The sequence below is a fragment of the Candidatus Arsenophonus triatominarum genome (assembly GCF_001640365.1).
In the GTDB taxonomy this organism is placed as follows: domain Bacteria; phylum Pseudomonadota; class Gammaproteobacteria; order Enterobacterales; family Enterobacteriaceae; genus Arsenophonus; species Arsenophonus triatominarum.
Genome location: NZ_LWMI01000006.1, coordinates 286,801 through 344,471, shown reverse-complemented (window position 1 = coordinate 344,471; position 57,671 = coordinate 286,801). Strand labels below are relative to the sequence as shown.

The window sequence follows — 57,671 nt, the reverse complement described above, 5'->3', positions numbered from 1 at the left end:
ATCAAGTCTATTTTATGTACAAGATATAAAAAATATCGCAATATTTAAGAAAAAAACTTGCATCGGATCTGATCCTGAGTATAGTGAGCCGCTATCGGACGCGGGATGGAGCAGCTTGGTAGCTCGTCGGGCTCATAACCCGAAGGTCGTCGGTTCAAATCCGGCTCCCGCAACCAATATTAAAAACCTTAATCATTTCAGACGCGGGGTGGAGCAGCTTGGTAGCTCGTCGGGCTCATAACCCGAAGGTCGTCGGTTCAAATCCGGCCCCCGCAACCACCTTTCATTCAATATCAAATTTGTTTCCCAACAAGATTATTATCTGTCTAATTAACTCGCTTAACGCAAAGCCAGTTTTCCGCCGTTGTCGAAATAAGTTTTAATACCCCGAAAAATAGATTCTGCCATCTGCTGTTGGAATTTTGCTGTCTTTAGTTTTCGTTCTTCTTCAATATTACTAATAAAAGCAGTTTCAACTAGAATGGACGGGATGTCTGGTGCCTTTAATACCGCAAAACCTGCTTGATCGACAATGTTCTTATGCAATTTGTTAACGTTACCCATCCGTTTAAGCACTTCTGTACCAAATTTCAAACTATCATTAATAGTCGCCGTCTGAACTAAATCAAACATGGTGTGATCAAGGTATTTATCACCACTTTTACTGACACCACCAATCAGATCTGCCTCATTCTGTGTTTGAGCTAAATAACGGGCGGTATTACTGGTTGCTCCTTTGGTCGATAATGCAAATACTGAGGAACCTCTCGCCTTACGATTAGTAAAGGCATCAGCGTGAATAGAAACAAATAAATCAGCTTGCATTTTCCGCGCTTTTGCAACTCGCACTTTTAAAGGAATAAAAACATCTTCATTACGAGTCATATAAACTTTCATCTTAGGTTCACGATTAATTAATATTTTTAATCTACGTGCAATTTGCAATACGATATCTTTTTCCCGCGTTTTATATTTTCCTATAGCACCAGGATCTTCTCCACCATGGCCAGGATCGATCATGATGATAATTGGCCTATCTCTCCCTGCTTTACCAGCTGGCTTTTTCGCTTTAACCGGCAACGTATTATCCAATTTACCTTTGTTATAATCTTCTAATAGCGCTAACAACGGATCATCATCAGTGTAAACACCTGAAGCAGGATAAAAATCAACCACTAAGCGATGTTTAAAACCAGCAACAGGCGCAATAGTAAACATTTGTGGATCAACATGAGTTTTTACTTCGAAAACTAAGCGAACCGTTTTTTGATCAAATTGGCCTACTCTGACTAATTTTAAATAAGGATCACGTGAACTGATTTGCTGGCTAATGCCCTGCAACACACTATTTAACTGCATATTTTCTAAATCGACAACAATACGATCAGGTCCAGATAAAGCAAATTGACGACATTTTAAAGCAATATTCGATTCTAACGTTACTCGGGTATAACTAGAGGCAGGCCAGATACGAATAGCAACTATACTTGAAGATGAAGCTAGCCCGAATGGACTAATACTTAACAGCATAGTAGCCACTGCACCTTGCAGAAGACGTCGTCTTGAAAAACCGTGATTTGAATGATCCATCGAAAAATCCACTTAAAGCATCAAATAATTATAAACCGCTCAATATTATCAACAACAAAAAAATAACTACACGAGTTTCGCACCAATAAAAAAACGCTCTATTTTTAAGTTTAATTCAGCATAATATATAAATAGACAAAATCTTATAAATTAAAAGCAACTTATTGTAATTTAAACAAATTTATGCGTTTTAGTAACTTGCAAATTAGCCATTGCTTTTAAGCCATTTCTGGAATTTTATATGCCTGTGCGAAACTTGTGAACTATAGAAAACTTTAACCAATCATTAATAAACTGTCATTAATAAATTGCTCTTTATAAATAATTAGCTACTAATATATTCTGAAGCAATAATAATGATTTTTCATGCATTTCTTCTTGCTATTTTGTGTCAAAAATCATAAAAATACTTTCATTAAGAACAGTCATTTATATGAGGAACATATGAAAGGACATCGTACTGATTTAGTTAATGGATTTCGCCACTCTGTTCCCTATATTAATATACATCGCGATAAAACCTTTGTTATTACATTAGACGGTAACTCTATCGCAGATAAAAATTTTGCTCATATAGCTAGGCGACTTAATTTTGATTACAGCATATGTATTAAAAACAGGTCATCGATAGTGCATCCTGTTTCCATCTTTCTACGTTTAGCTTGAGACCATTTATGTTCTATAGGATTTAAATCTGGTGAATACACAGGCAAATATTCTATCTGGTGTCCTGCGTTTATAATTGCCTGTTCAATATTCTTACCTTTGTGAAAGCTAGCGTTGTCCATAAAAATAACAGAATTTTCAGGAAGTTCTGGGAGCAATATTTTTGTGATCCAAACATAAAAAACATCACGGTTAATATTGCAATCAAATAATCCGATAGCAAAAAGGGTTGTTCCCAATAAAGCGCCAATAACATTTGTTCTTCCCTTAGCACCCCAGTTTTTCAGGCCAAAACAACGGTGACCTTTTGGGGAATAGCCGTGAGTTCGTGGAGTGTCATGTGAAAAACCACTTTCATCAATAAAAACAACAGATTTATCTTTTTTTTCATACTGTTGTCTTTTTTGCTGATGTGCCAGCCTGTCGCTTTCGTTGGTTTTTGGATGGAATAGAGTTTTTTTTATAGGTTAATCCCAGCTTTTTAAGGGATTGCCAAATAGTCTTTTTACAAACACCGAATCGCTCTGCCCGTTCCTTTTGGTAAGCATCTGGATACTGTTCCACATCTTTTGCTAAAGCATTTTTATCGAGCTTCCTCTTACGTGGCGTTGAATTTTTTGGCTCTGGTCGTTTAAGCCAACGTACTAAAGACGCTTTTCCAATACGGAATTGTTTCGCAGTTTCTCGAATTGTTAAACCTTCGGCTTTCCTTACAGATATTACTTTACGTCGAAAATCAATTGTATAACTCATAACACACCTTGTAATCAAAATTAAGTCGCCTAGCTATATTACACAGTCTGGGTATTCAACTAGTTATTGTTTATGGCATACGCCCACAGATAGATAAAAAACTCATAAACCATCAATATCCGGTAATCTACCATAAAAATATTCGCGTCACTGATGCAACCCTAGAGTTAGCTAAACAAATATCGGGGACATTACAATTGGATATTACTACTCTGTTATCAATGAGTCCCAACAATACCTCATTGCAAAGTGCCCATATAAATGTCGTCAGTGGTAATTTTAACCTGAGTTCGGGATAAGCATTATCAATATGCTTGAAGATATGTTCCTGCCACAGGTATCTTTGGTTTAGATGGAATTAAACAATATGCAACCAGCCCGGCTAATAAATTCAATACAAAGTTAGCAGGAGAGCGGTGCCGCGTATGCGCTATCTGACAAAGATTTTTTAACTCATCAAATACCGTTTCAATGACAGAACGATGACGCAAGATGGCTTTGTCGAAACAAGTCTGTTCAACAGGCTTCATTTTCTTCTTGACACGAGTTTCGCACAGGCATATAAAATTCCAGAAATGGCTTAAAAGCAATGGTTAATTTGCAAGTTACTAAAACGTATAAATTTGTTTAAATTACAATAAGTTGCTTTTAATTTATAAGATTTTGTCTATTTATATATTATGCTGAATTAAACTTAAAAATAGAGCGTTTTTTTATTGGTGCGAAACTCGTGCCTGAGATATAAACGGACATGATAGAGATAATATACCTTGAATTGTCTGAATCGGAGTTGATGAAACAAAACAACCAGTCTCATCATTTCAGCCAATGAAAGCTGAGTAGACCGTCGACGATGCTTACTACCGTTATTCAGCAAAATTTCATGCATTTTTGGCTCGAAGTCTTTACAAAAATCATCCATCAAGCAATAAAGTTTAGTAAGATTTTCCATAATTGTTTAACAATGCTCTACTCTTTAACCAGATTGTTGGAGTATTTTAACAAAATATGTGCATTCAACTATTTGAATAGCAAGACTTTCACTTTATTTCTTATCCCGAACTCAGGTTATCATAGAGCGAGAAAATATGATCATCGCTTGCGTAGCACTTTATGACTATTTAGCACGAGTTTCGCACCAATAAAAAAACGCTCTATTTTTAAGTTTAATTCAGCATAATATATAAATAGACAAAATCTTATAAATTAAAAGCAACTTATTGTAATTTAAACAAATTTATACGTTTTAGTAACTTGCAAATTAACCATTGCTTTTAAGCCATTTCTGGAATTTTATATGCCTGTGCGAAACTCGTGTTTAGAAGAAAAGTCTGGAGAAATGGCTTGCCTGGCTGTACATCCTGACTATCGTAATTTATCAAGAGGTGAAAAACTGCTTAAACACATTACTCTACAAGCCAAAAATTTAAATTTAGAAAAACTTTTTGTATTAACAACCCGAAGTACTTACTGGTTTCTAGAAAGAGGATTTTTCCCAGCAAAAGTTGATATGTTGCCAATAAAAAAACAAGCGCTTTATAATTATCAACGATGATCAAAATTTTTAATACTTAATATTAATTAAATACCATAAAATTAATTAAAAACTTAATTAATAAACCCAATTACAATAAAAAATGCACTATTTAAATGAATAACGTTTTCTATTGGTCTTAAGCAAAAAACAAAAAATATCGGCTCCTCTCTATTTAACAAAGAGAAGAGCTGAAAATAAAATAACGGTTAATTAATTATTTTTTATTGTTGCTGCAGGTGGTTCGACTACTTCACGAGTTTCGTACCAATAAAAAAACGCTCTATTTTTTAAGTTTAATTCAGCATAATATATAAATAAACGAAATCTTATAAATTAAAAGCAACTTATTGTAATTTAAACAAATTTATACGTTTTAGTAACTTGCAAATTAACCATTGCTTTTAAGTCATTTCTGGAATTTTATATGCCTGTGCGAAACTTGTGTACTTTTGAGATAAACCATCACGCACATTCCACATAGTTGAAAAATGCTTAACCATGTACTGTCGGCCGCTCCCCCCATTTTTAGCCACACTACCAATATTTAATGCCTGAGCATAGACGGTCGAGTCCAAAGGAGTACTAGGGGCAACTGATAGAAGACTCTTTACAAAACCTATCCCTCTATATTTATAGCTAGGCGACTTAATTTTGATCACAAGGTGTGTTATGAGTTATACAATTGATTTTCGACGTAAAGTAATATCTGTAAGGAAAGCCGAAGGTTTAACAATTCGAGAAACTGCGAAACAATTCCGTATTGGAAAAGCGTCTTTAGTACGTTGGCTTAAACGACCAGAGCCAAAAAATTCAACGCCACGTAAGAGGAAGCTCGATAAAAATGCTTTAGCAAAAGATGTGGAACAGTATCCAGATGCTTACCAAAAGGAACGGGCAGAGCGATTCGGTGTTTGTAAAAAGACTATTTGGCAATCCCTTAAAAAGCTGGGATTAACCTATAAAAAAAAACTCTATTCCATCCAAAAACCAACGAAAGCGACAGGCTGGCACATCAGCAAAAAAGACAACAGTATGAAAAAAAAGATAAATCTGTTGTTTTTATTGATGAAAGTGGTTTTTCACATGACACTCCACGAACTCACGGCTATTCCCCAAAAGGTCACCGTTGTTTTGGCCTGAAAAACTGGGGTGCTAAGGGAAGAACAAATGTTATTGGCGCTTTATTGGGAACAACCCTTTTTGCTATCGGATTATTTGATTGCAATATTAATCGTGATGTTTTTTATGTTTGGATCACAAAAATATTGCTCCCAGAACTTCCTGAAAATTCTGTTATTTTTATGGACAACGCTAGCTTTCACAAAGGTAAGAATATTGAACAGGCAATTATAAACGCAGGACACCAGATAGAATATTTGCCTGTGTATTCACCAGATTTAAATCCTATAGAACATAAATGGTCTCAAGCTAAACGTAAAAAGATGGAAACAGGATGCACTATCGATGACCTGTTTTAATACATATGCTGTAATCAAAATTAAGTCGCCTAGCTATAATTACGTCTTTTTGGTTATCACTTTGATTTTCTATAGGAAAAGCTCCGCAAATGCTATTAGTCTTAATTTTTGCGTGGTCTATTTGTACCACTTTATCAGTCGTTGAAAAATCATTAACAATCCCAACAGCTAATCCCGCTCGATAAAACCTGTCAGCTTGCTCAGTAGATTGAGATGTATTGGCAATAGTTAGAAGATATTGATTACTTTTAATTACCTCAAATAAATCATTTTCCTTTTCTTTTACCGCAAGTAGATCAATACTAGAATTTCCTACGGTTTTTAATTAAGAGCTAAGTTTATTCTCTGTATTCGTAGTCGTATCCATTAGCGCGGAAGCAACTGTTGATTAACCATTTGAGATGAATAATTCCCAATCTGAGATGCTGAATTTAACATTTTATTTGTATCCTCCCATCGAATAAGAATAAATCGCAAAGATATTTTGCAGCATCTCAAATATCAATCATTTATATTTCTAAAAAACAATCAATAGCAAAATTAAAATAATTGATATCAATAACTTACTAATTAATTAAAGCAAAAACTAAAGTTATATATCGCAATACTTCAATCCAGTTCGCTACAATTAAATATTTATTATTTTTTACTTTTATCGCTATTGATATTCACTATTAATAATATCAAACAAGATAACGAGTAAAATAGGCTCTACTTTCATTAAAGTAAGCGCTCAGTTAAACCACTGCGCCGTTCCGTTGAGGTCATTAACGCTTTAGCAAAAACATGACGTTCAGCATAAATCGTCAACTGAATTTTTGCTCTGGTAATTGCAGTATAAATAAGCTCTTTACTAATAATAGGGGTAAAAATCGGCGGTAAAACCAATGCGGCATGTTCAAATTCTGACCCTTGAGATTTATGTACTGTCATAACAAACGCAGTTTCATGCTGAGGCAAACGACTGGGTTGTATTCTTTTTATCACCCCATTAGGCAACTGAAAATAAGCTTTTAAATCTTGTTGACCATCCCGTAACATAACACCAATATCACCATTAAATAAGCCAAGAGGACGATCATTTTTGGTGATCATTATTGGGCGACCTTCATAGTTTTTATTCCAGCTATAGGCAGGCCGTCGAATACTTCCTTGACGATGTAAAAGCTGTTCTAATTTATCATTTAACCCTGTAACCCCGTATGGTCCTTCCCTCAAAGCAGCTAATAAACGATAACGATTAAAAGTAGTCAGGATTTCTTCGGGATCTCGACCCGTTTTTATCATATCCAGATAGCAACGGTAACATTCAGCAGCATCAAAAAGCAATTTGCCATATTTCTCAGACGAAGCAATTGAATGAAAAGCAATATCCGCATTTTGCTGCGCTGATAGTTGCTCAACCTGTCTAATATTACTTTGGTTAATTGCAATAGCAAGTCGCCCAATCCCTGATTGTGCATCAAAACGATAACTTTTTCGTAATAAACAAATCCTATCTTTAACCTCTGGCCCATCATTCGATATAAAATCAGATAAATTACAAGCTGTGATTTTAGTCAGTTGTGCCGCTCTTTCACGACTGTATCCCGATTCTGAAAAACGACAAAGATCGCCAAGGACAGCGCCCGCTTCAACAGAAGCTAATTGATCTTTATCACCTAGCAAAATGACACGGGCATGATCTGGTAGAGCTTCAATTAATCTAGCCATCATAGGCAGATCAACCATCGATGCTTCATCAATAATTAAAACGTCTAGCAAAAGTGGATTGTCTTTGTGATAACGTAATAATTGGCTATTGGGTTGAGCGCCTAATAATCGATGCACAGTCTGCGCTTGTTCTGGCATAACCGCATACTCATCAGCAGATAAATTCAGTTTTAATAATGCATTATTTAATGATTCAGTTAATCGAGCAGCCGCTTTTCCTGTCGGCGCGGCTAGCTGAATGATTAACTTTTCATCACTTAATTGGACTAAAGTAGCTAATAAACGTGCTACTGTCGTGGTTTTTCCTGTACCCGGCCCACCAGAAATAACTGCGATCCGACTGGTTACTGCAACAGCAACAGCTATTTTTTGCCAATCTTGCGTTTTCGAGGACGCAAAAAAACGAGTTAAAATAGTCGCTAATCGCTGTTCATCAACGGTTTCTAACAAATGGCGAGAAAAAAAATCAGCCACTAATCCTTCATCAGCCCACATCCGCTGAAAATAAAGTTTGTTATCTGATAATACTAATGGTTTTGCTGCTGATTGCGGTGCATCACAAATTGCATTACATTGTTTAAGCTCAGTATAAATCCTGCTACTATCAGGTGCTCCTGCCATTTCCCAGAGCATAAAAGCCATTTCCGCCTGTCTACCTTCAAATAAATAGGCGGGTTCGAGCTTATCAATAAATAAACAAACATGACCTGCTCGAGTTTCAGCACTTAATATTGCAAATATTAATAACAATAATGGGTTTTCATCATCAGCTAACCGAATAGCAAGTTGTATGTCTAAACAACTAAACAAATTAAGCTCAGCAGCTCGCTTTAGTAAAGTTATCATCATTGCTCACCTCAATTAGTTGCATTAAATAACTCATCCAGGCTATTAATAAGCGCATAAGTAGGAATAGTATGATAAATACCATAACCAGAGTTTTTATCATCAAATCCACGCAAAAAAAGGTAGATAACACCACCAAAATGTTTTTGATAATCATAATTAGGTAAACGATTCCGTAAATAACGATGCATAGCTAATGTATAAAGCTGATACTGTAAATCATATCTATGGTCAATCATAGCATTCTGTATGGCCTCCTGGCTATATGCCAGACCATTTTCCCCTAACCAATTTGATTTATAATCAAGCAGATAAAATTTGTCTTGCCAGCAAAAAACTAAATCAATATAACCTTTTAAAACGCCCGTTACTGGCTCAAAACTAAGCGGTGGGCAACGTTGAGATAAAACATCATATTGATGGGTTAGCCTATCTAATGCAGATGGCAATAACAATTTTTCTATCGGTAAATGAAATTGCATTTCATTTAATTGATTCTCAGGCGTGATCTTTGACAAGCTGAGGCTATCGCTAAGTAAAGGAGTGTCAAAAATATTTATTAGCCACATTTTAAGCACCGGTGCCCAATCAGCAGAAAAACCGGCTTGTTCTAATTTTTCAGTTAACCAAGACTCTTGTGGATGTTGATTAAATGGCGATAATTCCAACAGGGAATGCAAAAAAGTTCCTGCTGTGGCCCCCTTAGGAAAGGTATGAACACTCCACTCTGCTATTTCACCTTGAACCAATGAGCTGTCACCTTGCGCATCAACGTCCATTTTAGGTGCCAAATCTTGTATAGCAATCTCAATATTTATATCACTAGCAGTAAATTTATCAGAATACATATCATGATAGGTTAATCCTGAATAGCTCGTAACCCGCCAGGTATTTTGGATCTGTCCTGTAAAATTTCGAGCCAATAACTTCACGGGTGTATTTTCTTTCGGGTACCAAGGCGATAAGTTAATATCACTAACGGGTGTGATACTAATATTTTCACTCGCTAATGCACCTAGAGCATCACGCAATAAAGTCGCATTACCTGGTTGTCCATTTTGCAATAAGTAACCTAATGCGCTTTGATGCAAATCCGTATCACCATTTTCCCCACTAGGACGACCTTTTATTAAAGGTGCAATACCAACACTACAATGATATTTTGAGCGCGTTAGTGCAACATATAACAGCCGCAAATCTTCGGCTAAACGCTCTTCATTAGCCAGCCTGATGCTCTCTTTTTGTTGGGTCAGATCAAGGCAAGTTTGAAAATTATCACGATCATGGAACGTGGCCAATTTTTGCTGCGAGAATTGACAGGCAAAAGGTAACCAAACAATCGGGAATTCTAAACCTTTAGATTTATGGATCGTACTAATACTCACCAAGTGACTATCACTCTCTAGACGTATTTGCTGATTTTCTACTAACGGATCGGGGTGATCGATCTGCTGAGCTAACCAGCGAACTAAAGCATGCTCACTTTCAAGCTGTAATTCAGCTTCTTGCAACAATTCACTCAGATGCATCACATCCATCAAGCGCCTTTCGCCATCTATATTATCCATCAATAGATTTTCAGCAATTCGATGGTTAACCATAATAGCTCGTAATGCTGGCAAAATACCATATCGCTGCCAAATCGATAAATAATTGGCAAACTCTTCAACCCGTATCTCCCACTGATTTTCATCTTGATTTAATTGCTCAATATCTTGTGCACTTAGCCCGATTAAACGAGTAGCTAATGCACAACGCAGCGTACGCTCCTTTTCAGGTGAGAGCACGGCTTGTAATAACCATAATAGATCGCGCGCTTCATCAGTAGCAAAAACGCTTTCTTGATTAGAAAGAAAAACTGACGAAATATTAAATTTACTTAATGCTTCTCGTATCATTACTGCTTCGCGACGACTTCTGACTAACACCATAATATCCGCAGCTGTTACCGGCTGTTTTACATCATTTCGATACAGCCAGGTTGTTCCATTCTCGCCCCCTTTAAGCCAATCACAAATCTGACTAGCACATTGGTAGGCCATCGTTTGTTGATAGTCCAAGGTTGAAACCGTTTTTTTATCTAAATAACAAAAATTTAAAGCTGGTAATTTTGCTGTTTTATGAATAAATGCTAAATGCTGATTTGAAGAGGCTGAATCAACTGTGTTAAAAGGTATTTGCTCAAATAAAAACGGTTTTGTTGCCCGACTGAATAATTGATTAATAGCCGCTACCATACTTGGTGAAGAGCGCCAATTAGTATCAAGAGTATAGTGTGATTCAATCTGATCTTTAGCTTTAAGATAAGTAAAAATATCCGCCCCACGGAAGGCATAAATAGCTTGTTTAGGATCGCCGATAAATAACAAACCACAATGATTATGCCCCTGATAAATACGTTGAAAAATTCGATATTGTTGAGGATCAGTATCTTGAAACTCATCAACCATAACAACAGGGTAACGATTACGGATCGTGTTAGATAATCGCTCGCCACCTTCTGCATGTAGTGCCTGATCTAAATGACTTAATAAATCATCAAATCCAATTTCTCCACGTCGTCTTTTCTCCTTAACAATTGTTCGACGAACGTCAATAATCGCTTTTGAAATAATAATATCGCGTAATGTAAGTGATTGGTGCATCAAATTATCAATAGCAAGAAAAACCTCGTGTTCAGGCACTTGACCTGTCGGTGTTTTATCTATCAGTTCAGATTGGCAAAAACGAGCTAGTTCTTTAGGTGTTTTATAATCGACTGTTGCTGATTGAGCCCAACTTGTGACCGCGGCTACCCAACCCTGTAAATTACGGCGACTATAACTACGTTTATTAATAGCGGAATCAGTAATTAAATCAATGAAATTTGCTGAATTTAAAAGCCACAACGCTTTTACTTTTTTTATCGTGTCAATTAGGGTCTGATGACGCTGTTTTATTGATTGAGCTTCAATGGATTGGTTAACAAAAGTCGGAATATCACCTTGTAAATAAGGCTTTATTTCGGCTAAAAGTGCCTCTGGATCACTCCATTCATCAACAATAACTTTTGATATAGAATAATTCAGTGGATAACAGTTGCAGCGCCAAAAATCAGCACAAGCCTGTTTTTGTATGGTATGTTCATCTTTTATTATTGATTGATCAAATAGCATGCCTGACTCAAAAGCATTATGCACCAACATGCGTTGACAGAATCCATGGATAGTATAAATTGCCGCCTCATCCATTTGACGTTCAGCAGCAAGTAACCATTGAGCAGCTACGTTTTTATCTGCAATAAAAAATAGTAAGATTCGAAATATTGAATTTTCATCAAAACCAATACCATCTCTAATACAAGCCATTCTCATCTGATGAATATTGTGGCGAATACGTGATCGTAGCTCATCGGTTGCCGCTTCAGTAAAAGTGACTACTAAAATCTCTTCAACACTTAATGGGCGAGAAAATGCATTTTTTTGCCCAACACCTAATAACAATCGCAAATAGAGTAACGCTATCGTGTAGGTTTTTCCTGTTCCTGCTGAAGCTTCTATCAATCGCTGGCCATAGAGAGGCAAACAATAAGGATCCAGTTGATAAGCCTGTATTCGCCGATTACTCACTTAGCATCTACCTCAATTGGCAAAATCTTTTGTAATTCAGACGCAGTCGGATAAGTTATCCAATCTTTCAATTGAGCACAGCCTTCTTTATTAACCTCTTTGGCAATAATTTGTGAAACAAAAGCTAAACCTGTTTGTTGCAAAACGGCATTACTATAAAAAGTTAATAGATCTTGCTGTGTAACCGTTTTCAATACTTTGATTAATTTTTTTCTACTATCAAAAGCAAAATTATTCCTGGCAAAATCTGGTAGAAAACGATCTATCTCTTCATAAAAAGTTTGTGGAGGCTGTTCCATTTCCGTTAATAGTGCCTTTTTATATTGCTCAAATTCTTTTTTTGGCATTGCATTTAATTTTTTAAAGGCCAATTGATAAAAATTTTGATAGCGTGTATTCAAATACGCAGGGGTTTTATTATTACTTTGCAATAAAAAATCTAATCCCCATTGCTCACCAAGGCTAGTAGTAAAGGCAAAAACAGCATAGCCTAATTGTTCTTGCGTCCTAAGTTGCTCAAAAAACCAAGGATGTAAAATATTGGCCAAAATATTTGATAAGACAAATCCACTATAACCATCATATCCTGTCGGAATAAACATTTCTGCTAGCGCATTATCTGTACTATTTGCCTGATGTTGGAAATTTACTTTATTACGCGTTTCGCACCAATAAAAAAACGCTCTATTTTTAAGTTTAATTCAGCATAATATATAAATAAACAAAATCTTATAAATAAAAAAAAACTTATTGTAATTTAAACAAATTTATACGTTTTAGTAACTTGCAAATTATAGCTAGGCGACTTAATTTTGATTACAGCATATGTATTAAAAACAGGTCATCGATAGTGCATCCTGTTTCCATCTTTTTACGTTTAGCTTGAGACCATTTATGTTCTATAGGATTTAAATCTGGTGAATACACAGGCAAATATTCTATCTGGTGTCCTGCGTTTATAATTGCCTGTTCAATATTCTTACCTTTGTGAAAGCTAGCGTTGTCCATAAAAATAACAGAATTTTCAGGAAGTTCTGGGAGCAATATTTTTGTGATCCAAACATAAAAAACATCACGATTAATATTGCAATCAAATAATCCGATAGCAAAAAGGGTTGTTCCCAATAAAGCGCCAATAACATTTGTTCTTCCCTTAGCACCCCAGTTTTTCAGGCCAAAACAACGGTGACCTTTTGGGGAATAGCCGTGAGTTCGTGGAGTGTCATGTGAAAAACCACTTTCATCAATAAAAACAACAGATTTATCTTTTTTTTCATACTGTTGTCTTTTTTGCTGATGTGCCAGCCTGTCGCTTTCATTGGTTTTTGGATGGAATAGAGTTTTTTTTATAGGTTAATCCCAGCTTTTTAAGGGATTGCCAAATAGTCTTTTTACAAACACCGAATCGCTCTGCCCGTTCCTTTTGGTAAGCATCTGGATACTGTTCCACATCTTTTGCTAAAGCATTTTTATCTAGCTTCCTCTTACGTGGCGTTGAATTTTTTGGCTCTGGTTGTTTAAGCCAACGTACTAAAGACGCTTTTCCAATACGGAATTGTTTCGCAGTTTCTCGAATTGTTAAACCTTCGGCTTTCCTTACAGATATTACTTTACGTCGAAAATCAATTGTATAACTCATAACACACCTTGTAATCAAAATTAAGTCGCCTAGCTATAACCATTGCTTTTAAGCCATTTCTGGAATTTTATATGCCTGTGCGAAACTCGTGTTTATGCTGTTTATAAACAACGATAATATCCCCTCTCCACCAATTTTTACCTTTATTATTCAACAAATGAGAAATAGATTCAATAATATCAATTCCTTGCTTTTGTGTTAGATTGCCGAATACAATTGCTTGTAAAGCAGCATTGTCAATAGTCTCTTGGCGGTACTTTAGGATGTCATTTGCTGTGAGCGTTTCCAGGGCCTTTAAGCGCTGTTCTTGCTCGAAATAAGGTACTTTTTCTAAACGCTGTTTTGGCTGCATTGCCAACTCAAAGGCTTTAAGATTATTGCTAACTTCAAGCTGTTCCCTATACCATGATTTTGCTTGTGTAACTTCGTCGGCAGAAATTGTGAAGGTAAGAAATTCCTTAACCATTTTTGTCGTCAATTCCGCTAGATGTTGAGTATAACCACTAGTTTTCAATTGCAGGCCTAAATTTGAAGACACAACCAGTTCCATTCCGGCGACAGAAGCTTGGTAACTTAATGGAGATAATTTTAAAGAGGCCAGGTATTCTAATAACGCGCTACTAACTTGAGATTTTACCGTTTTATTACTCTGCTCATTACGTAAGTCTAAAGCAATTCCCCCTTTAGGCTCATCAGCAAAATATTGACTTGACATATAGACTACCCGCACATTTCCTCGCTCATATACCAATTCTGGATGCTGATAATGACGAGAACTTTTAATTAAAGAAAAATCATCAGCAATATAAGGATTTAATTCAGACCGTCGTTGATATTGTTGGGTGTTAATTTTATCAACTTGATAAGGAGCATTGAGAAAATAGGCTTCTTTATTATGTGGTTCATTCGGTGCGATAAACCAAATTCTGGCATTATAGGGAGTTAATTCTGCTAAACGGCTGCTTATTGCTTTAGGATCAAAACGATCAGCAATGTAATTAACATCAAGCACATGCGCAATTGGGATATTCAACATTTGATTAGATAGTTGCTGAATATAATTCATATCACGAACAATAGAATTATGTTGAAATGAAAGCTTTAGAACATTTGCGATCTTGTTAAAATAACCACTCTTAATACCTTGCTTCTTTTAATAAATCAATATAGGAAAATATTGCCGCAATAATCTTATCTCTATTTCCCAATCCCTTATCCGTTAATAAAACGTTTATTGAAAAAATGCCATTATTACGATCAACATCTGGTACAACTCAACATTAATCTCTTCAGCAAGACCATTCTTTAATAACCAATCAGCAAGGGTATTTTGACTTCGATTTCCTATCAAATAGCCAATATATTCATCTGACTTACTGCGAAATTCTGTTAAATTATTTGCAATACTAAATTCAAGTTGCAAAACTTTTTTAGGTTGTGCTGGCACATAATGAATTATTATTCCTTTTTCTTTATCGGTTATAGCGGGTACCGTTATCTCCGAAACAATAGCCTTTCGATTTGGAATACGACCAAAAGTTTCAGCTGCAATTTTAGCTAATTGACTCAATGAGTCATTGCCATACAAAATACCTTTCATTAAATTAGCTGAGTAATAGCGATAATAAAAATTCTTGAGCTCAGTCTGTAAATGGCTACCAGGTTTATCGCTTAAGGTTTCTAAATTTCCACCAGAAAAACGTGAATTAGGATGAGCCGGATTAAGTGTTTCAGAACGCACTTGCCATAATCGCATTTCATCGCGAGCACGTGCCATTGCTAATTCTGCATTGACTGCATTACGTTCTCGATCGGCGTTTTTAGGATCAAGTAATGGCTCGGCTAATGCACTTGCCAAGTGATCTGTGGCTGCTTTTAAAGCACCATTTTCAACTTCTAAATAGTAAGCAGTAAGATTAGAAGCCGTACTAGCATTATGATTGCCACCATGTTTTTGCAAAAATTCTGGTATTTCACTTGACTCAGGATAGCGTTTAGAGCCCATCAATACCATGTGTTCAAGGTAATGCGCCAGACCAAGTTGTTGATCAGGACTTTCCATTGTGCCAACTGGTAAGGTAACCGCAGCTAATGATTTACTGGCTTTAGAATCAGATATTAGCAATACAATCATATCATTAGAAAGTTTTATCGCCTGATACCCTCGAGTATCTTTTTCACTTTTGTTTATCCTATCAGCAAAACTTGCCAATTCTGCTTAGCAAAGCTTTACCGTACCAAATAGTAATAAGAGCACGACTATCATGTTTTTCATAACAACCCTTGTTACTTTAAGCATCTTAGTTACATCCTCTTTTTATTTTTTCTATAGATTGCCATTGGCAATAAATAAGTACGTGCCTTTTTTTGTATTGTTTCAAGCAAATTACTATCTATTTTACTGAAAGCACGACCAATATAGCTATCTTCCATTTCACCTGGCTGATTATAGGTACCTTGTAAGGAGTGGATAAGCTGCATTTTTGCTTTTTGCAAAACAGCCTCAGACTCAAAATCAAATTGTTCACTTTTTTTGTTATAGCATGACATTAACCAATTCCAGCCACTTTTATTAAAAAGTGGTAATGGCGAATTCATCCCCTCTTGATAACCATTAATAAGCTGTTGTAAATATACTTTCGCCTGATATTTGTCCACTGACTCAAAACACCATTCACTATTATCTCTTCCCCAATAGTAACTTTCACCAGATCTAACAGTTAAACAAAAAATTAAATGTTCTATCCATAGAGATAAACCATCATTAATCGTTAAATTTGCAGGACGATAACGAATAATACCATTTTGCTGAATATTTCGTAATTGTCCAGCCAAACGAATATTCTCAAAGGGTTCGACGAATAGTTTATTAAAATATTCATGACAATTTATCTTTACTTTATCAGCTAATGGCTGCATATCTTGGATCTGTTTTTCCCAATAAATTTGACCAAAATGTTCCGCCGGTAATCCACCCGTTGCGCGCAAAGTCGTTAACAGCTCCTCCAGTGACTCTTCATAAATCATCGCCTCAAGTAAGCGTTCATTATATTTATATCGTTGTAAATTATTTACAATAAAAGGTTCATTCTCCGGTAATTGTACTTCTTCATTAAAAAAATTAACTTTTAACCTTTGTTGAAAAAAAGCACGGATCGGGTGTCGATAAAAAGAGAGTAACTGCTCTAATAATATTTCATTGCCATGTTCTATCATTGGCGTTAACGGAGTACAGAATTCAGGCCGTGGATTACCTTGTTTTCTGGCTGCTGATAACCATTCACTGGCATAACTCTGATGAATGCTATTAGGCAAATAATTCTCTGTCGCAAAAGGTACTCGCGTATGTTTAGTCACTAAATGTTCTTTTACTCTATCAGCACTAAGATCAATATTTAAATGTTCATCACCCTCTAAACAAAAACTTTGGCTAATATAATCAAGTAATTCATTTACTAACACCGAGGGATTATGTGCTTGATTGTCACGTATAGCATGCCCAATATAGCTAACATAAAATAGTTGAGAAGCGGAATTTAAAGCTTCCAAAAATAAATAGCGATCATCATCTCGACGCTTTCTATCACCCCTTTGTGGCTGCTCAGCCATTAAATCAAAACCCAGTGGCGGTATTGAGCGTGGATATATCCTGTCGTTCATACCTAATAAACACACAACCTTAAAAGGAATAGAACGCATAGGCATTAGAGTACAAAAATTAATTGCCCCTGCAAGAAAACGTTGACTGATCTTTTCATCATCAAAACAGGTTGCTAATTCATCACGAATAAGCGATAGAGGAACTATTTCTTCATATTTTGCCACTATTCCAGTCTCAATCGTTTTTTGCCATTGCTGGAGCATAAATATGAATATCGCTTCAATTTGTTCATCAGTCTCAAAAAAAGCATCTAACAGGCATTGACATAATGGCAACCATTCTGACAATTTCCTTTCCTGATTAAGTTTACTTCTCCAACTAGCCAACGAATCAATAAATGTGGCAAGCTGCCCTGCTAATTTAGCGGATAACCCTGTACATTCATCATAAGGTAAAATTTTATTCCAAGTCCCTACATGACTATCCATCGCATAACCAAGCAACATTCTATTTAAACCAAAAGCCCAGGTATTTTGCCCTGTTGCTGGTAATTCCAGCATTGCAATGTTTTCATCATCAAGCCCCAACGGATACCTGATTCGTTAATCCATCGTCGCAATAAAAGTAATTCATCATCGTAAATAGAAAATCGACGAGCCAGTGCAGGCACTTCTAATAAAGCTAATACTTGTTCTGTCGTAAAACGACTTTGGGGTAAATCAAGTAACGAAATAAAAGCTTGCAAAATAGGATGTACCTGCCTGGCTTTTCTATCTGAAATAGAAAAAGGTAACCGACGTTCAGGGGACACATGACTAAACACCGCTTGGATATAAGGTGCGTAACTATCGATATCTGCCACCATTACAATTATATCTTTGGGTGTTAGATTTGGATCGTCTTCAAAGAGACGCAATAAATAATCTTGCAATATTTCAATTTCACGTTGTGGGCTATGGCATGAATGAAATGTCAATGATTTATCTTGTTTGCTTAATTGTCTTTTTGAAAGACTATTATTATAACTCGCTTCGGTTAAACCAAGTTGCTCATGATCTTCTAAATCTAAAATATCTCGCTGAACCTGGTGCAACAAACAATCACGTGGTAAATCTACAAAGGCAGCAACTTCATTAGATAGCTCCAACTGAGACAGAAAATAGAGGTTGTCACGGCCTAATTTACCCCAAGAAGCTAATAGCGGATTAGTCAGAAATTGTTCACCTTGTTGATTAAATAACGTATCAGGTGAACTTTCTCCCTTGAAACGCGAAATTTCATGGTTATTTCGATAATTTTTTAACTTGCGTCGTTCAAGTTTTGCCAAAGAAGCATAGCTCTGAATATCTCCCCAATAATAACGACATGGATTAGTAAACATTAAATGAATATCTATATGCTGGCCAAGGGCATTTAATGCCTGCAAATAAACCGGAGGTAATGCGGCGATACCACAGATAAATACACGTTTCGGCAACCTAATATGTGAAGGTAGATTAGCATGCAAACTTTGTATAAATTGCTTATAGAGATTTGCCCGATGCCATTTAGATTGATTAAGCTTTTCCGTATACTCTGTCAACGCTAACCAAAGACGTTTTTGCCATTGCTGATTATCACTTAATCCCTCAATTAGTTGTTTTTTACGCCAGCTTTCTAACCATTGGGGACGGTAAACTAAATATTGGTCAAACAGATCCGCAATCCGAGCTGATAACTGATACAACTTACGTTTATCCATATCCTCATTAAGATATTGTCTAAGAGGTTTGAATTCAGGTTTTTGTAGCAAGGAAGGTAAAATTGTCATTAATTTCCAAGTCATTGCCTTTTTGGTAAAAGCACTCTCTGGTGGGATATCAGATAAAACCCGAGTAAACATGTCCCAAATAAAAGTTGCCGGTAGCGGGAAAGAAATGTTAGCGGCAATTCCCAAGCTTTGCGCAAGCTCTATTTGTAGCCATTGCGACATACCTGGACTTTGAACCAAAATAATTTCTTGCTCAAACGGTTGGGTCAAAGGATTATTTTTGATCAAACTAGAAATAAGCTCTTTGTGAATATCTAATTGATTAGAATGATAAATTTGTAGCATAAGCTCTTCCTGACGAACAGTACCACTTTGATGTAGCAGTCAATTGGTTATAAGGCATCTTAAATGTAACTAATATCTGCTTACAATTATCTGTAATGTTCACGTAACGATATGATAAATCAATATTTCTAGGCATATCATTTGTTATATCGGTACTAATAGAGTCAATGTCTAGCATCGCTTCTCCACTTTCAAAAAAAGTGTGCATCATGCGAAATTACTGTGTTTTTTGCCATGCGAGAGAAAATCCAGCCATTAGATTATGAACATATTTTATTTAATGCGATAGCTGAAATAGCAAATAACGCTATAGCTACCATAATTTCGGTTATTGCCATTCCAGATTGCCTGTTAGGTTTAGAATGTTTCATTCACGAGTTTCGCACCGACAAATAAACAAGTTATTTATAAGTTCAATTCAACATAATATATAATTCGCAAAAATTGCTAATTCAAATATAACTTATTGAAACAAATATATATTTTATATTATTTAGTATCTTGCGGATAAAACATTATTTTAGCTATTTTTAGAACTTTATATGTCTGTGCGAAACTCGTGTCATTGACAAAATTCCGCTCTTTTAACTGGACAAAAATCCAACCACCCCTGTTTTAAAGGAACAAAACCAGATATGGCATTTTTATCTTTCTTGAGCCATTGATAAAGTGTAAATATAGCTTTACCCTCAAAAATAAGCATGGCCGGCTAATAGATAATAATCATTTTTATAGTAACGCAAACAACTTTTAAAATTAGCGCCTAACGATTGCTGACAAGACCACGTGGCATTTTTTTCCTTAGTCATAATCCAAGGTTGATATTTTCCCCAAGCCAATGCAGACTCAGCTTGCTCAAAAAAAAGCCAATAACTTCGTTCACTTTCCAACATCTGCAATATATTATTCTGATGATGATGCAACGCTTTTAACATTAATAAACTCACAGAAATAAGCATTATTATTGCCATTAATAAAATGCTCCCTTGCTGTTCAAACTTGTGAGGAAAAAAACAATTTATCTGTTTCATATCGATTGATTTCTTAAATAAATTTTTAGTTGCTATTCCCTTAATAGATCTGGATATGCTCGCGGAGACAAACTTAAACACAAGTTTCGCAATCTCCAAAAAAGAAGTATAAATTTAAAAACAAGAAAAAATTAGGGTGTTCATATTTTGTCCGGTTATCCATGCATTAAAAATATCTATAACACGAGTTTCGCACCAATAAAAAAACGCTCTATTTTTAAGTTTAATTCAGCATAATATATAAATGGACAAAAGCTTATAAATTAAAAGCAACTTATTGTAATTTAAACAAATTTATACGTTTTAGTAACTTGCAAATTAACAATTGCTTTTAAGCCATTTCTGGAATTTTATATTCCTATGCGAAACTCGTGCTAAAGACTTATGGCGATTAGTTCAACCTTCTATAGACAAAAAAAGCCCTTGCGTACTAATTGCCGATGATACATTGATTGCCAAAACACGTAGTAAAAAAATAGAGATGGTCCATTATCAATATTCAGGTAATGAACATGATGTTATTGCTGGCATAGGTTTAGTTAATTTACTTTGGCATAATCTATAGCTAGGCGACTTAATTTTGATTACAGCATATGTATTAAAAACAGGTCATCGATAGTGCATCCTGTTTCCATCTTTTTACGTTTAGCTTGAGACCATTTATGTTCTATAGGATTTAAATCTGGTGAATACACAGGCAAATATTCTATCTGGTGTCCTGCGTTTATAATTGCCTGTTCAATATTCTTACCTTTGTGAAAGCTAGCGTTGTCCATAAAAATAACAGAATTTTCAGGAAGTTCTGGGAGCAATATTTTTGTGATCCAAACATAAAAAACATCACGATTAATATTGCAATCAAATAATCCGATAGCAAAAAGGCTTGTTCCCAATAAAGCGCCAATATAGCTAGGCGACTTAATTTTGATTACAAGGTGTGTTATGAGTTATACAATTGATTTTCGACGTAAAGTAATATCTGTAAGGAAAGCCGAAGGTTTAACAATTCGAGAAACTGCGAAACAATTCCGTATTGGAAAAGCGTCTTTAGTACGTTGGCTTAAACGACCAGAGCCAAAAAATTCAACGCCACGTAAGAGGAAGCTCGATAAAAATGCTTTAGCAAAAGATGTGGAACAGTATCCAGATGCTTACCAAAAGGAACGGGCAGAGCGATTCGGTGTTTGTAAAAAGACTATTTGGCAATCCCTTAAAAAGCTGGGATTAACCTATAAAAAAAACTCTATTCCATCCAAAAACCAACGAAAGCGACAGGCTGGCACATCAGCAAAAAAGACAACAGTATGAAAAAAAAGATAAATCTGTTGTTTTTATTGATGAAAGTGGTTTTTCACATGACACTCCACGAACTCACGGCTATTCCCCAAAAGGTCACCGTTGTTTTGGCCTGAAAAACTGGGGTGCTAAGGGAAGAACAAATGTTATTGGCGCTTTATTGGGAACAACCCTTTTTGCTATCGGATTATTTGATTGCAATATTAACCGTGATGTTTTTTATGTTTGGATCACAAAAATATTGCTCCCAGAACTTCCTGAAAATTCTGTTATTTTTATGAACAACGCTAGCTTTCACAAAGGTAAGAATATTGAACAGGCAATTATAAACGCAGGACACCAGATAGAATATTTGCCTGTGTATTCACCAGATTTAAATCCTATAGAACATAAATGGTCTCAAGCTAAACGTAAAAAGATGGAAACAGGATGCACTATCGATGACCTGTTTTTAATACATATGCTGTAATCAAAATTAAGTCGCCTAGCTATAACATTTGTTCTTCCCTTAGCACCCCAGTTTTTCAGGCCAAAACAACGGTGACCTTTTGGGGAATAGCCGTGAGTTCGTGGAGTGTCATGTGAAAAACCACTTTCATCAATAAAAACAACAGATTTATCTTTTTTTTCATACTGTTGTCTTTTTTGCTGATGTGCCAGCCTGTCGCTTTCGTTGGTTTTTGGATGGAATAGAGTTTTTTTTATAGGTTAATCCCAGCTTTTTAAGGGATTGCCAAATAGTCTTTTTACAAACACCGAATCGCTCTGCCCGTTCCTTTTGGTAAGCATCTGGATACTGTTCCACATCTTTTGCTAAAGCATTTTTATCGAGCTTCCTCTTACGTGGCGTTGAATTTTTTGGCTCTGGTCGTTTAAGCCAACGTACTAAAGACGCTTTTCCAATACGGAATTGTTTCGCAGTTTCTCGAATTGTTAAACCTTCGGCTTTCCTTACAGATATTACTTTACGTCGAAAATCAATTGTATAACTCATAACACACCTTGTAATCAAAATTAAGTCGCCTAGCTATAACAACTGTTGAATCAATTCCTATTGATTATCGTATTTATGATAAAGATTCTGATGGAAAAACAAAAAACACGCACTTTTCCGAAATGCTCACTCTTGCTAAAAAAAAGGGATCATACCAGAAGCGGTAGTGATGGATGCCTGGTATTCTAGCCTGGATAATCTGAAATCAATTCGCTCTCATGGTTGGGTCTGGGTAACCACGCTGAGGAAAAACAGGATTGTTAACCATAACAAACAACTGAACAAATTAGACATCTCAGAAGAAGGAACTCCAACACAAGTTTCGCATAGGAATATAAAATTCCAGAAATGGCTTAAAAGCAATAGTTAATTTGCAAGTTACTAAAACGTATAAATTTGTTTAAATTACAATAAGTTGCTTTTAATTTATAAACTTTTGTCCATTTATATATTATGCTGAATTAAACTTAAAAATAGAGCGTTTTTTTATTGGTGCGAAACTCGTGTTAAAAATACAACTAAAAAACCTTTTTCACCCATGATCACCTCTTTTAAAGCAAATTGTGAAACTATTATCTGTTTGGGATCAAATAGGTTTATCTATCCTTGCCCTTCACAATCTACTCCGCTACGGTGTATTTCCAGCTTACCTCGATGCATACGATAGATAAATGAAAGCTTATATAAAATAATATTATAATATCAATAAGTTAACAAAAATAAAGTTATTTAAAATTATTTTTTCACCCCCGTGTGCTATCTTTGGCAAAATACCACAAGAACAAAACCGCAATCTCACACAAAGCCACTTACACGCAACCAACAATTAATGGTTAACAACTTCTTACAACGCTGCTAATATGATGCCCTTGGAGTGGGGCTGTTTGTTTACGGGTAAACAATGATTAGAGAAAGTGCGTTTGAAGCTACTAAATTAGTAACAAAGATCGTTAATCTAGCTGATGAGAAATTAAGTTATTCAGATAATGTATTCAATATAGCTTATGGAGTAGACAAAAACTTTCTATTTGGAGCTGGAGTCTCTATCACTTCGATACTAATGCATAACAAAGATATAGTTCTTCATTTTCATGTGTTTACTGACTTTTTTGATGGAGAGCAAAAAAGTCTATTTTCACAGCTAGCAAAAAAATATAACACCAAAATAACTATCTATCTTCTTGAGTGTGAAGAACTGAAAAAGCTACCAACAACCCCAAATTGGTCATATGCTACCTATTTTAGGTTGATTCTTGTCGATTATTTATCCTCAATAATTGACAAAGTACTTTATCTAGACGCTGATATTGTCTGTAAAGGTAATATAACTTCTCTAACTAAAATTAATTTCAATAACAACCAAATTGCAGCTGTTGTAGCTGATAGTGATAGAAAGAAAAGAAATAAGTCACCAGATACACATAGTTTAAATGAAAATTATTTCAACGCTGGACTAATGTTAATTAGCACTTCTCAGTGGTTTAAATCAGATGTTTCAAATAAAGCTATTGAATTGTTATCAAAAAAAATTTTACCTTATCTAGATCAAGATGCTTTGAATTTAATCTTGATTGACAAGACGATTTTTATCGACTCAAAATGGAACACCTTTTGTAAGATTGATTACGGATTAAGAAAAAAAATTCAGAAAATAAATGACAGTGTTGTTTTTATTCATTACATAGGAGTTACCAAACCTTGGCACGAATGGGCAACAAATTACCCTTCATCAAAATATTTCATCGATGCTAAAAATGCTTCCCCATGGATAGGAAAACCTCAAGTCAAAGCTAATAAATCACATTTATTTAAATATAAATACAAACACACTTTTTATCAAAAAAAGTATCTAACAGCTATTTTGGCATATTTAAATTATCTATGGAGAAGAATATTTGTCTAATATCAGCTAGTTGGTGGATATGGTGATTTATATTAATCAGGTTTTTCAGGCCTGTAGTAGCTCAGACTTAATCTGACAGTTACCGGTTATTTATACAGTATCTGTCAGGTTAAATTTGATTTAAATCTTTTGTATTAGTCTTAACTTAATCCGACAATTCTGATTTAAAAAAGAGCGTTACCGGTTTTAATTAACATCATTAGATAATTAAATAAAAGGTAATTCTATGTATCAAACAAATAATCCTATCATCAAACATAAAGTCGGGTTACTTAACCTCACTGAAGAGCTTAATAACGTCTCAAAAGCCTGTAAGATTATGGGGGTATCCCGAGATACGTTTTATCGCTACCAGGAACTTGTTAACGATGGTGGGATAGACGCTTTAATTAATCAAAATCGACGGGTGCCTAACGTAAAAAATAGAGTAGATGAACAGATTGAAAGCACTGTAGTTGAGTATGCGATTGAATACCCTGCACACGGTCAACACCGCAGTAGTAATGAACTAAGAAAAAAAGGGCATTTTTGTTTCGGGGAGTGGCGTTCGCTCTATTTGGCTGCGCCATAATCTCGAAAATTTTACAAAACGCCTAAAAGCGCTTGAAGATAAAATCGCAACAGAAGGAATTATCCTGTCAGAATCACAAATCAGTGCTCTAGAAAAGAAAGCGCAAGATGATGAAGCCTGTGGTGAGATTGAAACAGCGCATCCAGGTTATCTGGGTTCACAAGATACTTTTTATGTCGGTCATTTAAAAGGCGTTGGTCGTGTTTATCAACAAACTTACATTGATACTTACAGTAAAGTCGTTCATTAAAATAGTTGCTGAATAGAGACTTGCATTTTTTGTCACGCTATAGACAATAAAAAGAGGTTTAACTTAGAAAATAACGGTTTGAAATGATCAACAAAGAGCGGTTGTTACGAGATAATCGTTTATGTAAAGCAATCATTGGATTATCAGTCGAAGAATTGAAAAATTTAGCCGCTGAATTTTCAGCTTGTTATTTGATTTATCGGAAAAAGAATCGAAAAGATCACGAGCGGCAGATGGGTGCAGGGCAGAAAGGATTTATCCCAACCCCATTAGATAAACTACTTTTTATTTTATTGTATTTAAAATGTTATCCGACCTATGATTTGCAAGGACTTCTTTTTGGTTTAGATAGAACACGGGTATGTCGCTGGGTAAAAATATTATTGCCGGTTTTAGAGATGACCTTGGGGCGAGAATGTGTTTTGCCCGCTCGTCAAATTCGCTCTGCTGAGGAATTTTTTCGCGCCTTTCCTGGAGTTAAAGACGTCTTTATTGATGGGACAGAGCGACCTGTCCAAAAGCCTAAGAATCTGCGTCGGCGAAAAAAAATGTATTCGGGAAAGAAAAGACAGACCACTCGAAAAGGGCTTATTATAGCTAGGCGACTTAATTTTGATTACAGCATATGTATTAAAAACAGGTCATCGATAGTGCATCCTGTTTCCATCTTTTTACGTTTAGCTTGAGACCATTTATGTTCTATAGGATTTAAATCTGGTGAATACACCGGCAAATATTCTATCTGGTGTCCTGCGTTTATAATTGCCTGTTCAATATTCTTACCTTTGTGAAAGCTAGCGTTGTCCATAAAAATAACAGAATTTTCAGGAAGTTCTGGGAGCAATATTTTTGTGATCCAAACATAAAAAACATCACGATTAATATTGCAATCAAATAATCCGATAGCAAAAAGGGTTGTTCCCAATAAAGCGCCAATAACATTTGTTCTTCCCTTAGCACCCCAGTTTTTCAGGCCAAAACAACGGTGACCTTTTGGGGAATAGCCGTGAGTTCGTGGAGTGTCATGTGAAAAACCACTTTCATCAATAAAAACAACAGATTTATCTTTTTTTTCATACTGTTGTCTTTTTTGCTGATGTGCCAGCCTGTCGCTTTCGTTGGTTTTTGGATGGAATAGAGTTTTTTTTATAGGTTAATCCCAGCTTTTTAAGGGATTGCCAAATAGTCTTTTTACAAACACCGAATCGCTCTGCCCGTTCCTTTTGGTAAGCATCTGGATACTGTTCCACATCTTTTGCTAAAGCATTTTTATCGAGCTTCCTCTTACGTGGCGTTGAATTTTTTGGCTCTGGTCGTTTAAGCCAACGTACTAAAGACGCTTTTCCAATACGGAATTGTTTCGCAGTTTCTCGAATTGTTAAACCTTCGGCTTTCCTTACAGATATTACTTTACGTCGAAAATCAATTGTATAACTCATAACACACCTTGTAATCAAAATTAAGTCGCCTAGCTATATAAATAACGGGTAACTGTCAGATTAAGTCTGAGCTACTACACCTGGCTGTGTTTCAAAACGGACGACAGGTTTGGGAACAATGCTTGGTTTAAATTGACAAACAAATCGACGTAACTGAGCAATACCGCCGCCTTGATAGCCTCTTTCAACTACCTCATCAAATAGGACTGTTGCAGGGATCCAATCAGGTTTAGCCAATTCAATTCGCTGAAGCAAATAAGGTTTAAAGGGTGCCAGTTTACTCGATTGTTGACTTCTTTTAGCATAAGTTGGCATCTCCTGCTGTTGTAAATGATGTTTTACGGTGTTACGGGAAATGCCCAGTTCACGGGCCATTTTTCTAATGCTTTGTCCTTGTGCAAAACGAACATGAATATCCACAAATATCTCCTTGGTTAACATAAATTACCCGTACAAAAATGTACGAATAATACCACAAGTGGATCAGTTTTGCATGATCGGTGACATTAACACGAGTTTCGCACAGGCATATAAAATTCCAGAAATGGCTTAAAAGCAATGGTTAATTTGCAAGTTACTAAAACGTATAAATTTGTTTAAATTACAATAAGTTGCTTTTAATTTATAAGACTTTGTCTATTTATATATTATGCTGAATTAAACTTAAAAATAGAGCGTTTTTTATTGGTGCGAAACTCGTGTTAGATACTCTGGTTTGGCGTTATCAGAAGTAAGCCCATCGCCTTTATCTCATGACACTGTTAGCCGATGGCTAAAAAGTAGATGTTTTCGACCTAAAGACTTATGGCGATTAGTTCAACCTTCTATAGACAAAAAAAGCCCTTGCGTACTAATTGCCGATGATACATTGATTGCCAAAACACGTAGTAAAAAAATAGAGATGGTCCATTATCAATATTCAGGTAATGAACATGATGTCATTGCTGGCATAGGTTTAGTTAATTTACGTTGTCATAATCTAACAACTGTTGGATCAATTCCTATTGATTATCGTATTTATGATAAAGATTCCGATGGAAAAACAAAAAACACGCACTTTTCCGAAATGCTCGCTCTTGCTAAATACCAGAAGCGGTAGTGATGGATGCCTGGTATTCTAGCCTGGATAATCTGAAATCAATTCGCTCTCATGGTTGGGTTTGGGTAACCACGCTGAGGAAAAACAGGATTGTTAACCATAACAAACTACTGAACAAGTTAGACATCTCAGAAGAAGGAACTCCAATACACTTACGAGGCTACGGTTGGGTGACAGTTTTCAAATTTACAGCCAAAAACGGCCGTATTTATTACAGAGTAACAAACAAAGACAATCACACCCGTCAATACGTCAAATCTATCATGGATGCTCGTTGGTCTGTTGAAGTTTATCATCGAGAAGTTAAACAAAATTGTGGTATTGAACGCTGTCAGGCTCGCACGAGCCGAGCGCAAAGAAATCATATTTTTCTCGCTATTTCTGCGTGGTTTGAACAACATAAACGTCGTATATCTGAAAAAATAACCCTTTATCAACAAAATTGGGACGTAATCAAAAATGCTATTACTGAGCACATCCGTGTTTTATTAGCGTACCCTAATTAGGTTTGTGCGTAACTCGTGCTAGTATTAAAAAGATTATAATAAGATTTTTATTATTGAATAATATTATCTTTTTTATGATATGAAAATAATATTTACCAAATTCAGTAATAAAATAAATAATATTTTCTAAATAGTTTATTAATTTATTTTATTCTGATTATATTTCAAATTTGCCGTGTCGATTCTTTGCATAAAACACACCACTAGCAAAAAATATATAAATAAACTCACTTATTATCGATACAAATTTTAATTATGATTAGAGGAATTCAGTACTAAATTAATCAGGGCATGAATAAATATCCACGCACGGTATTAAATATGCCATGACAAAATAAATATTTGACTATAATAAATGACTTTAAAATTAATGTGCCAGTTTTAGCCCAATAATCCCAGCAAAAATTAGCCCCAGGCTTAATAAGCGGAATAAACTAGCTGATTCACCAAGAAAAATAATCCCAATTATCGCCGTGCCAACTGCACCAATACCTGTCCAAACAGCATATGCAGTACCTGTCGGTAATGTTTTTATTGCATAAGCTAATAACACTACACTTAACAACATGGCAACTAAAGTAATAATACTGGGGGTTAATCTGGTAAATCCTTGGGTATATTTCAATCCTATTGCCCAAACGATTTCAAGTAAACCGGCTATTAATAAAATTAACCAGGCCATCATTCCTCCTAACAACTAGGGTCGTCCCCAATAAAATGACATTTCTCAGTTCGTCCTGAGCAACAGATCAAACTGAAAAAATTATAACTAGGCAATATAATAACTGCAACACTATGTATAACCTGAGTTCGGGATAAGCATTATCAATTATGCTTGAAGATATGTTCCTGCTACCGGTATCTTTGGTTTAGGTGGAATTAAACAATATGCAACCAGCCCGGCTAATAAATTCACTACAAAGTTAGCAGGAGAGCGGTGCCGCGTATGCGCTATCTGACAAAGATTTTTTAACTCATCAAATACCGTTTCAATGGCAGAACGATGACGCAAGATGACTTTGTCGAAACAAGTCTGTTCAACAGGCTTCATTTTCTTCTTGATATTCGTTATAAGGTTAATTCCCATTGTTTTCAGTTGCTGTTTCAGTGAAGCCGATAAATACCCTTTATCCGCATACAAACAACCAGAAAGATCTTTTATCAGCTCAGGTAATGGTTTCCGATCATCTGCGTTTCCTGGTGTAAGTCGAAAACTGAGTATTTCCCCCAAATGATTGATAATTACATGAAGTTTGAAACCAAAGAACCAACCTGTTGAGGTTTTTCCTCGTTCAGCTATCCCATCGAAGACTTTATGCCGGCGAATCCGTAACCGACAGACCCGTGCACTTTCCCTTAATTGACTTGTAGTGGCATACTAAATTTGGCCACCTAAGTTGAGGTGATATTCTTACCTCATAATTTTTATAGGTGCCGAAATGAGTAAAATAATTACTGCTGAATTTAAATGTGAAACCGCCAAATTAGTCCTTGACCAAAATTACACCTACCAGGAAGCCGCGAAAGGCATGAACGTCAGTCTTTCAGCGATTAGCCGGTGGGTAAGAGCCCTTCGTTTAGAACGTCAAGGGCAAAACATCGCCTGGTCTGCCATTAACACCTGAACAAATTGAATTCAGAGAAATGAAGAAAAAAATCCACCGGCTGGAAATGGAGAATGACATCTTAAAAAAGGCTACTGCACTCTTAATGTCCGACTCACTGAAAAATTTTCGGTAGTTGAAAAGCTAAGAGTGCTTTATCCGGTGAAAACTTTGTGTCGTATTTTTAATGTTCACCGAAGCAGTTATCGCTATTGGTGTCGGCCTAAGGAGCAAGATATTGAGCGGACGATAAAACGTAGCCTAGTCAGCGAAGCGTGGAACGTTAGTGGCGGCTCTGCTGGCGCAAGGACTGTCGCCACGATGGTTACCAATACACACAACGTGAAACTTGGGCGGTGGTTAGCGGGTAAGTTGATGAAAGAATTAATCATCGTCAGTTGCCAAGAGCGAAAACATAAATACAACCGCGGTGGAAATGAACGTATTGATATTCCAAATCTGCTCAATAGGCAGTTCGCTGTTACAAAAAGCGTGTTGCTTAATAGTGAAATAAGGGTATTTCGGTGATTGAAGTAAATTTTAGGCTGTTCTGAGATGGAAATTCCAAAGACCGGCACTAAGGAGTAAAAAGGTATCATCAATAAAGGGTCTACGATTCCGTAAAATTTGGGTCATACAACCGAGGCGCTTGATACCCGCGATGGCGTGTTCAACCGTAATACGGATGCCCGAGATTATTTTATTTTCTTGTTTTTGTTCAGGCGATAAAGGTCTTTTTCGAGTTCCTTTTTTTGGGATTTGTGTATTAGGATGCTGTTTATCTATACCTTGAAAACCGGTATCGGCCCAGATGGTTACCTCAGGGGGAATATGGCGAATTATATCGACTTTATCGAGTAAGCGTTTATCGTGACGGCGCCCATTTTTGATCATGGGGATAAATCCAATTTTCCTCGTTTCGTCAGTCATATAGCTAGGCGACTTAATTTTGATTACAGCATATGTATTAAAAACAGGTCATCGATAGTGCATCCTGTTTCCATCTTTTTACGTTTAGCTTGAGACCATTTATGTTCTATAGGATTTAAATCTGGTGAATACACAGGCAAATATTCTATCTGGTGTCCTGCGTTTATAATTGCCTGTTCAATATTCTTACCTTTGTGAAAGCTAGCGTTGTCCATAAAAATAACAGAATTTTCAGGAAGTTCTGGGAGCAATATTTTTGTGATCCAAACATAAAAAACATCACGATTAATATTGCAATCAAATAATCCGATAGCAAAAAGGGTTGTTCCCAATAAAGCGCCAATAACATTTGTTCTTCCCTTAGCACCCCAGTTTTTCAGGCCAAAACAACGGTGACCTTTTGGGGAATAGCCGTGAGTTCGTGGAGTGTCATGTGAAAAACCACTTTCATCAATAAAAACAACAGATTTATCTTTTTTTTCATACTGTTGTCTTTTTTGCTGATGTGCCAGCCTGTCGCTTTCGTTGGTTTTTGGATGGAATAGAGTTTTTTTTATAGGTTAATCCCAGCTTTTTAAGGGATTGCCAAATAGTCTTTTTACAAACACCGAATCGCTCTGCCCGTTCCTTTTGGTAAGCATCTGGATACTGTTCCACATCTTTTGCTAAAGCATTTTTATCGAGCTTCCTCTTACGTGGCGTTGAATTTTTTGGCTCTGGTCGTTTAAGCCAACGTACTAAAGACGCTTTTCCAATACGGAATTGTTTCGCAGTTTCTCGAATTGTTAAACCTTCGGCTTTCCTTACAGATATTACTTTACGTCGAAAATCAATTGTATAACTCATAACACACCTTGTAATCAAAATTAAGTCGCCTAGCTATATCTGTAAGGAAAGCCGAAGGTTTAACAATTCGAGAAACTGCGAAACAATTCCGTATTGGAAAAGCGTCTTTAGTACGTTGGCTTAAACGACCAGAGCCAAAAAATTCAACGCCACGTAAGAGGAAGCTCGATAAAAATGCTTTAGCAAAAGATGTGGAACAGTATCCAGATGCTTACCAAAAGGAACGGGCAGAGCGATTCGGTGTTTGTAAAAAGACTATTTGGCAATCCCTTAAAAAGCTGGGATTAACCTATAAAAAAAACTCTATTCCATCCAAAAACCAACGAAAGCGACAGGCTGGCACATCAGCAAAAAAGACAACAGTATGAAAAAAAAGATAAATCTGTTGTTTTTATTGATGAAAGTGGTTTTTCACATGACACTCCACGAACTCACGGCTATTCCCCAAAAGGTCACCGTTGTTTTGGCCTGAAAAACTGGGGTGCTAAGGGAAGAACAAATGTTATTGGCGCTTTATTGGGAACAACCCTTTTTGCTATCGGATTATTTGATTGCAATATTAATCGTGATGTTTTTTATGTTTGGATCACAAAAATATTGCTCCCAGAACTTCCTGAAAATTCTGTTATTTTTATGGACAACGCTAGCTTTCACAAAGGTAAGAATATTGAACAGGCAATTATAAACGCAGGACACCAGATAGAATATTTGCCTGTGTATTCACCAGATTTAAATCCTATAGAACATAAATGGTCTCAAGCTAAACGTAAAAAGATGGAAACAGGATGCACTATCGATGACCTGTTTTTAATACATATGCTGTAATCAAAATTAAGTCGCCTAGCTATAGTAGTGGGTTATGTAGCGAATAATGGCTGACTGAGCAGTACTAAAGCTTTGGTAGCCAGTCGTTGGCACCCATTCGGTCTTCAGACTACGGAAGAATCGTTCCATCGGACTATTATCCCAACAATTCCCTCTGCGACTGATACTTTGGGTCATCTGATAACGCCACAATGCCTGCCTATACTGACGACTGGTATAATGACTTCCCTGATCACTATGGAACATCACCTGTTTGGATGCCCACGTAGTTCCCAAGCCATTTGTAGTGCTTTGGCGGTTAATTCTGAGTCTGGTGCAAATGACATTGCCCAGCCCACCGGTTTTCGGGCAAACAAATCCAATACCACAGCCAGATAGGCCCATCGTGAGCCTGTCCAAATATAGGTTACATCGCCGCACCAAACCTGGTCAGGCTTTAAAATAGTTGCTGAATAGAGACTTGCATTTTTTGTCACGCTATAGACAATAAAAAGAGGTTTAACTTAGAAAATAACGGTTTGAAATGATCAACAAAGAGCGGTTGTTACGAGATAATCGTTTATGTAAAGCAATCATTGGATTATCAGTCGAAGAATTGAAAAATTTAGCCGCTGAATTTTCAGCTTGTTATTTGATTTATCGGAAAAAGAATCGAAAAGATCACGAGCGGCAGATGGGTGCAGGGCAGAAAGGATTTATCCCAACCCCATTAGATAAACTGCTTTTTATTTTATTGTATTTAAAATGTTATCCGACCTATGATTTGCAAGGACTTCTTTTTGGTTTAGATAGAACACGGGTATGTCGCTGGGTAAAAATATTATTGCCGGTTTTAGAGATGACCTTGGGGCGAGAATGTGTTTTGCCCGCTCGTCAAATTCGCTCTGCTGAGGAATTTTTTCGCGCCTTTCCTGGAGTTAAAGACGTCTTTATTGATGGGACAGAGCGACCTGTCCAAAAGCCTAAGAATCTGCGTCGGCGAAAAAAAATGTATTCGGGAAAGAAAAGACAGACCACTCGAAAAGGGCTTATTATGACTGACGAAACGAGGAAAATTGGATTTATCCCCATGATCAAAAATGGGCGCCGTCACGATAAACGCTTACTCAATAAAGTCGATATAATTCGCCATATTCCCCCTGAGGTAACCATCTGGGCCGATACCGGTTTTCAAGGTATAGATAAACAGCATCCTAATACACAAATCCCAAAAAAAGGAACTCGAAAAAGACCTTTATCGCCTGAACAAAAACAAGAAAATAAAATAATCTCGGGCATCCGTATTACGGTTGAACACGCCATCGCGGGTATCAAGCGCCTCGGTTGTATGACCCAAATTTTACGGAATCGTAGACCCTTTATTGATGATATAGCTAGGCGACTTAATTTTGATCACAAGGTGTGTTATGAGTTATACAATTGATTTTCGACGTAAAGTAATATCTGTAAGGAAAGCCGAAGGTTTAACAATTCGAGAAACTGCGAAACAATTCCGTATTGGAAAAGCGTCTTTAGTACGTTGGCTTAAACGACCAGAGCCAAAAAATTCAACGCCACGTAAGAGGAAGCTCGATAAAAATGCTTTAGCAAAAGATGTGGAACAGTATCCAGATGCTTACCAAAAGGAACGGGCAGAGCGATTCGGTGTTTGTAAAAAGACTATTTGGCAATCCCTTAAAAAGCTGGGATTAACCTATAAAAAAAAACTCTATTCCATCCAAAAACCAACGAAAGCGACAGGCTGGCACATCAGCAAAAAAGACAACAGTATGAAAAAAAAGATAAATCTGTTGTTTTTATTGATGAAAGTGGTTTTTCACATGACACTCCACGAACTCACGGCTATTCCCCAAAAGGTCACCGTTGTTTTGGCCTGAAAAACTGGGGTGCTAAGGGAAGAACAAATGTTATTGGCGCTTTATTGGGAACAACCCTTTTTGCTATCGGATTATTTGATTGCAATATTAATCGTGATGTTTTTTATGTTTGGATCACAAAAATATTGCTCCCAGAACTTCCTGAAAATTCTGTTATTTTTATGGACAACGCTAGCTTTCACAAAGGTAAGAATATTGAACAGGCAATTATAAACGCAGGACACCAGATAGAATATTTGCCTGTGTATTCACCAGATTTAAATCCTATAGAACATAAATGGTCTCAAGCTAAACGTAAAAAGATGGAAACAGGATGCACTATCGATGACCTGTTTTTAATACATATGCTGTAATCAAAATTAAGTCGCCTAGCTATACCTTTTTACTCCTTAGTGCCGGTCTTTGGAATTTCCATCTCAGAACAGCCTAAAATTTACTTCAATCACCGAAATACCCTTATTTCACTATTAAGCAACACGCTTTTTGTAACAGCGAACTGCCTATTGAGCAGATTTGGAATATCAATACGTTCATTTCCACCGCGGTTGTATTTATGTTTTCGCTCTTGGCAACTGACGATGATTAATTCTTTCATCAACTTACCCGCTAACCACCGCCCAAGTTTCACGTTGTGTGTATTGGTAACCATCGTGGCGATAGTCCTTGCGCCAGCAGAGCCGCCACTAACGTTCCACGCTTCGCTGACTAGGCTACGTTTTATCGTCCGCTCAATATCTTGCTCCTTAGGCCGACACCAATAGCGATAACTGCTTCGGTGAACATTAAAAATACGACACAAAGTTTTCACCGGATAAAGCACTCTTAGCTTTTCAACTACCGAAAATTTTTCAGTGAGTCGGACATTAAGAGCGCAGTAGCCTTTTTTAAGATGTCATTCTCCATTTCCAGCCGGTGGATTTTTTTCTTCATTTCTCTGAACTCAATTTGTTCAGGTGTTAATGGCAGACCAGGCGATGTTTTCCCTTGACGTTCTAAACGAAGGGCTCTTACCCACCGGCTAATCGCTGAAAGACTAACGTTCATGCCTTTCGCGGCTTCCTGGTAGGTGTAATTTTGGTCAAGGACTAATTTGGCGGTTTCACATTTAAATTCAGCAGTAATTATTTTACTCATTTCGGCACCTATAAAAATTATGAGGTAAGCATATCACCTCAACTTAGGTGGCCAAATTTAGTATGCCACTACACTCCTTAGGCCGACACCAATAGCGATAACTGCTTCGGTGAACATTAAAATACGACACAAAGTTTTCACCGGATAAAGCACTCTTAGCTTTTCAACTACCGAAAATTTTTCAGTGAGTCGGACATTAAGAGCGCAGTAGCCTTTTTTAAGATGTCATTCTCCATTTCCAGCCGGTGGATTTTTTTCTTCATTTCTCTGAACTCAATTTGTTCAGGTGTTAATGGCAGACCAGGCGATGTTTTCCCTTGACGTTCTAAACGAAGGGCTCTTACCCACCGGCTAATCGCTGAAAGACTGACGTTCATGCCTTTCGCGGCTTCCTGGTAGGTGTAATTTTGGTCAAGGACTAATTTGGCGGTTTCACATTTAAATTCAGCAGTAATTAAGCCTGTTGCTAAATAAGGGCATTAATTAGAATTTATCAAAAAATTAAAAGTTGACTATAAAATAATCACACTTAAAATTGAAAATAATCCATTTTAGATTAAAAAATAAACCACTCTCGTGTTTTTGAGGTGTATGTGAGTCGTTTTTGTTTAAAGCAGCGTGAGTTCACTATTTGGCAACAGGCTTATTATTTTACTCATTTCGGCACCTATAAAAATTATGAGGTAAGCATATCACCTCAACTTAGGTGGCCAAATTTAGTATGCCACTACAGTGCTCTAGAAAAGAAAGCGCAAGATGATGAAGCCTGTGGTGAGATTGAAACAGCGCATCCAGGTTATCTGGGTTCACAAGATACTTTTTATGTCGGTCATTTAAAAAGCGTTGGTCGTGTTTATCAACAAACTTACATTGATACTTACAGTAAAGTCGTTCATTGTAAGCTTTACACAACAAAAAGCGCAATAACGGCGGCAGATTTATTAAATGACAAGGTTCTCCCTTTTTATTCCCAGCATGGGTTACCGGTGTTACGTATACTGACGGACAGAGGCTGTGAGTATTGTGGTAAAGTTGAACATCACGATTATCAACTTTATCTCGCTATCAAATTGATCATACAAAAACTAAAGCTCGTTCACCTCAAACTAATGGGATTTGTGAACGCTTTCATAAAACTGTATTACAAGAGTTCTATCAGGTGGCTTTTCGTAAGAAAATCTATAGGGCTTTAGATGAATTACAAGCTGATTTAGATAAATGGTTAGCGGAATATAATAACCAACGCACTCATCAAGAAAAAATGTGTTGCGGTCGAACTCCCATGGCAACTTTACACGATGAAAAACAACTTTGGAGAGAGAAAGATTTAAATCAAATTTAACCTGACAGGTACTGTATAAATAATCGGCAACTGTCAGATCAAGTCTGAGCTACTACAGATAATATTGATTTTTCTACCTTGTTTATTTTTTGCTTGTTGGTATTTAAGGCTTTTTCTTCTTTAGCATCAATAAGTAGAGGGATCGGTTTCTTACTACCAATGCGCGGATCTTTCTCCATTGATGGATAATTGTTATTTTGTGCGCTAGATCTTTCTTGATAACGACTACCTGCTCCACGCTTTTTTTTCTGTTTTTTTCGTTCACGACGGGCTAAACTTTAGCGATTCACGATTTTTTTTCATTTTATTAGCTGTTTTTTTCTTATGCTCCGACATAACGGGTTTTCTCTCATTGCTGATTTTCAATTCTATATTTAACACAATAATATGATATGTAGATGACTTATACTAGATACGGTAAAATTAGAATAAATAAAAACTTCGATATAATTATTATCGAAGTGATGTAAATAAATTATTCAGTTATTTATTAATGCTATTACGCATCAACCAAAATAATTTTTGCAATAAATAACAGCGAAACAATAACGACGGCCAAACCAATCTCACACGCCACCGTCCTGTCCCTATTTTCATGACACAGTAAAGCAATAAAACCTAATGCAATACCTTCTTAGTGATAAAAACTAAAAAGCATCATAACCGCCGTGATAAAAGCGGGTACCATACTGCTAGCGGTGAAATAAAAATTGTTAATAAAAATAGCGCGTCAACCACAATTGCGGTTAATCCAGTACGTCCACCTATCGCAACCCCAGAGCTACTTTCAATATAGGCAGTTACTGAAGATGTTCCCATTGCGCTGCCTGAGACCGAACTTAAACTATCAACATAAAGCGCCTGTTTCATCTGCGGAAATTTACCTGTCTTATCAGCCGACCCGCTTTATCGGTAACACCAATTAAGGTTCCTGAAGAATCAAAAAGGTTAATCAGCATGAAAGAGATAATGCCAGACAAAGCAATATCTAGTGAGCCAATCATATCAACATGTCCAACAACCGTCATGATGCTAGGTGGTAGCGCAAAAACACCATTATATTGGACATCACCGATAATCATCCCAATAAGCGTGGTGATCACAATAGAAACAAGCACCACAGCATAAATATTGCGCGCCGCTAACACGACAATGATAAAAAATCCCAAGATCCCCAATAACACATTCGATTGGGAAAAATTACCAATCGCCACCAGGGTATCTGGATTAGCAACAATAATGCCAGCATTTTTCAATCCCATCATGGCAATAAATAAACCAATACCACTGGTAATACCAACCCGTAAGCTTATGGGGATATGCGCAATGATCCAGTAGCGAATATGAAAAAGCGTTAAAAGAAATAAACCAACTGCTCCCCAGAAAATTGCTCCCATCACCACTTGCCAGGAATAGCCCATAGCACCAACACGACAAAAGCAAAAAAGGCATTTAATCCCATCGCAGGAGCAACAGCAACCGGTAAATTGGCGACGTACCTAACGCTGCAACCAGGCAGGTAGTAACAAAAACAGCTTTAATATCCATTCCCGCCATTGATAGAATTTGCAGGTTAACAAAAACGATATAAACCATTGTCAAAAACGTCGTCAATCCGGCAATTTCTGTTCGAACTGTTGTGCCATGTTCATGTAATTTAAACATACGCTGAAGCAGACTCTGTTGTCTGATCGATATTTAGCCTAATAAAAAAGTTTTTTTGCTCTATCCTACAATAAAATTAATCCAAATAGTTAATTATAAAACAGAAAAAGGAAAACAATATCTGACATAATAATGCGAATGAATATTCAACTCAGTCATTACGTTGAAATAAGGCTTCGTGGAACCAAAAAGAGAGTGATATAAATACCAACGAATAATCACCCATGTTACCAATCTTTCATTTACCTCTAAAAGTCACAAGATAGAATAACGGATATTAGAAACAAACCAACTGGTTTGGTTGCTTACCAGATAATAGAACCTGTGACGACCGATTTTTTTCTAAACAACGTAAGATTTGATTTGCTATCATCTCAAGTGAAAAACACATAATGAAATAGATTAAAGCAACAAATAGAAAAATTTCCATTGGATAAATCATTTCTCGATTATTTATTTGAGTGGCTAAAAATGATAATTCTGCCACTCCCACAATATAAGCCAATGAAGTATCTTTAATTAATGCAATCCACTGATTAATAAAAGAGGGGATCATCATCCGTAACGCTTGCGGCAGTATAATATTCCACAATACCGCCCAACGGGTAAAACCTAGCGACATCCCCGCTTGCCATTGCCCTTGACCTATAGCCAAAATACCTGCTTTTACTCCATGCGCTAAATAAGCTGATGTGATCAAAGCTAAAGCACAAATTACGGTCGTCAATTCAGGAATATCCGTACCTAGTAAAACAGGTAATAAAAAGTAACTCCAGAAAATTAACATGATGACAGGTATAGCCCGAAAAAAACCTAACACAGCTGCCAGTAAATTTGCCCACCAACCATTTAACATCGCCAATGCAATTCCACCAGCAATACCAAGAAAAATAGAGATACTTCCTGCTAATAAACTTATTAACAGAGTCAGTGCTGCACCTTCTAAAGGGCCATCAGGAAATGTACCAAATAACAGATAGCGCCAATTTTCAGCAATCACTGTAAAATCCATGTTAATATCCCTTTATTAATAGACGCTGCTGACGCCATTGTCCCCAAGCTTCCATCAAGGCAATAATGGCAATATAAAGAATTGTCGCCACACCAAACGCCGTAAAGGTTTGTAAACTTTGACTTTCAATCTGACGAGCAACATAAGAAAGTTCAGCAACACCAATTGCCATGATTAGGGAAGAATTTTTTACAATATTCATATACTGCCCCAATAAAGGCGGCATCGCGATTTTTAGCGCTTGGGGTAAAACAACATAACGCATGGCTTGCCAGCCAGATAAACCTAATGCTAATGCAGCAAATTTTTGTCCTTGCTTTACACCATAAATACCGGCTCTTAATTCTTCAGCAATAAAAGGCGTAGAGTAGAGGGTTAAGCCAATCACACCTGCCAAAAATTCAAATGATGGCCATGCGAGCTTAATATCGAGAATAGCGAGCAGATGTGGTGTATTTAGCCATTGCATAACTGATTCTGGTAATATCGTTCCAGCAGCAAAGTACCAAAAAAAAAGCTGTATTAATAATGGCGTATTACGAAATAGTGAAATATAACTAATTGCCAACCAACGCAATAATACGGTATGGCTATCTCTAGCAGCAACGACAACAAACCCTAGCAGGGTTGAGACGACTATGGCACAAAATGAGATCCAAATAGTAATGAGTAAGCCCTGCCAAATCCAATCAAGATATTCAGGGGCTAATAGCTGGGTAGAGAAAAAATGTTCAAACATTTATGCAACCTATCTATGATGAAGACACTCATTTAGGTATTTTTATTAAAAATAATATTTTTTTTACTTTTCTAATGGTGCAAATTTAAAATCACCACGAGGCAATGCTGCTTTAGTTTCTGGACCAAACCAACGATTATAAATTATTTCTGCCTGACCATTTTTTTCTAATTTCAATAAAGTATTATTTACCGCTTTAATCAAATTCGTTTCACCTTTAGCTGCTGCTAATGCCTGATATTCACGTGTAAGACTAAAAGGTGAGATCTCATAATCTGCTTTAATTTTTGCCGGTAAGTTCCCCAATAAACCAATCAGTTTGGCGTCATCTTGCGTAATAGCTTGTACATTGCCATTTCGTAATGCAGCAAAAGCAAGTGGGGTGTCATCGTAAGATATTACTTTAGTATTAGGATAGCGTTCACGTAGAGTAATTTCCTGCACGGTTCCTTTATCTGCACCGATACGCAAAGGAATAATATCATCAGCCGTTTTTAATACCCCAATACGTGCGATAAATTTCTGCCCAGTAGCAAAATCAGGCGTTGAAAACTCAACTTGTTTAGCACGTTCTTTGGTGATGGTAAAATTAGCACCAATCAGATCCACTTTACCGGCTGTTAATAGCGGTATTCGATTCGCTGGATTAGTTGGACGCAATACTAATTTAACACCAAAATCTTTAGCAATCGCTTCTGCAATATCAATATCATAACCCACCAATTTTTTAGTTTTAGCATCAATAAAACCAAAGGGAGGATTACTATCAAAAACAGCAATACGGATCACACCGGCTTTTTTGATACTTTCCAATTTATCTGCTTTTGCCAACCCGGTAACCAAAGCTAATGTGATAGATAATACAGTTGCAATAAGATTGAATTTCATTTTACTATTACCTTTTATTGTCAATTTTTTGTATATTTATATTTATATTTATATTTATATTTATTCAAGTCAAATTATCAATTCACAGTTAGAACATGAAATAATATAAAAATCTATGGTTATTCCAAAAAGGAATAACCATGAGCTAAAAAATAAACATTCAATCACGAGTTTCGCAATCTCCAAAAAAGAAGTATAAAGTTCAAAACAAGAAAAAATCAGGGTGTTTATATTTTGTCCGGTTATCCATGCATTAAAAATAATAAAACATTCTTACAAGTAAGCAGTGTAAGATACTCTGGTTTGGCGTTATCAGAAGTAAGCCCATCGCCTTTATCTCATGACATTGTTAGTAGCCGATGGCTAAAAAGTAGATGTTTTCGACCTAAAGACTTATGGCGATTAGTTCAACCTTCTATAGACAAAAAAAGCCCTTGCGTACTAATTGCCGATGATACATTGATTGCCAAAACACGTAGTAAAAAATAGAGATGATCCATTATCAATATTCAGGTAATGAACATGATGTTATTGCTGGCATAGGTTTAGTTAATTTACTTTGGCATAATCTAACAACTGTTGGATCAATTCCTATTGATTATCGTATTTATGATAAAGATTCTGATGGAAAAACAAAAAACACGCACTTTTCCGAAATGCTCGCTCTTGCTAAAAAAAGAGGGATCATACCAGAAGCGGTAGTGATGGATGCTTGGTATTCTAGCCTGGATAATCTGAAATCAATTCGCTCTCATTGTTGGGTCTGGGTAACCACGCTGAGGAAAAACAGGATTGTTAACCATAACAAACAACTGAACAAGTTAGACATCTTAGAAGAAGGAACTCCAATACACTTACGAGGCTATGGTTGGGTGACTGTTTCAAATTTACGGCCAAAAACGGCCGTATTGATTACTTAGTAACAAACAAAGAGAATCCCACCCGTGAATACGTCAAATCTATCATGAATGCCCGTTGGTCTGTTGAAGTTTATCATCGAGAAGTTAAAAAAATTGTGGTATTGAACGCTGCCAGGCTCGCACGAGTCGGGCGCAAAGAAATGAGAGTGTTCATAATTCTGTGTCAGGGGATTTTATATTTTGATTATACCATCTAGGCGCCCTTTAAAATAGATGGACAATTGAGCAATGGTTAACGCCCAGTTACTAATCGGCATAGTCCATTTGTTGGATACCTGATTGATGCCAATATAGAGTAATTTTAATAAGCTGTTTTCATTAGGAAAAGCCCCTTTGGTTTTAGTTAATTTCCTAAACTACCGATGAACCGCCTCTACTGCATTGGTCGTATAAATGGGTTTTTAATGGCTTTAGGGTATCGAAAATGAGCACTGAGCAACTCCCATTTACTTCGCCAGGATTCTAGCACTATCGGGTATTTTTCACCCCATTTCGTTTCCAATTCATCAAGGGCAAGCTCAGCAGCCGCTTTAGTATCTGCACGATAAACCGGCTTTAACACGAGTTTCGCACAAAACTAATTTGGGTACGCTAATAAAACACGGATGTGCTCAGTAATAGCATTTTTGATTACGTCCCAATTTTGTTGATAAAGGGTTATTTTTTCAAATATACGACGTTTATGTTGTTCAAACCACGCAGAAATTGCGAGAAAAATATGATTTCTTTGCGCTCGGCTCGTGCGAGCCTGACAGCGTTCAATACCACAATTTTGTTTAACTTCTCGATGATAAACTTCAACAGACCAACAGGCATCCATGATAGATTTGACGTATTGACGGGTGGGATTCTCTTTGTTTGTTACTATAAGCATGTTGCTCAATAGTGAAATAAAGTTGCTTAAAATAAAAACAAGTTAGATACATCTAAAAAATACAAAAATAGTTTATTTTTTAATCTTACATGGGTTATTTTTAATGCAAAAATTGATTATTTTATCATCAGCGGCTGTTTTTTTTGTAAGTCATAATTAATTTTGCTATTGAGCAACAGGCTTTATGTAATCAATACGGCCGTTTTTGGCTGTAAATATGATCCCTCTTTTTTTAGCAAGAGCGAGCATTTCGGAAAAGTGCGTGTTTTTTGTTTTTCCATCAGAATCTTTATCATAAATACGATAATCAATAGGAATTGATCCAACAGTTGTTAGATTATGCCAACGTAAATTAACTAAACCTATGCCAGCAATAACATCATGTTCATTACCTGAATATTGATAATGGACCATCTCTATTTTTTTATTACGTGTTTTGGCAATCAATGTATCATCGGCAATTAGTACGCAAGGGCTTTTTTTGTCTATAGAAGGTTGAACTAATCGCCATAAGTCTTTAGGTCGAAAACATCTACTTTTTAGCCATCGGCTAACAGTGTCATGATATAAAGGCGATGGGCTTACTTCTGATAACGCCAAACCAGAGTATCTTACACTGCTTTACTTGTAAGAATGTTTTATAGATATTTTTAATGCATGGATAACCGGACAAAATATAAACACCCTAATTTTTTCTTGTTTTTAAATTTATACTTCTTTTTTGGAGATTGCGAAACTCGTGTTTAAATCAGCCATAAAGGCTTTTTGGTCTTTACTGGCAATATAACGCACGAGTTTCGCACCAATAAAAAAACGCTCTATTTTTAAGTTTAATTCAGCATAATATATAAATAGACAAAATCTTATAAATTAAAAGCAACTTATTGTAATTTAAACAAATTTATACGTTTTAGTAACTTGCAAATTAGCCATTGCTTTTAAGCCATTTCTGGAATTTTATATGCCTGTGCGAAACTCGTGTAAATATTATTTCACCCGAGAAACATATTCACCGGAGCGGGTATCAACTTTAATTACCTCACCAATTTGAACGAATAGCGGGACTTTTACCACCGCACCGGTACTTAATGTTGCCGGTTTTCCGCCCGTACCTGCTGTATCCCCCTTTAAACCCGGATCGGTATCAACCACTGCCAGTTCAACAAAATTCGGTGGCGTGATAGCAATAGGCTGTCCATTCCATAATGTAACAATGCAATCAGCTTGATCGATTAACCATTTTGCATTATCACCGACTGCTTTTTCATCAGCAGCTAGTTGCTCAAAAGTCTCATTATTCATAAAATGCCAAAATTCACCATCACTGTATAGATAGGTCAAGTTCAGATCCATAACATCAGCACTTTCGACAGAATCAGTTGACTTAAATGTTTTTTCTAATAACTTATTAGAAATTAATTTACGGATCCGTACGCGAGCAAACGCTTGCCCTTTGCCTGGTTTGACAAATTCGCTTTCCACAATTGCACAAGGCTCGCCATCTAACATGATTTTAAGACCTGAGCGAAATTCATTGGTACTATAGGTAGCCATAGAAATCCTCTAAATTTTTTAAGTAAAAATGGCATAGCCAAAAAATGTTTAATATTGTAACTCAAAAAAGCCCTGCCAGAGAAGTCTGGCTACAACAACTTGCAGAAGCTGTCACTGATCCTGACGAATTTCTACGATTACTGTCACTACAAAATGATCCAGAATTGCGTGCTGGAAGTGCTGCTCGTGCTTTATTTCCACTGCGCGTACCTCACCCTTTTATTGCAAAAATGCGGATCGGTGATGCCAATGATCCCCTTTTACGGCAAGTTATTATGCTAAAATCTGAATTTAATCTTACACCAACATTTTCGACTGACCCGCTAAATGAGCAAAATAGTCCAATTCCAGGATTATTACATAAATATCAGGATCGCGTCCTACTATTAGTGAAAGGAGGTTGTGCTGTTAATTGCCGCTACTGCTTCCGGCGTCACTTTCCGTATGAAGAGAACAAAGGCAACAAACAAAATTGGCAGATTGCATTAAATTATATTCAACGGCATACTGAGCTTAATGAAGTTATTTTTTCAGGCGGCGATCCTTTGATGGCAAAAGATCATGAGTTAGATTGGCTAATGTCACAGTTAGAAACTATCCCTCATATCAAACGGCTTAGGATCCATAGCCGGTTACCGGTGGTTATTCCTGCTCGCATTACCACAACACTTTGCCAACGTTTCAATATTTCTCGACTACAGATTATTATGGTGACTCATATCAATCATGCCAATGAAATTGACAGTGAGTTTAGTCGCGCGATGGAACAGTTAAAACAGGTAAGTGTTACCTTATTAAATCAAAGTGTACTTTTGCGCGGTGTTAATGATAATGCTGACTGTCTCGCTAAATTAAGTAATAAACTGTTTGAAAATGGAATACTACCTTATTATTTACATCTATTAGATAAAGTCCAAGGCGCCGCCCATTTTATGGTAACGGATGAAGAGGCTCGCATCATAATGAAAGAACTGCTTACCCGTATCTCAGGCTATCTGGTACCGAGATTAACCAGAGAAATAGTTGGAAAATTGAGTAAAACACCGATTGACTTACAATTACGATAACGATTTAGCTACATGATAAAACTCATGACCCTATATTATTCAGGATCATGCATAGCATGCGTTATGGACACTTATAAACTTGTCCTATCATTTTACTATCAGTAGGAATAAAACTCGAGAGTAACGTTTCCGTTGGGCTATTAGCGCCATAAATAACATTGCCTCCCATCTCAGCAGCTTTATTGCGTAAATCATTTGCTGCGCCACGCAGTGAACTAGACTCACTATTTACGCCACTAAGCCAATTACTTTGAGTGCCGGTAACCGACCCTAAATGCTGACATTCACTTCCAGGCTGGGCATTAACAAAACGAACTTTTTCGCCTGCGGTGATAATTTTATTGGTTGTTGAACAGCCAGCCAAGACAAATAGTGTGGCACCAAGCAATACTTTAATTCGCATGTTGTTCCTCATTTACTTTTAGCTATATATTAATATCAACGCTTACATTACCGAATTTTTCTGCCAAATTAAGCTTATTATCAATAACAACATAATATCCAGCAAAATAGTTTGGCCATCAATCTTTTATACCAGCGTGTTAACAACATTTTACCCTATTCTAGTAAATATACTCGGTTAAATCATATTATCGCAAAATTAAATCATCTTATGTGAAAAAATAGACTTAAAGCCAATAACCAGCCGCTAGCAAACCCTTAATGAAATCAAACACGAGTTTCGCACCAATAAAAAAACGCTCTATTTTTAAGTTTAATTCAGCATAATATATAAATAGACAAAATCTTATAAATTAAAAGCAACTTATTGTAATTTAAACAAATTTATACGTTTTAGTAACTTGCAAATTAACCATTGCTTTTAAGCCATTTCTGGAATTTTATATGTCTGTGCGAAACTCGTGTCAAATAGCAAACAGATAAAAATTTGATAATAAAAAACCCCGAGTCAAAAGTTAAACTCAGGGTTCTTCTCGTGATAAGGATAACGATGTTAAAATTTTAATACCTTACATCATACCACCCATACCACCCATACCACCCATACCAGCAGCAGCACCTAGATCAGCTTTATCTTCTTTTGGTAAATCAGTTACCATAGCTTCAGTTGTGATCATAAGACCGGCGATTGAGGCAGCAAATTGTAAAGCGGAACGAGTAACCTTAGTTGGATCCAAGATACCCATGTCAAGCATGTCGCCATACTCTTCAGTTAAAGCGTTATAACCGTAGTTGCCTTTACCTTGCTTAACATTGTTAACAACTACAGCTGATTCTACACCCGCATTCTCAACAATTTGGCGCATAGGTGATTCCATCGCGCGTAGGGCGATGCGAATACCAACGGTTTGATCTTCATTGTCACCTTTCAACTTATCTAATGCAGCTGCAACACGAACCAGAGCAACACCGCCACCAGCAACAATACCTTCCTCTACGGCTGCACGAGTTGCATGCAACGCATCATCGACACGAGCATGTTTCTCTTTCATTTCAACTTCAGTTGCAGCACCAACTTTAATCACCGCAACTCCGACTGATAATTTAGCAATACGCTCTTGCAATTTTTCACGATCATAATCGGAGGTTGCTTCTTCACGTTGTTGCTTAATTTGTTCGATGCGGCTTGTAATCATGTTTTTTTCACCGATACCATCAATAATAGTGGTGGTATCTTTGTTAATAACGATGCGTTTCGCTTGACCTAAATCTTCTAGCGTCGCTTTCTCCAACTCCATACCGATCTCTTCAGAGATAACAGCACCTTTGGTTAGAATAGCAATATCCTGCAACATGGCTTTACGGCGATCACCAAAACCAGGGGCTTTTACCGCAGCAACTTTTACAATACCACGTAAATTGTTGACTACCAATGTCGCTAGTGCTTCACCTTCAACATCTTCAGCAATAATCAACAACGATTTGCCTGCTTTAGCGACAGCTTCCAATGCAGGTAACAATTCACGAATATTAGAAATTTTTTTATCTACTAACAAGATATAGGCATTTTCTAATTCGACAGAGCCCGCATCTGGCTTATTGATAAAATAAGGAGACAAATAACCGCGATCAAATTGCATACCTTCAACAACTGCCAATTCGTCTGCTAAACCGGAACCTTCTTCAACGGTAATAACGCCTTCTTTGCCAACTCTCTCCATTGCATCAGCAATTAATTTACCGACGGTTTGATCAGAGTTAGCCGAAATCGTACCAACTTGTTTAATCTTTTCATTATCAGCACACGGTTTAGATAATTTTTTCAATTCTTCAACTGCCGCAGAAACCGCTTTATCAATACCGCGTTTTAAATCCATTGGGTTCATGCCGGCAGCAACCGCTTTTAAACCTTCACTAACAATCGATTGAGCGAGTACTGTTGCTGTGGTTGTGCCATCACCTGCTGCATCATTCGCCTTAGATGCAACTTCTTTTACCATCTGGGCACCCATATTTTCGAATTTATCTTCTAACTCGATTTCACGCGCAACAGACACACCATCTTTAGTAATCGAAGGTGCTCCGAAAGATTTATCCAGAATTACATTACGGCCTTTCGGACCTAAAGTAACTTTAACTGCATCAGCAAGAATACTCACTCCACGAAGCATTTTTGCACGGGCGTCAATCCCAAATTTTACGTCTTTAGCTGCCATTGTTTCTTTCCTTTAAATTCATTCATTCTGAAGATCTAAGCGAGAAATTATTTTTCAACAATTGCCAGAATATCGCTTTCTGACATAATCAATACTTCGTCGTTATCAATCTTTTCTGTCTTCACGCCATAGCCGTCGTTAAAAATAACAGTATCGCCAATTTTCACATCTAACGGTTTATTTTCACCATTTTCTAAAATGCGACCGTTACCAACAGCTAGCACTTTGCCTCGAGTTGACTTACCAGCAGCAGAGGCCGTCAAAACAATGCCACCAGCAGATTTAGCTTCAACTTCTTCGCGCTTGATGATAACCCGATCATGCAATGGACGTATCTTCATTAATAGATCTCCTATAAATAAAATCCATATAAGGTAAATAAGGATGATACTAGTATGTCTTACTTAAACCAGTACCCTGTTTGACGAAATGGGGTCAATTAAAATCAGTTCAAGGGGGTATACAAAAAATTTTTCATTTTTTCTTTCTACATTTAAAAAAACAAAATCGTTAGTATTATTTATCATCATGATCTTCTTTTTTAGAAAATTTGTCTTCATGTTTAATGCTGTTTGATGGAGAATCAGATTTTCTATCAAATTCGCCTTCATAGGTATACCCTTTTGAAGAACGGTTAAAATTATCGTTAGCTGTTCCGGCAGAATAAAAATGAATATGCGGCATAAGCTTCACGACTATCAGTTTTTGGATCGGAGAAAATAGTAGTAACAAACCTAAAAAATCCGTAAAAAAACCGGGTATAATTAACAGAATACCGGCAATCACTAAGGCCACATTCTTAATCATCTCCTCGGCTGGATTCTCACCGACAGCTAATTTTTGACGTATTAACAATAAGTTCTTAATTCCCTGACTTTTTACTAAAGAAATTCCAAGGCATGAAGTTAAAACGACCAATATTAAAGTGGTTAATACACCTATGTTCTCAGCAACCCTAACAAAAATAACTGCTTCGATATAAATTAACAGGCATAAAAGTATGAATGGAAACCAACGCATACAATTCTCCTAATATTTGCTAATAAAACGCTAGCCTCTTGAATTAGCAAGATAAATTGTCTCAAAAAAATGAATATCACGATATTTTCTTTATAAGCATAAGCCGATAATACCTATATGATGTAGATCTATCATACATTTTTCAATGATAAAAAATTTTAATGTTTTAAATGAGTTATGTGAACGCGATCACACATATCATATTTAATTCACTAAGATGCATATATAGTATTCCATTTTATGACAATACCACTATTTCGGAATATATATCACGGTTATAATTAAAATCTTAGTTATTAATTTCAAATCTGACGTTAACATAATCCATTTTTACTATTTACATTACATATTCAATTAATAAATCGCCATTTAATTTTAAGAAGGTTTGTATGTCTAAAAGTATTCGTTCTGAAGAAGACCTATTAGGTAAACGAGATGTACCTGCTGAAGCCTATTATGGTATTCATACATTGCGTGCGATCGAAAATTTCTATATTAGCGACCGAACTATTAATCATGTCCCCGAATTTATTCGTGGAATGGTAATGGTAAAAAAAGCAGCAGCAATGGCAAATAAAGAACTAAAAACCATTCCACAAAAACAAGCAGATGTGATTATTAATGCCTGTGACCAAATTTTAAATAAAAGCAAGTGCATGGATCAGTTTCCAATAGATGTCTTTCAAGGTGGAGCCGGTACATCATTAAATATGAATACTAACGAAGTCCTGGCTAACATTGGTCTTGAATTAATGGGACATAAAAAAGGTCAATACCAATATTTAGATCCCAATGACCATTTAAATAAGAGTCAATCAACTAATGATGCCTATCCAACCGGCTTTCGAATCGCGGTTTATAACTCTATTACTAACCTAATTAAATCAATTACTCTACTTCAAGAAGGTTTTGAACAAAAAGCCAACCAATTTAAAGATATTCTTAAAATGGGTCGCACTCAATTACAAGATGCTGTTCCTATGACAGTAGGGCAAGAATTTCATGCATTTGCCACATTATTAAAAGAAGAAATAAAAAATTTACACCGCGCTAGTGAATTATTACTTGAAGTCAATCTTGGTGCAACCGCAATCGGAACCAGAGTCAATACCGCTGCCGGTTATCAAGAATTGGTGGTAAAAAAATTAGCTGAAGTAACAGGATTGCCCTGCATTCCGGCAGAAGATTTAATTGAAGCAACTTCCGACTGTGGTGCTTATATTACAGTACATGCAGGATTAAAACGCTTAGCCGTTAAACTATCAAAAATCTGTAATGATCTTCGTTTACTCTCTTCCGGCCCTCGTGCTGGTTTAAAAGAAATCAATCTACCTGAACTACAAGCGGGTTCATCTATTATGCCTGCTAAAGTCAATCCTGTTATCCCTGAAGTGGTTAATCAAGCATGCTTCAAAGTTGTTGGCAACGATACTTGTGTTACTATCGCAGCGGAAGCAGGACAATTGCAATTGAATGTGATGGAGCCGGCAATCGGCCAAGCAATTTTTGAATCTATTTCATTAATGAATAATTCTTGCCGTAATTTACTGGAAAAATGTATTAACGGTATTACCGTCAATAAAGAAATTTGCGAAAAATATGTTTTTAATTCGATTGGCATTGTTACTTATCTTAATCCATTTATCGGTCATCATAATGGCGATATCGTCGGTAAAATATGCGCTGAAACAGGTAAAAATGTTAGAGAAGTAGTATTAGAGCGAGGTTTACTAACAGAAGAACAATTAGACGATATTTTCTCTGTTGAAAATCTAAAAAATCCTCAGTATAAAGCTAAACGCTTTGATGACTAAATTAGCATGTTAACAATAAAAATTAATTCGTCTTAATTTTTAAGGCACGCTTTCTGCAAAGAAGCGTGCCTTTTACTTTACATACACAAAAAACAAACAAAATATTATCAATTACTTTAAGGAGTAAACATTATGCTAGGCGTAGAATTTATTATTGTTCTGCTGGCCATCTTTCTGGGAGCACGACTAGGAAGTATCGGTATAGGCTTTGCTGGCGGTCTTGGTGTCTTGATGCTGGCAATTTTAGGCGTTAAACCAGGAACAATCCCCTATGATGTTATTTCCATTATTATGGCTGTTATCGCCGCTATCTCTGCCATGCAAATTGCCGGCGGATTAGATTATTTGATTGATCAAACAGAAAAATTACTTCGTAAAAATCCTAAATACATTACCATCTTAGCGCCGATCGTTACCTATTTTCTGACTTTATTTGCAGGTACAGGTAATATTTCATTGGCAACATTACCTGTTATTGCTGAAGTTGCTAAAGAAAATGGTATTAAACCCTGCCGGCCCTTATCAACAGCTGTTGTCGCGGCACAAATCGGCATCACTGCATCACCGATTTCAGCTGCAGTGGTCTATATCGCTTCGGTTATGGAAAATCCTGCTATGGTTAGTAAACCCATTAGCTATATTAGCTTACTAGCTATTCTATTACCGGCAACTTTTTTAGCTATTTTACTTATGTCATTCATTATTTCTTGGTGCTTTGATTCTAAACTGGCTGATGATCCCATTTATCAACAACGTTTAGCCGCCGGATTAATAGAATTAAGAGGTTGTCAGTCTAAAAAAATTAAAGCTGGCGCGAAAAAGTCAGTGTTATTTTTTCTGCTAGGTGTCATATGTGTGGTTATTTATGCCATGATTAATAGCCCCAGTCTTGGTCTAATTGAAATACCACTAATGAATACGACCAATGCAATTTTGATTATTATGCTAAGTGTAGCGACCTTAATTACACTAAGTTGCCATGTTAAAACAGATGCCATTTTAAATTCTAGTACCTTTAAAGCAGGTATGAGTGCCTGTATCTGTATTTTAGGCGTAGCATGGTTAGGCGATACTTTTGTCCAGGCTAATATTGACTGGATAAAAGCCACTGCCGGTCAGCTTATTCATAATCATTCATGGATGTTAGCGGTGATATTTTTCATCTGTTCTGCACTACTTTACTCTCAGGCTGCAACGATTAAGGCGCTAATGCCAATAGCTCTTGCTTTAAACGTCAGTCCATTAACCGCGATTGCCTCTTTTCCTGCGGTTTCGGGTCTCTTCGTTTTACCAACCTATCCAACATTAGTTGCGGCCGTTCAAATGGATGACTCCGGTACGACTCGCATTGGTCGCTTTGTATTTAATCATCCATTTTTTATTCCTGGCATTATTGGTGTTTGCCTATCTGTCATTTTCGGCTTTTTGTTTGGTAGCATCATCCTTTAATGTTAGAAAAATCCGATTCAAGGACCTAAAGTCCTTGAATTTTTATCGTAACAAACAATATTCTTTAAACAAATTAGCCACTAAAACTTTTCCAATCGATAAACAGTAGGTTATAGTTCAATAATTATCTTATTTTTAAATTTAACAGCTATTTTTAAATCTATTATGCAGAGACGTGTTTATGTTTTAGGCTTATTACTAATACTGTGTGGGACATTCCTTTTATCAACCGCAGCATATGCTATTTTTGAAAAAGGAGGAATGAATCAATTGCTCTCTGCTGATCAAGCCTTCGTGTTTGATTTTGAACAAAAAGAAAACAAATTAATAGTGAACTGGCAAATACAGCCTGGCTATTATCTCTATCAAAAACAGATAAAATTCCTTCCCAGTCATGCCAAGCTCGGTAAATATCAATTACCAAAAGGAAAATATCATGAAGATGAATTTTTTGGTAAAACAGTTGTTTATTTTAATAATTTAGTTATTAATATTCCTATTATCCGTGCCACAGACCAAGCCAATATTGAAGTGAAATATCAAGGGTGTGCAGCTGCCGGCTACTGTTATCCTCCAGAAACAAAAATTATTCCACTTAGCTCCGTCATTGCCACCAAAAAATCGCTAGCCACCAATAAATTTGTTCAACTAAACGCTAACTCTTCAGCGAAAAAAGCGACTAGCGGAAAAACAGAGCAACCTTTTTCACCTTTATGGGCACTGCTATTCGGTATTGGTGTTGTATTTACTCCTTGCGTTTTACCGATGTACCCTTTAATTTCAGGTATTATATTAGGTAAGCAAAGACCCAAAAGTTTAATAAAAATCTTTTGGTTAGCTTTTAGTTATGTTCAAGGAATGGCTCTCACTTATACCCTGTTGGGGCTAATTGTTGCAGCGGCCGGTTTATCATTTCAAGCCGCACTTCAGCACCCCTATGTTTTGATCATAATTTCCATTCTGTTTATTCTGCTGGCATTTTCCATGTTTGGTTTTTATAACCTACAGCTAACATCTTCACTGCAAACAAAACTGATCAATTGGAGCGACCACCAAAAAGCAGGATCTTATTTTGGTGTATTTATTATGGGTGCACTGGCCGGACTTATCTGTTCTCCCTGTACCACAGCGCCACTCAGTGCTATTTTGCTTTATATTGCCCAAAGCGGAGATCTGTTAATCGGAGGTCTAACACTTTACCTATATGCATTAGGTATGGGGCTGCCACTCATTGGCATAATATTATTTGGCCATCGACTACTTCCTCGTAGCGGTCCTTGGATGCAATATGTTAAAGAAGCGTTTGGCTTTGTGATCTTAGCGTTACCCATTTTCTTACTCGAACGGATTTTTGGCGAGATCTGGAGTCTTAGGTTAAGCAGTTTATTAATAACTGCATTTTGTTTATGGGTATTCATCCTATTACTTAAGAAACATAACAGCCGGGCGCGGATTGGTCAGATCTTATTTTTACTATTGGCTATCATAGCAGCCCAACCGTTACAAAATGGAATTTGGCAAATATCTGCCATCTCAAGACCACAAAGCCATATGGATTTAAAGTTTAAACAAGTAAAAAATTGGCAAGAAATCAAACAAGCAATAAACAATAATACTAGCAAAATAGTTATGCTTGATTTTTATGCTGATTGGTGTGTCGCCTGTAAGGAGTTTGAAAAATACACCTTTAGTGATCCCAAGGTCAAAAGTAAACTGGATAATATGTTATTACTGCAAGCCAATGTGACAGAAAATAATGCTGAACAAAAATCTCTTTTACAATATCTCGATGTCTATGGATTACCCACTATTATTTTCTATGATGATAAAGGCATCGAATTACCTAATTCACGGGTTTATGGTTTTATGAATAGCAAAATGTTCTATCAGCATTTAGAACAAATTACGCAACGGCAAGGGAAATAAACATGCAACGTGAGCAAGTACTGAACTCTGTACTACAACTGTTAGAACAACACGGCCTTGGCTGTAATATTGAAATATTACTTAATAAACTTAAAATAGAATTTAATAAATCGCGTCAATTTTAGCCAAATGATGAAGCGTTGCTTTATGATTGTTTACGTCACCATAGTCAACAAATTGAGACCTGACACCGGCAGATACAACTCAATGACGAACTTTCGCCGGAAGAAAAACTATTAGCCCGTTAACCAGTGCTCAAAAAGTCAGCGATAATCGCTTTCTAGGCTGTCTATTTATCGCTGCATGCAGTATTTTCCCAGATCCTGAGCATCCAATTCATCCACGAGTTTCGCGCAGGCATATAAAATTCCAGAAATGGCTTAAAAGCAATGGTTAATTTGCAAGTTACTAAAACGTATAAATTTGTTTAAATTACAATAAGTTGCTTTTAATTTATAAGATTTTGTCTATTTATATATTATGCTGAATTAAACTTAAAAATAGAGCGTTTTTTTATTGGTGCGAAACTCGTGATTCTTACAAGTAAGCAGTGTAAGATAGTCTGGTTTGGCGTTATCAGAAGTAAGCCCATCGCCTTTATATCATGACACTGTTAGCCGATGGCTAAAAGTAGATGTTTTCGACCTAAACTAAAGACTTATGGCGATTAGTTCAACCCTCTATAGACAAAAAAAGCCCTTGCGTACTAATTGCCGATGATACATTGATTGCCAAAACACGTAGTAAAAAAATAGAGATGGTCCATTATCAATATTCAGGTAATGAACATGATGTTATTGCTGGCATAGGTTTAGTTAATTTACGTTGGCATAATCTAACAACTGTTGGATCAATTCCTATTGATTATCGTATTTATGATAAAGATTCCGATGGAAAAACAAAAAACACGCACTTTTCCGAAATGCTCGCTCTTGCTAAAAAAAGAGGGATCATACCAGAAGCGGTAGTGATGGATGCCTGGTATTCTAGCCTGGATAATCTGAAATCAATTCGCTCTCATGGTTGGGTCTGGGTAACCACGCTGAGGAAAGATAGGATTTTAACCATAACAAACAACTGAACAAGTTAGACATCTCAGAAGAAGGAACTCCAATACACTTACGAGGTTATGGTTGGGTGGCTGTTTTCAAATTTACAGCCAAAAACGGCCGTATTGATTACTTAGTAACAAACAAAGACAATCCCACCCGTCAATACGTCAAATCTATCATGGATGCCCGTTGGTCTGTTGAAGTTTATCATCGAGAAGTTAAACAAAATTGTGGTATTGAACGCTGTCAGGCTCGCACGAGCGCAAAGAAATCATATTTTTCTCGCTATTTCTGCGTGGTTTGAACAACATAAACGTCGTACATCTGAAAAAATAACCCTTTATCAACAAAATTGGGACGTAATCAAAAATGCTATTACTGAGCACATCCGTGTTTTATTAACGTACCCAAATTAGTTTTGTGCGAAACTCTTGCTAGTATGGCATTCGAAATCTACTTAGCAAAAAGATTTATGTCAACAAAAATTTAATATTACCGCGGTTTTAGTTAATAGTAAATTAGGTTGGAATTAAAAATTTATGGTGTCAATAGTCTCTGAATGCGACTGAATATAGAACATAACAATATGATAAATAAAAATAATATTCAAAAAAATTAAATGCTAAATTTTATAGTGATTTTTTTCTTTACATTTAAACATTACCATTGGTGATAACATATACGCAACAAAAATCCCACTACATGAAACAATACCAAAACTACTAATTGTTAAGCTATTACTAAAAATTAGTACACTTAACGTCAAAAGTGTTGTTATCATAGCTAGCGTAATAGTAAATAAAGAGCTAAGTGGTTCATTATTAGCGTTACTCAAAAAAAATGTATAATTAACACCAATACCCAGCACTAAAACCAAAGTTAATAACGAAAAAATATTTAGACAATGCCCAGTAAACGCAAGCATGGCAAGGCTACTGATTAATGACAATATTGAAGGTAATAAACTAATCATCCCATGACATAAGCCCAATTTAGCTATCATACAGGCAGCAATCACTCCAAGTGCCGCGAATAGCAATCCTGCAATAATCATACAATATAGTGTAAATACTTCATTAAATACCGCTTTACTATCTATCCATACTACTCCTGGAAGCACTTCAGCTAAGACTGAAAGTGCAACACTATTTTTGACGCCATCTACCGGAATCAAAATACCATTTCTACCATCCACCAAAGTTGTCCATATCAAACGCCAACTGTCACTGACTGAATTTTCAGCATTTTGCTCAATTTGATTTAGCATTACAGTCATCTTTAATTTTTCTAAGACATTAATTGTATAATGATTGGCTTGGTCTTCTATTATAGTAAGATCTCGAATAAAGGCCGTATCGGGATATTTATTTTGTTCTGAGTCAAACGGAATAAGATGATAATTTGTCAACCAACCACGTTTTTTCGCTATATTAAGTTTCATAATAAAAGCTTTAAGACGCTTAAATGTTTCTTTAGAATTATCACCATAGATTACAAACCATTTTTGATCATTATTGTCACTGGTTAAACTTATGATAACTTCCTGAGATAAAATTACTGAAGGCAATACCTGAAGCGAAGATGCATTATCATTAATTTTAAACATTGCCAATCCACTTAATGACACTACACCAACCAAAAGTGGTAATCCAATACGTAACATTTTGTATCGTTGCCAAGCTCTAAACCAGAGCGACATGAAAGTCTTAGCTGGTATTGTTCTTACTGGTATGCCACGACATAACCATGGAAACCAAAAAACAACCGTTAAATATGAGCCAATAAAACTTGCCGCAGAAAAAAATACCATTTGGCAAATTTCAGGAAATGGCGTAAACATCATAATAATATAAGCAGTTATAGTAGTAATAAGTACTAATAATAATGTCGCTTGTATTTT

47 protein-coding genes, 2 tRNA genes and 23 pseudogenes (1 of these 72 running past the window's edge) are annotated in these 57,671 nt (G+C 36.3%); 27 read left to right on the top strand and 45 right to left on the bottom strand.

Annotated elements, in window-relative coordinates; genetic code table 11:
• Positions 1-99 precede the first annotated feature (99 nt).
• Positions 100-176 (top strand) — tRNA-Met (locus tag AYJ55_RS04615).
• Positions 177-202: 26 nt separating this feature from the next.
• Positions 203-279, top strand: a tRNA-Met gene (locus AYJ55_RS04610).
• Positions 280-339: 60 nt separating this feature from the next.
• Here AYJ55_RS04610 and amiC read toward each other — a convergent pair.
• From amiC to AYJ55_RS04595, 3 genes are all read right to left on the bottom strand, one after another.
• Entirely contained in the window at positions 340-1,590 is a 1,251-nt protein-coding gene (amiC, locus tag AYJ55_RS04605; RefSeq protein WP_063654533.1) for an N-acetylmuramoyl-L-alanine amidase AmiC, read from the bottom strand.
• Between the two features lie 596 nt (positions 1,591-2,186).
• On the bottom strand, positions 2,187-2,675 hold the full coding sequence (locus AYJ55_RS04600; RefSeq protein ID WP_222703429.1) for an IS630 family transposase: 489 nt from the start codon (positions 2,673-2,675) through the stop codon (positions 2,187-2,189).
• Positions 2,644-3,009 carry an IS630 transposase-related protein gene (locus tag AYJ55_RS04595; RefSeq protein WP_063653415.1) on the bottom strand — a complete coding sequence of 122 codons (366 nt, stop codon included), beginning with the start codon at positions 3,007-3,009 and terminating at the stop codon, positions 2,644-2,646. The genes AYJ55_RS04600 and AYJ55_RS04595 overlap by 32 nt, the downstream gene beginning before the upstream one ends.
• Positions 3,010-3,044: 35 nt before the next feature.
• Here AYJ55_RS04595 and AYJ55_RS32660 point away from each other — a divergent pair.
• Positions 3,045-3,290, top strand: a pseudogene (locus AYJ55_RS32660) (amino-acid N-acetyltransferase); the annotation flags it as partial.
• A gap of 24 nt (positions 3,291-3,314) precedes the next feature.
• Here the strand turns inward: AYJ55_RS32660 and AYJ55_RS04590 are convergent.
• Positions 3,315-3,557: pseudogene (locus AYJ55_RS04590) on the bottom strand (transposase); the annotation flags it as partial.
• Between the two features lie 146 nt (positions 3,558-3,703).
• A complete protein-coding gene (locus tag AYJ55_RS28095) occupies positions 3,704-3,961 on the bottom strand; it encodes a hypothetical protein (protein ID WP_162505312.1) in 258 nt (85 codons plus the stop codon).
• Between the two features lie 366 nt (positions 3,962-4,327).
• On the opposite strand from AYJ55_RS28095, the pseudogene AYJ55_RS04585 reads away from it, so the two are divergent.
• Positions 4,328-4,564, top strand: a pseudogene (locus AYJ55_RS04585) (GNAT family N-acetyltransferase); the annotation flags it as partial.
• A 383-nt stretch (positions 4,565-4,947) separates the two neighbouring features.
• Here the strand turns inward: AYJ55_RS04585 and AYJ55_RS28090 are convergent.
• The gene (locus AYJ55_RS28090; protein ID WP_162505311.1) at positions 4,948-5,205 is read right to left on the bottom strand and encodes a hypothetical protein; all 258 of its coding nucleotides are present in this window, start codon (positions 5,203-5,205) and stop codon (positions 4,948-4,950) included.
• Positions 5,206-5,215: 10 nt separating this feature from the next.
• Here AYJ55_RS28090 and AYJ55_RS32655 point away from each other — a divergent pair.
• Both AYJ55_RS32655 and AYJ55_RS04575 read left to right on the top strand, forming a co-directional pair.
• A pseudogene (locus tag AYJ55_RS32655) lies at positions 5,216-5,533 on the top strand (IS630 transposase-related protein); the annotation flags it as partial.
• Positions 5,534-5,550: 17 nt separating this feature from the next.
• Positions 5,551-6,024, top strand: coding sequence for an IS630 family transposase (locus AYJ55_RS04575; protein WP_162505310.1), 474 nt, complete (start codon positions 5,551-5,553; stop codon positions 6,022-6,024).
• A gap of 720 nt (positions 6,025-6,744) precedes the next feature.
• Here the strand turns inward: AYJ55_RS04575 and recD are convergent.
• The 11 genes and pseudogenes from recD to AYJ55_RS32650 form a co-directional block, all read right to left on the bottom strand.
• Positions 6,745-8,583, bottom strand: a complete 1,839-nt coding sequence (gene recD, locus AYJ55_RS04570; RefSeq protein ID WP_063654658.1) for an exodeoxyribonuclease V subunit alpha — start codon at positions 8,581-8,583, stop codon at positions 6,745-6,747.
• 11 nt (positions 8,584-8,594) lie between these two features.
• Positions 8,595-12,191, bottom strand: coding sequence for an exodeoxyribonuclease V subunit beta (recB, locus tag AYJ55_RS04565; RefSeq protein WP_063654523.1), 3,597 nt, complete (start codon positions 12,189-12,191; stop codon positions 8,595-8,597).
• Positions 12,188-12,793, bottom strand: a complete 606-nt coding sequence (locus AYJ55_RS04560; RefSeq protein ID WP_063654521.1) for an insulinase family protein — start codon at positions 12,791-12,793, stop codon at positions 12,188-12,190. Before AYJ55_RS04560 ends, recB begins: the two co-directional genes overlap by 4 nt.
• 214 nt (positions 12,794-13,007) lie before the next feature.
• Positions 13,008-13,496, bottom strand: coding sequence for an IS630 family transposase (locus tag AYJ55_RS04555; protein WP_063653499.1), 489 nt, complete (start codon positions 13,494-13,496; stop codon positions 13,008-13,010).
• 10 nt (positions 13,497-13,506) lie between these two features.
• On the bottom strand, positions 13,507-13,830 hold the full coding sequence (locus AYJ55_RS04550; RefSeq protein ID WP_063654519.1) for an IS630 transposase-related protein: 324 nt from the start codon (positions 13,828-13,830) through the stop codon (positions 13,507-13,509).
• A 67-nt stretch (positions 13,831-13,897) separates the two neighbouring features.
• On the bottom strand, positions 13,898-14,896 hold the full coding sequence (locus AYJ55_RS35580) for a hypothetical protein (RefSeq protein WP_063654517.1): 999 nt from the start codon (positions 14,894-14,896) through the stop codon (positions 13,898-13,900).
• 165 nt (positions 14,897-15,061) lie between these two features.
• Positions 15,062-16,042 carry an insulinase family protein gene (locus AYJ55_RS35575; RefSeq protein WP_063654515.1) on the bottom strand — a complete coding sequence of 327 codons (981 nt, stop codon included), beginning with the start codon at positions 16,040-16,042 and terminating at the stop codon, positions 15,062-15,064.
• Between the two features lie 92 nt (positions 16,043-16,134).
• A pseudogene (gene recC / locus AYJ55_RS04535) lies at positions 16,135-19,526 on the bottom strand (exodeoxyribonuclease V subunit gamma).
• A gap of 260 nt (positions 19,527-19,786) precedes the next feature.
• Positions 19,787-19,897 carry a prepilin-type N-terminal cleavage/methylation domain-containing protein gene (locus tag AYJ55_RS35570; RefSeq protein WP_162505308.1) on the bottom strand — a complete coding sequence of 37 codons (111 nt, stop codon included), beginning with the start codon at positions 19,895-19,897 and terminating at the stop codon, positions 19,787-19,789.
• A gap of 191 nt (positions 19,898-20,088) precedes the next feature.
• On the bottom strand, positions 20,089-20,229 hold the full coding sequence (locus AYJ55_RS35565) for a DUF2509 family protein (protein WP_162505307.1): 141 nt from the start codon (positions 20,227-20,229) through the stop codon (positions 20,089-20,091).
• Positions 20,216-20,557: a DUF2509 family protein gene (locus AYJ55_RS32650; protein WP_162505306.1), complete on the bottom strand. Its 342-nt coding sequence runs from the start codon at positions 20,555-20,557 to the stop codon at positions 20,216-20,218. The genes AYJ55_RS35565 and AYJ55_RS32650 overlap by 14 nt, the downstream gene beginning before the upstream one ends.
• Before the next feature lie 370 nt (positions 20,558-20,927).
• On the opposite strand from AYJ55_RS32650, the pseudogene AYJ55_RS28065 reads away from it, so the two are divergent.
• A pseudogene (locus AYJ55_RS28065) lies at positions 20,928-21,119 on the top strand (IS701 family transposase); the annotation flags it as partial.
• 22 nt (positions 21,120-21,141) lie between these two features.
• Here the strand turns inward: AYJ55_RS28065 and AYJ55_RS04525 are convergent.
• A complete protein-coding gene (locus tag AYJ55_RS04525; protein WP_187153169.1) occupies positions 21,142-21,450 on the bottom strand; it encodes a transposase in 309 nt (102 codons plus the stop codon).
• Positions 21,451-21,499: 49 nt separating this feature from the next.
• Here AYJ55_RS04525 and AYJ55_RS04520 point away from each other — a divergent pair, with 49 nt between their 5' ends.
• A complete protein-coding gene (locus AYJ55_RS04520) occupies positions 21,500-21,865 on the top strand; it encodes an IS630 transposase-related protein (protein WP_063653415.1) in 366 nt (121 codons plus the stop codon).
• Positions 21,789-22,322: an IS630 family transposase gene (locus AYJ55_RS04515; RefSeq protein WP_342668139.1), complete on the top strand. Its 534-nt coding sequence runs from the start codon at positions 21,789-21,791 to the stop codon at positions 22,320-22,322. The genes AYJ55_RS04520 and AYJ55_RS04515 overlap by 77 nt, the downstream gene beginning before the upstream one ends.
• Here the strand turns inward: AYJ55_RS04515 and AYJ55_RS35560 are convergent.
• On the bottom strand, positions 22,253-22,456 hold the full coding sequence (locus AYJ55_RS35560; protein ID WP_425393775.1) for a hypothetical protein: 204 nt from the start codon (positions 22,454-22,456) through the stop codon (positions 22,253-22,255). The two genes, AYJ55_RS04515 and AYJ55_RS35560, sit on opposite strands and share 70 nt — an antisense overlap.
• Before the next feature lie 25 nt (positions 22,457-22,481).
• Positions 22,482-22,847 carry an IS630 transposase-related protein gene (locus AYJ55_RS04510; RefSeq protein ID WP_063653415.1) on the bottom strand — a complete coding sequence of 122 codons (366 nt, stop codon included), beginning with the start codon at positions 22,845-22,847 and terminating at the stop codon, positions 22,482-22,484.
• 35 nt (positions 22,848-22,882) lie between these two features.
• Here AYJ55_RS04510 and AYJ55_RS35555 point away from each other — a divergent pair.
• From AYJ55_RS35555 to AYJ55_RS04490, 4 genes and pseudogenes are all read left to right on the top strand, one after another.
• Positions 22,883-23,160 (top strand): annotated as a pseudogene (locus AYJ55_RS35555) (transposase); the annotation flags it as partial.
• 588 nt (positions 23,161-23,748) lie between these two features.
• Positions 23,749-24,750, top strand: a complete 1,002-nt coding sequence (locus AYJ55_RS04500; RefSeq protein WP_063654509.1) for a glycosyltransferase — start codon at positions 23,749-23,751, stop codon at positions 24,748-24,750.
• Positions 24,751-24,976: 226 nt separating this feature from the next.
• A pseudogene (locus AYJ55_RS24960) lies at positions 24,977-25,562 on the top strand (helix-turn-helix domain-containing protein); the annotation flags it as partial.
• 92 nt (positions 25,563-25,654) lie between these two features.
• Positions 25,655-26,257, top strand: a complete 603-nt coding sequence (locus AYJ55_RS04490) for a transposase family protein (RefSeq protein ID WP_063654504.1) — start codon at positions 25,655-25,657, stop codon at positions 26,255-26,257.
• On the opposite strand, the gene AYJ55_RS24955 is transcribed toward AYJ55_RS04490, so the two are convergent.
• From AYJ55_RS24955 to AYJ55_RS04480, 3 genes are read right to left on the bottom strand one after another with little or no spacing between them, the layout of a single operon-like run.
• On the bottom strand, positions 26,188-26,676 hold the full coding sequence (locus AYJ55_RS24955; protein WP_063653499.1) for an IS630 family transposase: 489 nt from the start codon (positions 26,674-26,676) through the stop codon (positions 26,188-26,190). The two genes, AYJ55_RS04490 and AYJ55_RS24955, sit on opposite strands and share 70 nt — an antisense overlap.
• Positions 26,645-27,010, bottom strand: coding sequence for an IS630 transposase-related protein (locus AYJ55_RS04485; protein WP_063653415.1), 366 nt, complete (start codon positions 27,008-27,010; stop codon positions 26,645-26,647). The genes AYJ55_RS24955 and AYJ55_RS04485 overlap by 32 nt, the downstream gene beginning before the upstream one ends.
• A 60-nt stretch (positions 27,011-27,070) precedes the next feature.
• Positions 27,071-27,451, bottom strand: coding sequence for an NUMOD1 domain-containing DNA-binding protein (locus tag AYJ55_RS04480; protein ID WP_063654502.1), 381 nt, complete (start codon positions 27,449-27,451; stop codon positions 27,071-27,073).
• 259 nt (positions 27,452-27,710) lie between these two features.
• Here AYJ55_RS04480 and AYJ55_RS35550 point away from each other — a divergent pair.
• A pseudogene (locus tag AYJ55_RS35550) lies at positions 27,711-28,615 on the top strand (IS701 family transposase); the annotation flags it as partial.
• A gap of 367 nt (positions 28,616-28,982) precedes the next feature.
• On the opposite strand, the gene sugE reads toward AYJ55_RS35550, so the two are convergent.
• Both sugE and AYJ55_RS04465 read right to left on the bottom strand, forming a co-directional pair.
• Positions 28,983-29,297 carry a quaternary ammonium compound efflux SMR transporter SugE gene (gene sugE / locus AYJ55_RS04470; protein WP_063654500.1) on the bottom strand — a complete coding sequence of 105 codons (315 nt, stop codon included), beginning with the start codon at positions 29,295-29,297 and terminating at the stop codon, positions 28,983-28,985.
• Between the two features lie 147 nt (positions 29,298-29,444).
• A pseudogene (locus AYJ55_RS04465) lies at positions 29,445-29,945 on the bottom strand (IS982 family transposase); the annotation flags it as partial.
• 109 nt (positions 29,946-30,054) lie between these two features.
• Here AYJ55_RS04465 and AYJ55_RS32645 point away from each other — a divergent pair.
• Positions 30,055-30,708, top strand: a pseudogene (locus tag AYJ55_RS32645) (transposase); the annotation flags it as partial.
• Between the two features lie 51 nt (positions 30,709-30,759).
• On the opposite strand, the gene AYJ55_RS04450 reads toward AYJ55_RS32645, so the two are convergent.
• Genes AYJ55_RS04450 through AYJ55_RS04440 form a run of 3 tightly spaced genes read right to left on the bottom strand, consistent with a single transcriptional unit; the run spans position 30,760 to position 31,995 of the window.
• Positions 30,760-31,149, bottom strand: coding sequence for a transposase family protein (locus AYJ55_RS04450; RefSeq protein ID WP_063653631.1), 390 nt, complete (start codon positions 31,147-31,149; stop codon positions 30,760-30,762).
• Positions 31,150-31,172: 23 nt separating this feature from the next.
• Positions 31,173-31,661 carry an IS630 family transposase gene (locus AYJ55_RS04445; protein ID WP_063653499.1) on the bottom strand — a complete coding sequence of 163 codons (489 nt, stop codon included), beginning with the start codon at positions 31,659-31,661 and terminating at the stop codon, positions 31,173-31,175.
• The gene (locus tag AYJ55_RS04440; protein WP_063653415.1) at positions 31,630-31,995 is read right to left on the bottom strand and encodes an IS630 transposase-related protein; all 366 of its coding nucleotides are present in this window, start codon (positions 31,993-31,995) and stop codon (positions 31,630-31,632) included. Before AYJ55_RS04440 ends, AYJ55_RS04445 begins: the two co-directional genes overlap by 32 nt.
• A 35-nt stretch (positions 31,996-32,030) precedes the next feature.
• Between AYJ55_RS04440 and AYJ55_RS04435 the strand changes: the two genes are divergently transcribed.
• Both AYJ55_RS04435 and AYJ55_RS04430 read left to right on the top strand, forming a co-directional pair.
• Positions 32,031-32,363 (top strand): IS630 transposase-related protein, encoded by a 333-nt coding sequence (locus AYJ55_RS04435; RefSeq protein WP_063654496.1) that lies wholly within the window; start codon positions 32,031-32,033, stop codon positions 32,361-32,363.
• Entirely contained in the window at positions 32,287-32,820 is a 534-nt protein-coding gene (locus tag AYJ55_RS04430) for an IS630 family transposase (RefSeq protein ID WP_162505291.1), read from the top strand. The genes AYJ55_RS04435 and AYJ55_RS04430 overlap by 77 nt, the downstream gene beginning before the upstream one ends.
• Before the next feature lie 18 nt (positions 32,821-32,838).
• Here the strand turns inward: AYJ55_RS04430 and AYJ55_RS04425 are convergent.
• Positions 32,839-33,263, bottom strand: a pseudogene (locus AYJ55_RS04425) (IS3 family transposase); the annotation flags it as partial.
• An 80-nt stretch (positions 33,264-33,343) separates the two neighbouring features.
• Between AYJ55_RS04425 and AYJ55_RS04420 the strand changes: the two are divergent.
• From AYJ55_RS04420 to AYJ55_RS24935, 3 genes and pseudogenes are all read left to right on the top strand, one after another.
• The gene (locus tag AYJ55_RS04420) at positions 33,344-34,243 is read left to right on the top strand and encodes a transposase family protein (protein WP_063654495.1); all 900 of its coding nucleotides are present in this window, start codon (positions 33,344-33,346) and stop codon (positions 34,241-34,243) included.
• Positions 34,227-34,496: pseudogene (locus AYJ55_RS32640) on the top strand (IS630 transposase-related protein); the annotation flags it as partial. The gene AYJ55_RS04420 and the pseudogene AYJ55_RS32640, both read left to right, overlap by 17 nt.
• A gap of 65 nt (positions 34,497-34,561) precedes the next feature.
• Positions 34,562-35,050: an IS630 family transposase gene (locus AYJ55_RS24935; protein ID WP_063653499.1), complete on the top strand. Its 489-nt coding sequence runs from the start codon at positions 34,562-34,564 to the stop codon at positions 35,048-35,050.
• A 128-nt stretch (positions 35,051-35,178) separates the two neighbouring features.
• Here the strand turns inward: AYJ55_RS24935 and AYJ55_RS32635 are convergent.
• Both AYJ55_RS32635 and AYJ55_RS04400 read right to left on the bottom strand, forming a co-directional pair.
• Positions 35,179-35,831, bottom strand: a pseudogene (locus tag AYJ55_RS32635) (transposase); the annotation flags it as partial.
• Positions 35,832-35,895: 64 nt separating this feature from the next.
• Positions 35,896-36,286: pseudogene (locus tag AYJ55_RS04400) on the bottom strand (transposase); the annotation flags it as partial.
• Between the two features lie 276 nt (positions 36,287-36,562).
• Here AYJ55_RS04400 and AYJ55_RS04395 point away from each other — a divergent pair.
• A pseudogene (locus tag AYJ55_RS04395) lies at positions 36,563-37,173 on the top strand (integrase core domain-containing protein); the annotation flags it as partial.
• Between the two features lie 38 nt (positions 37,174-37,211).
• On the opposite strand, the pseudogene AYJ55_RS30500 reads toward AYJ55_RS04395, so the two are convergent.
• From AYJ55_RS30500 to AYJ55_RS04375, 5 genes and pseudogenes are all read right to left on the bottom strand, one after another.
• Positions 37,212-37,430, bottom strand: a pseudogene (locus AYJ55_RS30500) (GTPase-activating protein); the annotation flags it as partial.
• Positions 37,431-37,672: 242 nt separating this feature from the next.
• Positions 37,673-38,838 (bottom strand): annotated as a pseudogene (locus AYJ55_RS34430) (NCS2 family permease).
• Positions 38,839-39,115: 277 nt separating this feature from the next.
• Positions 39,116-39,850 carry an amino acid ABC transporter permease gene (locus tag AYJ55_RS04385; protein ID WP_063654492.1) on the bottom strand — a complete coding sequence of 245 codons (735 nt, stop codon included), beginning with the start codon at positions 39,848-39,850 and terminating at the stop codon, positions 39,116-39,118.
• Position 39,851: 1 nt separating this feature from the next.
• Entirely contained in the window at positions 39,852-40,589 is a 738-nt protein-coding gene (locus AYJ55_RS04380; protein WP_063654490.1) for an amino acid ABC transporter permease, read from the bottom strand.
• A 63-nt stretch (positions 40,590-40,652) separates the two neighbouring features.
• Positions 40,653-41,477 (bottom strand): transporter substrate-binding domain-containing protein, encoded by an 825-nt coding sequence (locus AYJ55_RS04375; protein WP_063654488.1) that lies wholly within the window; start codon positions 41,475-41,477, stop codon positions 40,653-40,655.
• 234 nt (positions 41,478-41,711) lie between these two features.
• On the opposite strand from AYJ55_RS04375, the pseudogene AYJ55_RS35545 reads away from it, so the two are divergent.
• A pseudogene (locus AYJ55_RS35545) lies at positions 41,712-42,539 on the top strand (IS701 family transposase); the annotation flags it as partial.
• A 31-nt stretch (positions 42,540-42,570) separates the two neighbouring features.
• Here the strand turns inward: AYJ55_RS35545 and AYJ55_RS24930 are convergent.
• The 4 genes and pseudogenes from AYJ55_RS24930 to efp form a co-directional block, all read right to left on the bottom strand.
• A pseudogene (locus AYJ55_RS24930) lies at positions 42,571-42,956 on the bottom strand (transposase); the annotation flags it as partial.
• An 18-nt stretch (positions 42,957-42,974) separates the two neighbouring features.
• Positions 42,975-43,268, bottom strand: a pseudogene (locus tag AYJ55_RS31630) (IS701 family transposase); the annotation flags it as partial.
• Between the two features lie 219 nt (positions 43,269-43,487).
• Positions 43,488-43,944: pseudogene (locus AYJ55_RS31625) on the bottom strand (IS701 family transposase); the annotation flags it as partial.
• 314 nt (positions 43,945-44,258) lie between these two features.
• Positions 44,259-44,825, bottom strand: a complete 567-nt coding sequence (gene efp / locus AYJ55_RS04345; RefSeq protein ID WP_032116141.1) for an elongation factor P — start codon at positions 44,823-44,825, stop codon at positions 44,259-44,261.
• 44 nt (positions 44,826-44,869) lie between these two features.
• Between efp and epmB the strand changes: the two genes are divergently transcribed.
• Positions 44,870-45,892, top strand: coding sequence for an EF-P beta-lysylation protein EpmB (epmB, locus tag AYJ55_RS04340; RefSeq protein ID WP_063654476.1), 1,023 nt, complete (start codon positions 44,870-44,872; stop codon positions 45,890-45,892).
• 61 nt (positions 45,893-45,953) lie between these two features.
• On the opposite strand, the gene AYJ55_RS04335 is transcribed toward epmB, so the two are convergent.
• The 4 genes from AYJ55_RS04335 to AYJ55_RS04320 all read right to left on the bottom strand — a co-directional run bounded on the left by AYJ55_RS04335 (position 45,954) and on the right by AYJ55_RS04320 (position 49,530).
• On the bottom strand, positions 45,954-46,295 hold the full coding sequence (locus tag AYJ55_RS04335; protein WP_063654474.1) for a DUF4156 domain-containing protein: 342 nt from the start codon (positions 46,293-46,295) through the stop codon (positions 45,954-45,956).
• A gap of 568 nt (positions 46,296-46,863) precedes the next feature.
• The gene (gene groL, locus AYJ55_RS04330) at positions 46,864-48,510 is read right to left on the bottom strand and encodes a chaperonin GroEL (RefSeq protein ID WP_063654472.1); all 1,647 of its coding nucleotides are present in this window, start codon (positions 48,508-48,510) and stop codon (positions 46,864-46,866) included.
• 47 nt (positions 48,511-48,557) lie between these two features.
• On the bottom strand, positions 48,558-48,851 hold the full coding sequence (locus AYJ55_RS04325; RefSeq protein ID WP_063654471.1) for a co-chaperone GroES: 294 nt from the start codon (positions 48,849-48,851) through the stop codon (positions 48,558-48,560).
• A gap of 175 nt (positions 48,852-49,026) precedes the next feature.
• On the bottom strand, positions 49,027-49,530 hold the full coding sequence (locus AYJ55_RS04320; protein WP_063654470.1) for an FxsA family protein: 504 nt from the start codon (positions 49,528-49,530) through the stop codon (positions 49,027-49,029).
• Between the two features lie 389 nt (positions 49,531-49,919).
• Here AYJ55_RS04320 and aspA point away from each other — a divergent pair, with 389 nt between their 5' ends.
• From aspA to AYJ55_RS35540, 4 genes and pseudogenes are all read left to right on the top strand, one after another.
• On the top strand, positions 49,920-51,344 hold the full coding sequence (gene aspA, locus AYJ55_RS04315) for an aspartate ammonia-lyase (RefSeq protein ID WP_063654469.1): 1,425 nt from the start codon (positions 49,920-49,922) through the stop codon (positions 51,342-51,344).
• 132 nt (positions 51,345-51,476) lie between these two features.
• Complete coding sequence (locus AYJ55_RS04310; protein WP_063654468.1) at positions 51,477-52,793, top strand: anaerobic C4-dicarboxylate transporter; 1,317 nt, start codon at positions 51,477-51,479, stop codon at positions 52,791-52,793.
• Positions 52,794-52,958: 165 nt separating this feature from the next.
• Positions 52,959-54,719: a protein-disulfide reductase DsbD gene (locus AYJ55_RS04305; RefSeq protein ID WP_063654466.1), complete on the top strand. Its 1,761-nt coding sequence runs from the start codon at positions 52,959-52,961 to the stop codon at positions 54,717-54,719.
• Positions 54,720-55,253: 534 nt separating this feature from the next.
• A pseudogene (locus AYJ55_RS35540) lies at positions 55,254-56,187 on the top strand (IS701 family transposase); the annotation flags it as partial.
• Positions 56,188-56,393: 206 nt separating this feature from the next.
• Here the strand turns inward: AYJ55_RS35540 and AYJ55_RS04290 are convergent.
• Positions 56,394-57,671, bottom strand: partial view of an MMPL family transporter gene (locus AYJ55_RS04290; protein ID WP_187153168.1) — the 3' portion only. Its footprint extends 885 nt past the window's final position; only the last 1,278 of its 2,163 coding nucleotides appear in the window; its start codon lies beyond the right edge, outside the window — the gene reads right to left on this strand; it ends in the stop codon at positions 56,394-56,396.

Bases quoted from the DNA above. Each gene is read 5' to 3' on its own strand.
- amiC (WP_063654533.1), bottom strand. From the start codon at position 1,590: ATGGATCATTCAAATCACGGTTTTTCAAGACGACGTCTTCTGCAAGGT.
- AYJ55_RS04595 (WP_063653415.1), bottom strand. From the start codon at position 3,009: ATGAGTTATACAATTGATTTTCGACGTAAAGTAATATCTGTAAGGAAA.
- AYJ55_RS28095 (WP_162505312.1), bottom strand. From the start codon at position 3,961: ATGGAAAATCTTACTAAACTTTATTGCTTGATGGATGATTTTTGTAAA.
- recD (WP_063654658.1), bottom strand. From the start codon at position 8,583: ATGATAACTTTACTAAAGCGAGCTGCTGAGCTTAATTTGTTTAGTTGT.
- AYJ55_RS04560 (WP_063654521.1), bottom strand. From the start codon at position 12,793: ATGTTTATTCCGACAGGATATGATGGTTATAGTGGATTTGTCTTATCA.
- AYJ55_RS04550 (WP_063654519.1), bottom strand. From the start codon at position 13,830: ATGAGTTATACAATTGATTTTCGACGTAAAGTAATATCTGTAAGGAAA.
- AYJ55_RS35580 (WP_063654517.1), bottom strand. From the start codon at position 14,896: ATGAATTATATTCAGCAACTATCTAATCAAATGTTGAATATCCCAATT.
- AYJ55_RS35570 (WP_162505308.1), bottom strand. From the start codon at position 19,897: ATGAAACATTCTAAACCTAACAGGCAATCTGGAATGGCAATAACCGAA.
- AYJ55_RS35565 (WP_162505307.1), bottom strand. From the start codon at position 20,229: ATGCTTATTTTTGAGGGTAAAGCTATATTTACACTTTATCAATGGCTC.
- AYJ55_RS32650 (WP_162505306.1), bottom strand. From the start codon at position 20,557: ATGAAACAGATAAATTGTTTTTTTCCTCACAAGTTTGAACAGCAAGGG.
- AYJ55_RS04520 (WP_063653415.1), top strand. From the start codon at position 21,500: ATGAGTTATACAATTGATTTTCGACGTAAAGTAATATCTGTAAGGAAA.
- AYJ55_RS04510 (WP_063653415.1), bottom strand. From the start codon at position 22,847: ATGAGTTATACAATTGATTTTCGACGTAAAGTAATATCTGTAAGGAAA.
- AYJ55_RS04500 (WP_063654509.1), top strand. From the start codon at position 23,749: ATGATTAGAGAAAGTGCGTTTGAAGCTACTAAATTAGTAACAAAGATC.
- AYJ55_RS04490 (WP_063654504.1), top strand. From the start codon at position 25,655: ATGATCAACAAAGAGCGGTTGTTACGAGATAATCGTTTATGTAAAGCA.
- AYJ55_RS04485 (WP_063653415.1), bottom strand. From the start codon at position 27,010: ATGAGTTATACAATTGATTTTCGACGTAAAGTAATATCTGTAAGGAAA.
- AYJ55_RS04480 (WP_063654502.1), bottom strand. From the start codon at position 27,451: ATGTTAACCAAGGAGATATTTGTGGATATTCATGTTCGTTTTGCACAA.
- sugE (WP_063654500.1), bottom strand. From the start codon at position 29,297: ATGGCCTGGTTAATTTTATTAATAGCCGGTTTACTTGAAATCGTTTGG.
- AYJ55_RS04450 (WP_063653631.1), bottom strand. From the start codon at position 31,149: ATGACTGACGAAACGAGGAAAATTGGATTTATCCCCATGATCAAAAAT.
- AYJ55_RS04440 (WP_063653415.1), bottom strand. From the start codon at position 31,995: ATGAGTTATACAATTGATTTTCGACGTAAAGTAATATCTGTAAGGAAA.
- AYJ55_RS04420 (WP_063654495.1), top strand. From the start codon at position 33,344: ATGATCAACAAAGAGCGGTTGTTACGAGATAATCGTTTATGTAAAGCA.
- AYJ55_RS04385 (WP_063654492.1), bottom strand. From the start codon at position 39,850: ATGGATTTTACAGTGATTGCTGAAAATTGGCGCTATCTGTTATTTGGT.
- AYJ55_RS04380 (WP_063654490.1), bottom strand. From the start codon at position 40,589: ATGTTTGAACATTTTTTCTCTACCCAGCTATTAGCCCCTGAATATCTT.
- AYJ55_RS04375 (WP_063654488.1), bottom strand. From the start codon at position 41,477: ATGAAATTCAATCTTATTGCAACTGTATTATCTATCACATTAGCTTTG.
- efp (WP_032116141.1), bottom strand. From the start codon at position 44,825: ATGGCTACCTATAGTACCAATGAATTTCGCTCAGGTCTTAAAATCATG.
- epmB (WP_063654476.1), top strand. From the start codon at position 44,870: ATGTTTAATATTGTAACTCAAAAAAGCCCTGCCAGAGAAGTCTGGCTA.
- AYJ55_RS04335 (WP_063654474.1), bottom strand. From the start codon at position 46,295: ATGCGAATTAAAGTATTGCTTGGTGCCACACTATTTGTCTTGGCTGGC.
- groL (WP_063654472.1), bottom strand. From the start codon at position 48,510: ATGGCAGCTAAAGACGTAAAATTTGGGATTGACGCCCGTGCAAAAATG.
- AYJ55_RS04325 (WP_063654471.1), bottom strand. From the start codon at position 48,851: ATGAAGATACGTCCATTGCATGATCGGGTTATCATCAAGCGCGAAGAA.
- AYJ55_RS04320 (WP_063654470.1), bottom strand. From the start codon at position 49,530: ATGCGTTGGTTTCCATTCATACTTTTATGCCTGTTAATTTATATCGAA.
- aspA (WP_063654469.1), top strand. From the start codon at position 49,920: ATGTCTAAAAGTATTCGTTCTGAAGAAGACCTATTAGGTAAACGAGAT.
- AYJ55_RS04310 (WP_063654468.1), top strand. From the start codon at position 51,477: ATGCTAGGCGTAGAATTTATTATTGTTCTGCTGGCCATCTTTCTGGGA.
- AYJ55_RS04305 (WP_063654466.1), top strand. From the start codon at position 52,959: ATGCAGAGACGTGTTTATGTTTTAGGCTTATTACTAATACTGTGTGGG.